At 70.5% G+C, this 57,671-nt stretch carries 42 protein-coding genes and 5 pseudogenes (1 of these 47 running past the window's edge); 17 read left to right on the top strand and 30 right to left on the bottom strand.

The window, feature by feature from the left end; genetic code table 11:
- The 4 genes and pseudogenes from MXD61_RS26450 to MXD61_RS26430 all read right to left on the bottom strand — a co-directional run.
- A pseudogene (locus MXD61_RS26450) lies at positions 1-421 on the bottom strand (acyltransferase family protein) (its annotated part extends 143 nt beyond the left edge of the window); the annotation flags it as partial.
- Between the two features lie 209 nt (positions 422-630).
- Positions 631-2,394, bottom strand: coding sequence for a protein kinase (locus tag MXD61_RS28230; RefSeq protein ID WP_285223390.1), 1,764 nt, complete (start codon positions 2,392-2,394; stop codon positions 631-633).
- A 155-nt stretch (positions 2,395-2,549) separates the two neighbouring features.
- Positions 2,550-2,891: a hypothetical protein gene (locus MXD61_RS26435; RefSeq protein WP_248816128.1), complete on the bottom strand. Its 342-nt coding sequence runs from the start codon at positions 2,889-2,891 to the stop codon at positions 2,550-2,552.
- Positions 2,892-2,927: 36 nt separating this feature from the next.
- The gene (locus MXD61_RS26430) at positions 2,928-3,380 is read right to left on the bottom strand and encodes a helix-turn-helix domain-containing protein (protein ID WP_248816127.1); all 453 of its coding nucleotides are present in this window, start codon (positions 3,378-3,380) and stop codon (positions 2,928-2,930) included.
- Between the two features lie 114 nt (positions 3,381-3,494).
- On the opposite strand from MXD61_RS26430, the gene MXD61_RS26425 reads away from it, so the two are divergent.
- The 3 genes from MXD61_RS26425 to MXD61_RS26415 all read left to right on the top strand — a co-directional run bounded on the left by MXD61_RS26425 (position 3,495) and on the right by MXD61_RS26415 (position 6,219).
- The gene (locus MXD61_RS26425; RefSeq protein ID WP_248816126.1) at positions 3,495-4,412 is read left to right on the top strand and encodes an NADP-dependent oxidoreductase; all 918 of its coding nucleotides are present in this window, start codon (positions 3,495-3,497) and stop codon (positions 4,410-4,412) included.
- 74 nt (positions 4,413-4,486) lie between these two features.
- Positions 4,487-5,191, top strand: coding sequence for a HEAT repeat domain-containing protein (locus MXD61_RS26420; protein ID WP_248816125.1), 705 nt, complete (start codon positions 4,487-4,489; stop codon positions 5,189-5,191).
- A complete protein-coding gene (locus tag MXD61_RS26415; protein WP_285223389.1) occupies positions 5,185-6,219 on the top strand; it encodes a MerR family transcriptional regulator in 1,035 nt (344 codons plus the stop codon). Before MXD61_RS26420 ends, MXD61_RS26415 begins: the two co-directional genes overlap by 7 nt.
- Before the next feature lie 159 nt (positions 6,220-6,378).
- Here MXD61_RS26415 and MXD61_RS26410 read toward each other — a convergent pair whose 3' ends face one another.
- The 8 genes from MXD61_RS26410 to MXD61_RS26375 form a co-directional block, all read right to left on the bottom strand.
- Positions 6,379-7,848 carry a hypothetical protein gene (locus MXD61_RS26410; protein WP_248816123.1) on the bottom strand — a complete coding sequence of 490 codons (1,470 nt, stop codon included), beginning with the start codon at positions 7,846-7,848 and terminating at the stop codon, positions 6,379-6,381.
- A gap of 65 nt (positions 7,849-7,913) precedes the next feature.
- On the bottom strand, positions 7,914-11,783 hold the full coding sequence (locus tag MXD61_RS26405; protein ID WP_248816122.1) for a hypothetical protein: 3,870 nt from the start codon (positions 11,781-11,783) through the stop codon (positions 7,914-7,916).
- Positions 11,784-11,785: 2 nt separating this feature from the next.
- Positions 11,786-14,167 (bottom strand): hypothetical protein, encoded by a 2,382-nt coding sequence (locus tag MXD61_RS26400; RefSeq protein WP_248816121.1) that lies wholly within the window; start codon positions 14,165-14,167, stop codon positions 11,786-11,788.
- Entirely contained in the window at positions 14,164-18,216 is a 4,053-nt protein-coding gene (locus tag MXD61_RS26395) for a DUF6603 domain-containing protein (RefSeq protein ID WP_248816120.1), read from the bottom strand. The genes MXD61_RS26400 and MXD61_RS26395 overlap by 4 nt, the downstream gene beginning before the upstream one ends.
- Positions 18,217-18,261: 45 nt before the next feature.
- Positions 18,262-18,945 carry a hypothetical protein gene (locus MXD61_RS26390; RefSeq protein WP_248816119.1) on the bottom strand — a complete coding sequence of 228 codons (684 nt, stop codon included), beginning with the start codon at positions 18,943-18,945 and terminating at the stop codon, positions 18,262-18,264.
- Between the two features lie 600 nt (positions 18,946-19,545).
- Positions 19,546-19,839, bottom strand: coding sequence for a nickel-binding protein (locus MXD61_RS26385; protein ID WP_248816118.1), 294 nt, complete (start codon positions 19,837-19,839; stop codon positions 19,546-19,548).
- 18 nt (positions 19,840-19,857) lie between these two features.
- A complete protein-coding gene (locus MXD61_RS26380; RefSeq protein ID WP_248816117.1) occupies positions 19,858-20,988 on the bottom strand; it encodes a VCBS repeat-containing protein in 1,131 nt (376 codons plus the stop codon).
- 100 nt (positions 20,989-21,088) lie between these two features.
- Positions 21,089-21,532, bottom strand: coding sequence for a DUF4333 domain-containing protein (locus tag MXD61_RS26375; protein WP_248816116.1), 444 nt, complete (start codon positions 21,530-21,532; stop codon positions 21,089-21,091).
- 821 nt (positions 21,533-22,353) lie between these two features.
- On the opposite strand from MXD61_RS26375, the gene MXD61_RS26370 reads away from it, so the two are divergent.
- From MXD61_RS26370 to MXD61_RS26360, 3 genes and pseudogenes are all read left to right on the top strand, one after another.
- The gene (locus MXD61_RS26370; protein WP_248816115.1) at positions 22,354-22,812 is read left to right on the top strand and encodes an SRPBCC family protein; all 459 of its coding nucleotides are present in this window, start codon (positions 22,354-22,356) and stop codon (positions 22,810-22,812) included.
- A 59-nt stretch (positions 22,813-22,871) separates the two neighbouring features.
- The gene (locus tag MXD61_RS26365; RefSeq protein ID WP_248816114.1) at positions 22,872-23,372 is read left to right on the top strand and encodes a hemerythrin domain-containing protein; all 501 of its coding nucleotides are present in this window, start codon (positions 22,872-22,874) and stop codon (positions 23,370-23,372) included.
- Between the two features lie 60 nt (positions 23,373-23,432).
- Positions 23,433-23,924 (top strand): annotated as a pseudogene (locus MXD61_RS26360) (NAD-dependent epimerase/dehydratase family protein); the annotation flags it as partial.
- A gap of 68 nt (positions 23,925-23,992) precedes the next feature.
- Here MXD61_RS26360 and MXD61_RS26355 read toward each other — a convergent pair.
- The gene (locus tag MXD61_RS26355; protein ID WP_248816113.1) at positions 23,993-24,673 is read right to left on the bottom strand and encodes an HAD family hydrolase; all 681 of its coding nucleotides are present in this window, start codon (positions 24,671-24,673) and stop codon (positions 23,993-23,995) included.
- A gap of 86 nt (positions 24,674-24,759) precedes the next feature.
- The gene (locus tag MXD61_RS26350) at positions 24,760-27,243 is read right to left on the bottom strand and encodes a hypothetical protein (RefSeq protein WP_248816112.1); all 2,484 of its coding nucleotides are present in this window, start codon (positions 27,241-27,243) and stop codon (positions 24,760-24,762) included.
- Between the two features lie 255 nt (positions 27,244-27,498).
- On the opposite strand from MXD61_RS26350, the gene MXD61_RS26345 reads away from it, so the two are divergent.
- The 3 genes from MXD61_RS26345 to MXD61_RS26340 all read left to right on the top strand — a co-directional run bounded on the left by MXD61_RS26345 (position 27,499) and on the right by MXD61_RS26340 (position 29,200).
- Positions 27,499-27,975 carry a VOC family protein gene (locus tag MXD61_RS26345; RefSeq protein ID WP_248816111.1) on the top strand — a complete coding sequence of 159 codons (477 nt, stop codon included), beginning with the start codon at positions 27,499-27,501 and terminating at the stop codon, positions 27,973-27,975.
- Positions 27,976-28,178: 203 nt separating this feature from the next.
- Positions 28,179-28,628, top strand: coding sequence for a patatin-like phospholipase family protein (locus MXD61_RS29060; protein ID WP_374629602.1), 450 nt, complete (start codon positions 28,179-28,181; stop codon positions 28,626-28,628).
- Positions 28,511-29,200 carry a patatin-like phospholipase family protein gene (locus MXD61_RS26340; RefSeq protein WP_374629612.1) on the top strand — a complete coding sequence of 230 codons (690 nt, stop codon included), beginning with the start codon at positions 28,511-28,513 and terminating at the stop codon, positions 29,198-29,200. Before MXD61_RS29060 ends, MXD61_RS26340 begins: the two co-directional genes overlap by 118 nt.
- Positions 29,201-29,214: 14 nt before the next feature.
- On the opposite strand, the gene MXD61_RS26335 is transcribed toward MXD61_RS26340, so the two are convergent.
- The 3 genes from MXD61_RS26335 to MXD61_RS26325 form a co-directional block, all read right to left on the bottom strand.
- Entirely contained in the window at positions 29,215-30,381 is a 1,167-nt protein-coding gene (locus MXD61_RS26335) for an ABC transporter substrate-binding protein (protein WP_248816109.1), read from the bottom strand.
- Between the two features lie 273 nt (positions 30,382-30,654).
- Entirely contained in the window at positions 30,655-33,069 is a 2,415-nt protein-coding gene (locus tag MXD61_RS26330; protein ID WP_248816108.1) for a glycoside hydrolase family 3 N-terminal domain-containing protein, read from the bottom strand.
- Between the two features lie 28 nt (positions 33,070-33,097).
- Positions 33,098-33,340 (bottom strand): hypothetical protein, encoded by a 243-nt coding sequence (locus tag MXD61_RS26325; RefSeq protein WP_248816107.1) that lies wholly within the window; start codon positions 33,338-33,340, stop codon positions 33,098-33,100.
- Positions 33,341-33,746: 406 nt separating this feature from the next.
- On the opposite strand from MXD61_RS26325, the gene MXD61_RS26320 reads away from it, so the two are divergent.
- On the top strand, positions 33,747-34,631 hold the full coding sequence (locus MXD61_RS26320; RefSeq protein WP_248816106.1) for an alpha/beta hydrolase: 885 nt from the start codon (positions 33,747-33,749) through the stop codon (positions 34,629-34,631).
- Between the two features lie 25 nt (positions 34,632-34,656).
- Here the strand turns inward: MXD61_RS26320 and galK are convergent, their stop codons facing one another.
- The 3 genes from galK to MXD61_RS26305 are packed head-to-tail and all read right to left on the bottom strand — an operon-like array spanning position 34,657 to position 37,000.
- Positions 34,657-35,808 carry a galactokinase gene (galK, locus tag MXD61_RS26315; protein WP_248816105.1) on the bottom strand — a complete coding sequence of 384 codons (1,152 nt, stop codon included), beginning with the start codon at positions 35,806-35,808 and terminating at the stop codon, positions 34,657-34,659.
- Entirely contained in the window at positions 35,805-36,779 is a 975-nt protein-coding gene (gene galT, locus MXD61_RS26310) for a galactose-1-phosphate uridylyltransferase (protein WP_248816104.1), read from the bottom strand. Before galT ends, galK begins: the two co-directional genes overlap by 4 nt.
- Entirely contained in the window at positions 36,776-37,000 is a 225-nt protein-coding gene (locus tag MXD61_RS26305) for a hypothetical protein (protein WP_248816103.1), read from the bottom strand. Before MXD61_RS26305 ends, galT begins: the two co-directional genes overlap by 4 nt.
- Before the next feature lie 466 nt (positions 37,001-37,466).
- Between MXD61_RS26305 and MXD61_RS26300 the strand changes: the two genes are divergently transcribed.
- From MXD61_RS26300 to MXD61_RS26285, 4 genes are all read left to right on the top strand, one after another.
- Positions 37,467-39,968: a glycoside hydrolase family 2 TIM barrel-domain containing protein gene (locus MXD61_RS26300; RefSeq protein ID WP_248816102.1), complete on the top strand. Its 2,502-nt coding sequence runs from the start codon at positions 37,467-37,469 to the stop codon at positions 39,966-39,968.
- A gap of 192 nt (positions 39,969-40,160) precedes the next feature.
- Entirely contained in the window at positions 40,161-41,378 is a 1,218-nt protein-coding gene (locus MXD61_RS26295; RefSeq protein ID WP_248816101.1) for an ABC transporter substrate-binding protein, read from the top strand.
- A 79-nt stretch (positions 41,379-41,457) separates the two neighbouring features.
- Positions 41,458-44,184 carry an ATP-binding cassette domain-containing protein gene (locus MXD61_RS26290; RefSeq protein WP_248816100.1) on the top strand — a complete coding sequence of 909 codons (2,727 nt, stop codon included), beginning with the start codon at positions 41,458-41,460 and terminating at the stop codon, positions 44,182-44,184.
- Positions 44,181-44,939: an ABC transporter ATP-binding protein gene (locus MXD61_RS26285; protein ID WP_248816099.1), complete on the top strand. Its 759-nt coding sequence runs from the start codon at positions 44,181-44,183 to the stop codon at positions 44,937-44,939. Before MXD61_RS26290 ends, MXD61_RS26285 begins: the two co-directional genes overlap by 4 nt.
- Positions 44,940-45,000: 61 nt before the next feature.
- Here MXD61_RS26285 and MXD61_RS26280 read toward each other — a convergent pair whose 3' ends face one another.
- The 4 genes from MXD61_RS26280 to MXD61_RS26265 are packed head-to-tail and all read right to left on the bottom strand — an operon-like array spanning position 45,001 to position 48,762.
- A complete protein-coding gene (locus MXD61_RS26280; RefSeq protein ID WP_248816098.1) occupies positions 45,001-45,723 on the bottom strand; it encodes a TetR/AcrR family transcriptional regulator in 723 nt (240 codons plus the stop codon).
- On the bottom strand, positions 45,720-46,358 hold the full coding sequence (locus MXD61_RS26275) for a GDSL-type esterase/lipase family protein (protein WP_248816097.1): 639 nt from the start codon (positions 46,356-46,358) through the stop codon (positions 45,720-45,722). Before MXD61_RS26275 ends, MXD61_RS26280 begins: the two co-directional genes overlap by 4 nt.
- Positions 46,355-46,990, bottom strand: a complete 636-nt coding sequence (locus tag MXD61_RS26270; protein ID WP_248816096.1) for a GDSL-type esterase/lipase family protein — start codon at positions 46,988-46,990, stop codon at positions 46,355-46,357. Before MXD61_RS26270 ends, MXD61_RS26275 begins: the two co-directional genes overlap by 4 nt.
- A 35-nt stretch (positions 46,991-47,025) precedes the next feature.
- A complete protein-coding gene (locus MXD61_RS26265) occupies positions 47,026-48,762 on the bottom strand; it encodes a glycoside hydrolase family 3 protein (protein WP_248816095.1) in 1,737 nt (578 codons plus the stop codon).
- An 817-nt stretch (positions 48,763-49,579) separates the two neighbouring features.
- Here MXD61_RS26265 and MXD61_RS26260 point away from each other — a divergent pair.
- A complete protein-coding gene (locus MXD61_RS26260) occupies positions 49,580-50,851 on the top strand; it encodes an ABC transporter substrate-binding protein (protein ID WP_248816094.1) in 1,272 nt (423 codons plus the stop codon).
- A gap of 76 nt (positions 50,852-50,927) precedes the next feature.
- On the opposite strand, the gene MXD61_RS26255 is transcribed toward MXD61_RS26260, so the two are convergent.
- The 3 genes and pseudogenes from MXD61_RS26255 to MXD61_RS29050 form a co-directional block, all read right to left on the bottom strand.
- Entirely contained in the window at positions 50,928-51,518 is a 591-nt protein-coding gene (locus tag MXD61_RS26255) for a TetR/AcrR family transcriptional regulator (RefSeq protein WP_248816093.1), read from the bottom strand.
- A 31-nt stretch (positions 51,519-51,549) separates the two neighbouring features.
- A pseudogene (locus tag MXD61_RS29055) lies at positions 51,550-51,981 on the bottom strand (hypothetical protein); the annotation flags it as partial.
- Positions 51,944-52,060: pseudogene (locus tag MXD61_RS29050) on the bottom strand (hypothetical protein); the annotation flags it as partial. The pseudogenes MXD61_RS29050 and MXD61_RS29055, both read right to left, overlap by 38 nt.
- Before the next feature lie 574 nt (positions 52,061-52,634).
- Here MXD61_RS29050 and MXD61_RS26250 point away from each other — a divergent pair.
- Complete coding sequence (locus MXD61_RS26250) at positions 52,635-53,852, top strand: sialidase family protein (protein WP_248816092.1); 1,218 nt, start codon at positions 52,635-52,637, stop codon at positions 53,850-53,852.
- 104 nt (positions 53,853-53,956) lie between these two features.
- Here MXD61_RS26250 and MXD61_RS26245 read toward each other — a convergent pair whose 3' ends face one another.
- The 3 genes from MXD61_RS26245 to MXD61_RS26235 all read right to left on the bottom strand — a co-directional run bounded on the left by MXD61_RS26245 (position 53,957) and on the right by MXD61_RS26235 (position 56,879).
- A complete protein-coding gene (locus MXD61_RS26245) occupies positions 53,957-54,475 on the bottom strand; it encodes an AAA family ATPase (RefSeq protein ID WP_248816091.1) in 519 nt (172 codons plus the stop codon).
- 71 nt (positions 54,476-54,546) lie between these two features.
- Positions 54,547-55,485 carry a transposase gene (locus MXD61_RS26240; protein WP_248816090.1) on the bottom strand — a complete coding sequence of 313 codons (939 nt, stop codon included), beginning with the start codon at positions 55,483-55,485 and terminating at the stop codon, positions 54,547-54,549.
- Between the two features lie 377 nt (positions 55,486-55,862).
- Positions 55,863-56,879, bottom strand: a complete 1,017-nt coding sequence (locus MXD61_RS26235; RefSeq protein ID WP_251080651.1) for a LacI family DNA-binding transcriptional regulator — start codon at positions 56,877-56,879, stop codon at positions 55,863-55,865.
- A 434-nt stretch (positions 56,880-57,313) separates the two neighbouring features.
- On the opposite strand from MXD61_RS26235, the pseudogene MXD61_RS26230 reads away from it, so the two are divergent.
- Positions 57,314-57,671 (top strand): annotated as a pseudogene (locus MXD61_RS26230) (hypothetical protein); the annotation flags it as partial.

Below are 57,671 nucleotides of genomic sequence, written 5' to 3'. Positions count from 1 at the left end.
CCAGTATCCGATGGCGCATCCAGGAAGGACGTCCCTGGAGATCGGCGACGGCGAGTGCAGCGATCAGTGGCGCCGTCCACAGCGTCGCCACGCCGCCGACGCCGAACAGATAGGGCACGCCGTATGTCGACATGAGGTAACCGGCGAGGCACAGAACCGTTGCAGGCAGCAGCCCGATCGGCACCCAGCGGCCGGCGAGCACGACTTTCGCGAGCAGGATGCCCAGAACGAACTCCAGCGCCCGGACCGGGGGAAAGAACCAGACGAACCAGATCTGGGTATAGGAGTACCGGCCGCCGCCAACCGCGAGCAGTCGCGGCTGTCCGGGCAGCACGTACAACGAGAAGAAGGTCACCCCGACGATCAGGCCCACCACGACACCGATGCCGAGCCACAACCGTTCGTCCCGGATTCGGACCATGCTGGCATGCTGTCTGGAGAGGGTATGCGATCTGATGTGCACGAGCATTCAGTCGCAGCTGTGAGCCACGCGCCGAGGAAGTAAACCGCCATTCTCGCTTCGGGCGTGACCGGCGCTAGCAGAGGGTTCGATCGACCCGCCACCGGATTATGTGATCCGGCGTGGTTGTGCGGCCTCGAGCAGAATGCGGATGTAGTCGTTTTCTGTCGTCAGCCCGACGGATACCAGACGCGGCTGACGGCGGCTGTGCGGCTGGCGGGGAGCAGCTTTCCGTCGTGCGTGACGGGGCCCGCCGGGCCGGCGGCGGTGAAGGTGACGTCGACGCCGCCGCCCGTCGGGCAGCAGTACCCGTCCCCGGGGGCATAGCCTGCATAGCGCAGAACGACGCTGGGGTTGGCCGAGGTCGCCGCGCGCACGAGGGTGACGGCGCTGCTGGGGTCAGGCGCGTCGTAGCCCACAAAGCAGTCGCCGACAAAGAAGTAGGCCCGCACGATGTTCGTGCCCGCGGGCTGCTGCACCAGACCGAGCAGCACGTTGAGACTGCGTCCCTGGTCGTAGCCGCGGTATTCGCTCACGGACATGCCGTCGGCGCGCAGGTACGCCTCCGCGTCGAAGACCGTCCGAATTCCGCAGCGTGCCGGGGCCGGGTCGCGTTGCTGCGCGCTCCCGGTGCGGTCGGTGCCGCTGGTCCGGCCGTCCGTCCCTGTGGCATGTGGTTCGTTCGGGCCGGTCGCGGTGCTCGGGGACGTCGTGTCGGTCGCGGGCCGCTCGCTCGAGACGGCGGCGGGGCCGGTGACCGTGGCGGAGCCGGTGACCGTGGCGGTGGTGGTGGCCGTGGTGGGGCCGGCTCCGCTGGTGGAACCAGTGGTGCCGGCGGAACCGGCCACGCCGACAGCTCCGTCGCGGCCGGTCGGCAGCACCGCCCAGGCCACCGCGCCGACCGCGGTCAGCAGGGCCACAGCGACCGCCATGAGCACCACGGGCCGCACCCAGCGCCGCCGCCTTGGACCGCTGCCGGTCACCGGCCGTCCCACCAGGGCGTCCCGCGGGGAGGGGGAGCCTGGGGTGAGGCTGTCCGGCGAGCCGGGAGCGGCCAGGGGCATCGGCAGACAGGTGACCCTCTCGTCGTCGTCGTCCTCGTCGGACGCGGACGCCACATCGGCGGCGATGTCGGCGGTGGCGAGGGCGTCCTGGAGGTGGCGGGCGGTCGGCCGGGTCGCCGGGTCCTTCGCCAGGGCCGTACGGACGAGGGAGGCGAGCCGCGCGGGCAGGCCGTCCAGGTCGGGCTGGCCGTACAGGATGCGCAGGGCGACGGCCTCGATCGTCTCGGCGTGGAACGGGGAGCGGCCGGTCGCGGCGAAGCTGACACACGCCGCCCAGGCGAAGACGTCGCTGGCCGGGCCGACCTGCTCGCCGCGGATCTGTTCGGGGGCCATCCAGGTGACGGTGCCGAGCGCGGTACCGGTGCGGGTCTGGCGGGTGGCGTCCCGCGCGCGGGCGATACCGAAGTCGATGATCTTCGGTCCGTCCCAGGCCAGGACGATGTTGGCGGGTTTGAGGTCGCGGTGCACGACGCCGGCGGCCTCGATCGCGACCAGCGCCTCGGCGAGCCCCGCCGCGCACCCGTCGAGCACCCGGCCGGTCAGCGGCCCGTGTGCGTCGACGGCGTCGGCGAGGGTGCTTCCCTCGATGTACTGGGTGGCGTACCAGGGCTGCTCGGCGTCGGGGTCGGCATCGACCAGCGCCGCGACGTGGCGGCTGTGAATCCGCCCGACCGCGTCGACCTCGGTGCGAAACCGTCGGCGGAAGTCCGGGCGGGACGCGACTCGCGTGTTCGGTATCTTCAGCGCGACCGCCTGGCCATCCCGCCCGAACGCCAGGTAGACCACGCCCATGCCGCCGGAGCCGATCCGATGGTGCACGGTGTAGTCGCCGACGCGGCGCGGGTCGTCATCCCGCAGGGGCTCGAACATGACCACCCTTTCCCCTCGGTCGACATCGTCCGTCCCTTCCCAGGACGCGCACCGATGCGCCTTCGTTGTCGACCTGTCGGATAGCCGATCGCCGTCCGCGGTCCTTCGCCGCGGCGGTCGGCGGCGCCGTCGGGGCGCCGCTCAGAGCAGGCCGCTCAGGCGGCGGTGGTCACGAACGCGGCGGTGGTGACACCGATGGTGGTCAGCGGGCCGGTCACATCGCCGATCAGGACCGTCCAGTTCCGGGTTGTCCGGTCGATACCGCCGGTGGACGAGTTCGGCCGCGCCCAGACGATGTCGCGCGGGCCGCAGGAGTAATAACCGACATAGTCCGGATGGTTCTGCGGGGCGCCCCAGGCGCCACCGTCGCGTAGCCGGCAGCGTTCGCCGTTGGCCAGGTTCAGGCCGAGATGTTCCCGCGCTGTCCGACACCCGACCGACCACCGCTGGAGGCGACCTGGCGCGCCGGCCGGGCCCGCACGCCTGCGCGGCGCCACGCCGCCGTGCCTGTGGCCGCGTCCATCGCGCCGAGGTCAGCGGTCGGCTGGTGGGACGGCGTGGGCGTCGTAGGTCTGCCGGCTGCGCAGGACCTCGTCCATGTGCTGTTCGGCCCAGGACTTGATCGCCCGGATCGCCTGGTGGAGGGACAGCCCGAGCTCGGTCAGCTCATAACGGACGGTCACCGGGACGGTGGGGGTGACCGTCCGGGAGACCAAGCCGTCGCGTTCGAGGGAGCGCAGGGTCTGGGTGAGCATCTTCTGGCTGACACCGACCAGCCGGCGGGACAGCTCGGAGTAGCGCAGGGGCGCCGCCTCGGCGGAGCACTCCCCGGCCGGAACGCTGTCACCACCCAGCGCCGCCAGGATCAGGGTGACCCACTTGTCGGAGATCCGGTCGAGGAGCTGGCGGCTCGGGCAGGCGGCCAGGAACGCGTTGTACTCCAGTTTGGCCTGCTCCCGGCGCTGGACGGAGGTGGCGGTCGGCATCGGGGCTTCCTCCAGGTGTCATACGCACTTCCAGGTGCCTACTTCCCAATGGAAAGTAACCGTTGCAGGGTGGAGCCCGCAAGCCCCTGTCTTCGCACTCGCCAGGAGGAACCCATGAGCGCCACCACGTTTCGCACGGTCGTCGTCCGTGACCCGGGCAGCGCAAAGCCCCTCGAGTTCATCCAGGTGCCAGCGGTCACCCCCGGGCCCGGCGAGATCCTGGTGCGGGTCGCGGGCGCCACGGTCAACCCGGTCGACCTCGACGTCGCGGGCGGTTTCTTCCACTCCCTGGGGCTGATCCACCAGACCGAGCACACGGGCCTGGGCTGGGACTTCGCCGGCACCGTGGCCGAGCGTGGCGACGGCGTCGACCTGCCGGTCGGTACCCGGGTCGCGGGCCTGATCGCCGGCCTGGACCGCGACTTCGGACCGTACGGCGAGCAGGTCATCGTGGCGGCCGCGGACGTCGCCGTCGTCCCCGACGGCCTGGACCTGGTCGCCGCGGCCACGGTGCCGCTCAACGCGCTCACCGCCGCCGGCATCGTCGACCTGCTCGGCGACGCTCCGGCCGGCGGGGACCGTCTGCTGGTGACGGGGGCCGCCGGCGCCGTGGGCGCCTACGTCATCTCCCTGATCGCGGACCGCGGCTGGCGGGTGACGGGTCTCGCCCGGGCCCAGGACGAGGAGTTCGTCCGCGGCCTCGGCGCCGACTTCACCACGCGGGCCGAGTCCGGCTGGGACGCGGTGGCCGACGCCGCGTCCCTCCAGGCGCAGGGTGTGGCACTGGTCCGCGACGGCGGACTGTTCGTCGGCGTGCGGCCCGCGCTCATGCCGGCGGCCGAACGGGGCGTCACCGTGCTCGCGGTGAGCGTGCGGCCTGACGGATCTCGCCTGGCCGGCCTGCTCGCCCGCACCGCCAGCGGCGAACTGCCCGCCCGGGTGCACGCCGTCGTCCCGCTCGAGCAGGCCGCCGAGGCGCACCGGGCGATGGCCAAGGGCGGTCTGCGTGGCCGCTACGTCCTGGTGCCCTGACCAGCAGGAGCGCCCGTCCGTCCGGTCCGGACTTGACCTTGACACGATGTGAAGGTGTCCACTGGGCACAGGAGGTGGTCCCGATCAACAGCCCGATCAACAGCCCGATCAGCACGACGACAGCGACCCCGCGGCACACCCACCTGGTGAGCGCCCTGGATGCCATGGACCCGTCGGTCCGGCTACGGGCGGCGCTGGCGGCCGGCTCGCATCCCGAGCCCGCCCTCCTGGAACCCCTCGTCCAGCGGTGCGGGGTCGAGCCGGACGCGTTCGTGCGGGACATGCTGACCTGGGCGCTGACCCGGCTCCCACCGGAGATCACCCTGCCCAGGATCCGCCGGGAACTCGACTCCGAGCACGCGGGCGCCCGCGGCCAGGCCCTGCACACCCTCTCCAAGATCGGCGACCGGCGGGCGTGGCCCTGGATCACCCACGCCCTGCTGCGCGACACCGACGACGAGGTCGCGCGCACAGCGTGGCGGGTCGCGGTCACCCTCGTGCCCGAGGACGCCAAGGAGGCTCTGGCCGAGGAACTGGTCCGCCAGCTCGGCCGCGGCGACCGCGCCGTGCGGTTGAGTCTGAGCCGGGCTCTCGTCGACCTCGACACCGCGAGCGAACCCGCGCTGGAGCGGGCCGTGGCGAACCACGACCCGGCGGTGGCCGCCCATGCCCGTGCCACCGAACTGCTCCGCCGCGATCCGGAATCGGGCTTCGACGCGGCCGTCGACGAGGCGAGGCGCATCGTCACACTCGGGGACGCGCGGGCCGCGGGTTGCTGATCGGGGAGGTGGCCCGCCGTTCGGGGGTGAGCACCCGGATGCTGCGGCACTACGACACGCTCGGCCTGGTACGACCGACCGGTCGCACCGTCGGCGGCTACCGCGAGTACTCCACCGAGGACGTCCGCCGGATCTTCCACGTGGAGAGCCTGCGTTCCCTCGGGCTCTCGCTCAAACAGGTCGCGCGCGCCTTGGAGGATCCGGCCTTCGCCCCGTCCACCCTGGTCAGCGACCTCATCCGATGGACGCGGGACCGTCTGGTGCGAGAACAGGAGCTGCTCGAGCGGCTGTGCGCGATCGACGCGGCGGCCCCCGACGGCTGGCCGGACGTCCTGCGCGTCGTCGAACTCCTGCAGGGACTCGGTTCGCCGGACGCCGCGCGCCGGCAGCAGGCCGTCCTGGCCCAGCCGGACGGCGGGTCGGTTCCCGCCGAGCTGCTCGCCGAGGCGCTCCTGGCCGAATCCGATCCCAACGTGGCGGGCGCGCTGCGCTGGGCGCTTGCCCGCTCGGCGGGTGACGCCGTGGCGACACTGGCCCTCGGTCTGCACGCACCGGATGTCGAGGTTCGCCGGCGCGCGACGTTGGCGATCGTCGGCCTCGCCGATGCCCCGGGTGCGACCGCGCTGCTCGCGGAGGCACTCGAGGACGCGGACGCGACGGTGCGCAGACACGCCGCCCTGGCGTTGGGCCGGCGGGCGGCGACCGAGGCCGTGCCGACGCTCGTGGCCCTGGTGGTCGAGGGCACCCACGACGTCGACGCCGCGGAGGCCCTCGGCGCGCTGTCCGAGAACCCGGGACGCGCACAGGAGATCATGACCGCGCTGGTCGACGAACTCGCCGCTCCCACCGCGGACTCCCCGACCCGGATTCGCCTCGTCCAGGCCCTGGTCGAGCTGCCAGGCGCCCAGGTCCGGGAGGTCCTGCGCCAGCTGACCCACGACGACGACCCCGTCGTCGCCCTCGTGGCATCCGCCTTCGTCGCAGTTCTCGACGAAGGGCCGGCCGGCGAGGACGCCCCGGGTGCCTGACCGCCCACCGAGTCAACGCAGGGCCTGGTCGCGCGGCTCGGACACCGCGGGGACCGGGTCGGCCAGCAGCTCGTAGGAGCGAATCCGGTCGGCCTTCTCCTCCAGGCGGGAGGGCCGCCGTCCACGTCCACGATCGCGGTCCGGCCGCGAAGGCGGCGATCAGTCGCGGGTGACCTGCCAGGAGGAGGCGCTCACCCGGTTGCCGGGATACCACCAGCACACCAGGCGCCGGTCGTTGCCGTCATAGGAGTACTGGGACGCGTAGAGCCAGGCGCCTTCGTCGTTGTTGCGCAGACCGATGCTGTCGCCGTCGCGCAGGACGGTCTTGCCGGCGATCGTGAACCAGCACTGTTCCAGCACACGGACGGTGCTGTTGATGGTCAGCTCCCCGCCGTAGGGGCCGCGCAGCTCACGGATACGCACGATCTTGTCGCTTTCGACGAAATCGACATTACCGGAGCCGGAGATGTCGCCGTCGACCGAAAGATCGCGCAGTACCTTCAGGCCGTTGTGGCCGTAGGTGCTTATCTTCTCGCCGACCTCGAAATCCTCGCCCAGTCGGGCGCCGTTGATGCCCTCCGTCGTCAGCTTGGATCCGACCGTCAGGTCGCCGTTGGCGTTGAGCAGCCCGTCCACGGTGACCCGGGACTGGGCGCTCAGGGCGCCCTGGGCGGTCAGTGTCCCCCAGACCGTCATGTTGTCCTGGGCGTACAGCGTCCCGTGCACGTCGAGCGAGGACTCGCCGGTGATCTCCCCGCAGAGGGTGGTCTCGCCGGAGACGGTCAGGCCGGTCAGGGTGGGGTTGTTGACGGTGACGGTGAGGCTGGCGTACTGCTCGACCGACACGAAGCCGTTCGCCGCCGCGGCCTTTTCCGCCGCGACGGCTTCCGCCGTGCCGTCGGAGGTCGCCGACGCCTTCAGGACGAACGTGGTGTTGTTGTAAATCGTGCTCGACGGGATCGACCACGAGGTGTCGGTGCCCTCGTACACGGGGGAGTCGTTCCCGCTGCCGTCGTACAGCCAGAAGTAGGTGCCGTTGCTCTCCCAGGACAGCTGCAGGGAGTCGCCGGCGTCGATCCTGGTCTGGGGAACGGTCGGCCGGTACGGGTTGCGGGACAGGAAGTTGCGCAGGTAGAAGACGGGATGGATGACGGGCAGGGTCAGGGTGCGCGGGCTTTTGCGGGTGAACTGCCCGGGCGTCGTGCCGGAGAACTCGCCGATCTGCAGGATGAGCGGGTCGCCGGTGGCGGTGGCGATCAGGCCGCTGACGCTGAAGGTCAGCGCGTAGTCGACCGGATCGTCGCGGTCGGTGTTGTGGAAGGTGAACACCTGGTGCTGGGCGTCGGCCAGGATGATGCCCTGGTCGTCCTGCCCGTCCTGGTCGTGCAGCGCCACCGCCTGCCAGGTGCCGTTGTTCACCGCGACGCGCGGGCTTTCGGTGAAGTACGCCGTGCCGTCCTGCGCGTAGACCGGCACGGAGATCACGATCTTGTCGGCGTAGAGGGTCTGGTCGCGGTGGCCGACGGAGATGTTGATGCTGGCCTGGGTGCCCTGGTCGGGGTCACTGCTCGCCTCGAGCGGTGACGGCTGGGTGGCGGGGCGGTAGTCGAACAGCGGGTTGTCGGGCATGGCGAATCCTCCTGACCTGCGACGGCGGGTCGCGTCCGGACGGCTGTCGGGGATGAGCGGGGGGGTTACTGCTGCGGGTCGGCGCGGAAGTGGAGCAGGCCGTCCTCGAGCAGGACGGGGCTGTCCGGGAACCGCGCCTCCAGCGCCGCGGGGACCAGCGCGTACGACGTCCAGGGCGCATCCCCGGGGGCGGGGCGTAGCCACGACCACGAGCCGTTCTTCTCCGCCGGCCGGGGAAAGACGAGGGTCCCGGCCGCGCCCTCGGGGTCCGGGTCGGGTGGGCTGGTCGGGGCGTGTTCGGTGGTGAGGACGGGGCCGAAACGGAACAGCGCCTGCAGGTGGCGCAGCGCGTCGTCGGTGTGCCGAGGGGGGACGGTGACCGTGGCGGTGGGCGTGATGCCACTGGTCGCGTGGACGGGCGCACGCGGATCGAGCAGCAGCAGCAGCCGGGTCGGTGCCGCGTCGCCGAACGTCAGCGGGATGTAGTTCCCGTCCGGCCCGGCTTCGGAGCCGGCGGGATCGGTGGGATCGGTGGTGTCGAGCGGGCCGATCTGGGTGGTGTAGTCCTGCTGGTCGTCGGGGGCGGTGACGCTGTGGAAACGGTCGTAGTCGTAGGAGCCGTCCGGGGCGGTGCCGTAGTAGCCGATGAGACCGTCGTCGCGGGCGGCCACATCGCCGAGGCGGATCTCGAACGGGTCGCCGGTGAAGGCCGGCGGTGGCGGGTCGAGGGTGGCGGCCCATCCGGTGTCGCGGATGGGGGGTGCGTCCAGGGTCAGTCGCAGCTGCGCGGGGACGAGGGCCAGCGGGCGTCCGAGCAGCAGGGACAGGTTCTGGTCGGCGCGTTGGCCGAGCGGGTCGGTGCTCCACAGGGTGGAGTCGATGACGTCGAGGAAGGCGGTGAGGTTCGCCTCCGTGGCGAGTGTCGCCGAACCGAGCAGGGCCGCGATCTCGGGGGCGTGGGCGGCCAGCCGCGCGGGGGTGGTGATGGTGCTGCCCGGCGGGGGTTCCCACTGGCCGGTGCGCCGGCCGTCGGCGCCGGTGCGCAGCTGGTAGGTGCCGAGCAGCAGGCCGTCCCGGTCGTAGAGCAGCAGGCCGCGGTCGAGATGGTTGGGCAGAAGCCAGCCGCAGATGGGGCTGGGGTCGGCCGCGGTGGTGACCAGACGGGTGCCGCTCTGGGCGTCCAGAAGGTCGAAGTCGAGTCGGGCGGGTTGCAGGGGGCGTGGGGGGAGCTGGGCGACGGAGGCGATCGTGGGCGTCAGCGAGGGGCCGGGGGCCAGCGCGGTGTCGACGGTGAGCGGGAAGTTGCGGTAGTCGTGCAGGCCGCCGCTGCGCGTGTCGGCGCTGACGACGGTCAGGACGCGACCGAACTTGTCGTAGAGGAAGAGCTCCTCGATGTGGATCTGTCCCTGGCGGGTCTCGTGGAAGGGGGCGCTGGCGCTGCCGGGCAGGTAGGGGACGCTGCTGACCCGGCCGCGGTAGCGCGCGGGCGGGCCGTCGTCGGGGGCGGCGTCCGGATAGCCGACGAGGCCGGCGACGGTGGGGAAGTCCGGGTCGTCGGTGGTGGGGCGGCGGAAGGCCCGCAGGTCGCGGGCGGCGAGGCGATCGTTGAAACCGGTGAGTTCCTGGGCGAGCAGCCCCCAGTCGCCGATCGCGGTGAGCCAGGCGTCGAGCTGGTCACGCTGGTCGCCGCTGCCGTGCTGGTCGACGTACTGGGTCAGCTGGGCGGCGAACAGGGAGCGGGGATGCGCGCCGAGGGCGCTGGCACCGGTGACGGTGACCCGGTCGACGGGAACGGAGGCGTCCGCCGGGGTGAAACGGTAGTCGGTGCCGTCGAAGGTCCAGCAGCGTTGCGTGCCGACGGTGTGCGGGATGTGCCGGTAGGAGATCTTCCAGTCCATGAGCAGCGGTTCCCAGGGCTGGGCCCAGGGTCGCAGCCCCAGCTGCGGGAGGGTGCCGGTGTAGGCGTCGGGTGGATGCGTGCTCAGGACCGCGGCGATGTCCGCCGCGGGCAGGCCGCTGGCCGCGGCCAGCGCCGTGGCGTTACCGGGATCGAGCAGGAAGTACTCCGCGAGCAGCCCCGGGACCTCCGGGGGGAGGACATCGAGACCGTCGAGGGTGGGCACCGGGCCGCGGCCGGCCACCGCGGTGATCGTGGTGCCTCCGACAGTGACCGCGCTGATCAGCGCGACGCCGTCGGAGGTGAGCGGGCGCAGCAGCAGCGGCTGGTCGGGAACGGTCGCGTCCACCGGGGGTAGCACGCCCGACAGGCTCACCACCGGGTTGTTGCTGCGCGCGTACGGAGGGCGGGGGACGGCCTTCAGTTCGGCGCCGCCGCCGAGTCCCTTCGCCGTGGCGAAGGCGCCGACACCGGCGAGGAACGCGTCGTGGGCGTTGGCGTGGGATTCGGTGTGGTCGGGCTGGGGGACCTTCGCGGCCAGCTCCCGCACCTGGGCGGTGTGCTCGCGCACCGTGCGGGCCAGTGACCCCTCCTGGTCGGGGTCGAGTTCGGGTAGCAGCTGGTCCTGGTCGGGGGCGTCATCCGGCGGGAACATCGACTGCCCCACGATCCCGTTCTTCAACCACAGGGCGTTGAGCCGCCACTGCAGGTCCGCCAGTTCACCCAGACGCGCGTCGAGTGCGCGCTGGTCGTCGTTGAGCGTGGCCAGCCAGGCTGGTGGGACGAAGGCGGCCGGCGCCGCGGCCCCGCTGGACGGGCTGCCGGCGGACGGGCTGCCGGTGGACGGGTCGGTGTCGGCGGGCGGCGGGGTGATCGTCCAGCGGTGGCCGCCGCCGAAGGAGGCGAAGGCCGCGTCGCGGACCTGGCGGCGGACCTGTTCGTCGCCGCCTTTCTCCTCGGCGACGGCGAGCAGGTCGTGCAGGAACGCGCGCAGCAACGCGACATCGGCGGCCGACGGTGTGGCACCGGTGGCGTGCAGGGCCTGGGCGGCGAGGGCGGTGAAGGCGTCCTCGGTGGTGGGGCCCAGGGAGACGCTGAGCGCACCGTTGTCCGTGATCGTGTCGAGCGGGTCCGGGACGGGTGCCGCGGTCGCGCCCGGATCCCAGCTGACGGTCAGGGCCGTCCCGGCGTACAGGCTGCGGGCGATCGGGGTGACCGTGGCGTCGTGTGCGGCCTCGCCGGTCAGCCGGGGATCCTGCCAGCCCAGCCGGTCGAGATGATCCGGGTAGGTGGTGGTGGACGGGCGGGTGGCGAGCACGTCGGCGTCCGGGTTGGAGTACCAGCCGATGACCCGGTAGCCGAGGCTGGTGGCGGCGGCCGGGGTGGCGAGGTCGGCGAGGTCGTCCAGGAAGGAGAAGATGTTGCTGTTGTGCGGGGTGTAGGTGGTGAAGTAGGGGTCCCCGCTGGCCATGGCGGTGACGAACAGCGGGTCCCGGCCGGCGCGTTCGGTCCACGGGGTGTCGCTGTGGGCGAAGGCGAGTCCGAGCTGGACCTGTCCGACATCGGGACGCATGGTGTTGCGGTACGGGTCGGGGCTCGCCTGCCAGGCGCGCAGGGTGGTGGCGTCGACCAGGTAGGGGCTGGAACGGGCCAGGTCGTGGCCGTCGCCGTGGGCCCGCGGGCCGCACGGGCAGTCACTTTCGATCACCCAGGCCCGGGCGTGGCGGGTGCCGGTCCCGCTGACCCGGATCACCAGCCAGCGGTTGGGGACCAGCGGGTAGCGCGGCTGCCCGGTCGCCGGGTCCGCCACACCGTGGCGTAGCCCCCGGGGCAGCGTCCAGTGCAGGTGGACGCCGGTGTGGCTGTGCACCGGATCGTTGTTCTGCCGGTCCGCGCCGTCCGGTTCCGGGCTCAGATAGTCGTCCAGTGCCAGGTAGGAGTGCTGCCAGGTGCGGAAGGCGTCGCGGCCCTGCAGGGCCCGGTTGACCACGAGGGCGTCGAGGTCCACGGGGACGACGAGCGCGGGGCGGGGGGTCACGGTCAGTCTCCGTTCGGGCCGGTGAAGCGGATGGCCTCGGGCACCCGGACCATCTGCAAAGCCAGGTCGGCGGGCCCGAGGGGACCGACAGCGCCGCCGTGCGCGGTGTCCAGCGCCGCGGTCAGCGCGGGGACGAGCGAACCGAGGTCGAGCACACGGCCGTCGGTGCCGGCCCGCAGATGGTCCAGGACCGCGAAGGTGACGTCGGGGCCGAGCTGTTCGCCGAGCGGACGGCCCCCCGGTGTGCCCGGTGGGGCCAGCAGGTTACGCAGCGGGATCAGCCCGTGGTCCTGCACGCCGAACCGGAAGCCCTCCTGCGGCTCGGCGAGTTCGACGACCGCGGGCAGCCCGTCGAACAGGCACAGCAGCACGCTGGGGGAGAGGTGGTCCAGCCGCAGGATCGGCACCGGCGCCCCCGCCGGGTCGCTGGCGCGCACGGCCAGGTTCGGCCAGCCGGAGACCAGCGCCGAACGCAGCAGCAGACCGCTGACCGGCCCGAACCCAGTAGCGCCGCCGGTCGGGGCGCCGTCGGAGGTGGGGTCCGCCGGGGTGGTGGCGCGTTGTGTCGCACGGTGGGCGGCGGCCTTCGCCGTCGCCGCGGCCCGGATGGTGGCGGCGACGATCCGGTCCTGGGCGGTGTCCCGGCTGGACTGCGCGCCGATGCCGATCGCACCGGAGAGCAGGGCGTCCAGCCAGCTGGGGTCGAGGTGGAAGAAACGCAGCGACTCCCGGGGCAGCATCCGCTCGTCGGGTACCAGCGGGGTGAACGGCACGGGATACAGCAGCAGCAGCCGGCCGAGCCAGTCCGCGACCCGGTCGAGGTGTTCCCCGAGGCCGTCGTCGGTGTGCGGCGCCGCGGTCAGTGCGGCCCGGGTGGCCTCGGAACGCAGCACGGCCGCCAGGGTGCCGACCGGGTCGGGGGAGGGAGCCGAGACCGGCGGGGACCAGGGGGCGCCGGGCCGGCCCGGTGGGGTGCCCAGGGCGGTGAGCAGGTGGCTGTCGAGCAGCGCGCCGAACGCCGCGCGTGCCGTCACCGGCCGGGTGTGTCCCTCGCCGCCGGAGCCGTCCCGTTGGAGGTGGGTGCTGGTCGCCTGGTGGTGCAGGGTGTCCACCAGCTGCCGGGTGGCCTGCCTGAACGCGAGCAGATGCTGGGCGTAGGGGGCGTCGGCCAGGGCGAGGGCGCGGCCGGTCTCGAAGGCGGTGGCCAGGGACAGGTCGAAACTGCCCCAGGTCGGGTCGTAGGCGATGAGCGCGTCGGCGGTGGTGGCCTGCGCCGCCTGATCGGTGGCCGCGGGCAGCACGGGGGTGAGCGGCCCGCGGTACCAGCCGTAGGTCGCCTCACCCGACCGGGTCAGGTAGGGCAGGGGCAGGTAGCCGTCGTCGAGGCGGCGGGTCAGGTGGCGTCCGGCGTCGGTGTCGGGGTCGGGGTCGTGCGCCGCGGCGGGCAGGCGCAGCCACATGTCCTCGCGTGCGGCCCGGGCGCCGGACGGGGTGCGGGTCAGTCCCTCGGCGAGGTCGGCGAAGTCCGCCGCACGGTCGGGTTGTGCCTGGAACGACCAGCTGCACAGCGACAGCAGCGCCACCGACGAGCGGCCCTGGAAGTCGGGGGCGGCCACCAGAATCCGCTCGTGGCCCTCCAGGGAGACCAGATGCACGATGTTGCGCGTGCCCGTCCCGGAATCGGCACCGGGCGCGTCGGGCCCGTCGGATGCGGCGGTGCTGGGGAAGCGGTTGGCGACGATGACGGAGAACAGGCCGTCCTCGGCCAGGCCCAGGATGGACCGGTCGGCGGTGTTGGCGCCGCGGCAGTGGGCGAGGAAGCGCAGCTCGTCCAGCCGGGGTGCCACGGCCTGGAACGCGGATGCCGCCACCTGGATGTACACGCATCCGTCGCCGGGGCCGACGTCGGACTCCACGGTCAGCGCGGGTTTGAGCACGGCCGGGTCGTCGGCGAGGAAGTCCGCCACGGTGGCGGACAGGGTGCGGGTCGGGGCGGTGCCGCCCCCGACGAGCTGGGAGTCGGTGAGCACCAGCAGGGCCAGCCACGGGGTGTCGTGCGACGCCCCGGTCAGGGGACGTTCCCAGGCCAGCATGGGATCACCGAGCACCACATGCGGCAGGACCTCCGCGAACCGGCCGCTGGAGCCGTCGGGAGGCTGCTGGGCGATCACCGCACCGGCGTCGATCCGCACCTGCGGGCCGCGGACGGTGAACTTCTGGACGGCCGTGAACGGCCCGCCGACAACCGACGCCCCGTCGCGCAGGGTGTGGGTGACCTCGATCCGGTAGTCACCGGCGGGCAGCGCGGGCAGATAGTGGTCGTGCAGCTCCACGTCTCCCAGCGGGATCGTGTCGCGGGCGGGATGCCGCGGGCTCGGGCTCATCGCTGGTTCCCACCGTCTCGGTCGCCGCCGACCACCAGGGGTGCCTGGCGGTAGAAGTGGGCCGCGCCCGCGGCGAGACCCGTCAGGGCGCTGTCGTCGAGGTCGGTGAGCAGCTTCGCGGCGGCCAGCGCGGCGTACATCTGTTCACGGCCGCCGCGCGCGTCGCCCCGGTCGAGGTGACCGAGCAGATCCACACTGGACGGATCGGGCACACCGACGACCTCACCGGTGACGGACGGCTCCCGGGGCAGCGGCGACAGGCCGGGTGTCAGCTCGTCCGCGTCGTACTCGCTCAGCGGGAACACCCCGCGTGAGGCGGCGAGTTCCGGCCGGGGTGCCCGCACGTCGAAGCCGACCGGCCGGTCCGCCAGCACCTCGGCGCTGGGCGTGGACGGCGTGTGGCTGAACGGGCTCGGCGGCGCCCCCCACAGCGACGCGGGCACGCCGCGGGTGCGGGCGGTGAACGTCCAGCCGTCCGTCGCGGCGGGCCGGTCGGCGCGGAAGAGACGCAGCCGGTGCTCACCGACCAGGCCGGTACGGTCCATGGGACGCACGTCGACCAGCGGGCCGTCGCCGGGTTCGGCCGCACCCAGGGACGCCTCCCCGGTGCGCAGATGGCTGGCCGGCACCGCGGCCTGGGTGAACAGCCGCAGATCGCGGGCCCGTGCCTGCCACACCTTGGCACCGCCCCCCGCCCCCGCCCCGCCACCGGACCCCGGGTCGGCGACGGCGGCGTCGACACCGGCGACCGCCGCGATGGTGACGACGTCCGCCGGTTTCGGGAGCATGCTGGCGAACACGTCCCAGCTCAGCGCCCCGGGTTCGGCGCCGCCGCGGGAACCGCCGAAGCTGACGGTCACGTCGATCAGCGGGAAGTGCGCGGTGACCGAACCGCCCGTCGGTGGCCCCCACAGGTCCAGGATGGCGCTGACCGAACCGCTGATCGTGGCGTGCATGAACCCCAGGTTGACGCTGCCGGAGGCGCCGACGCTCACCGCGATCCGCGCGGCGAAGGAGAACGGCCGCCAGGACAGCAGCACATCGGCCTGCGCGGTGAACCAGGCCCGGATCGGACCCTCGTGGAAGAGGACCTCCAGGCGCGCCCCCGCCATCGCGCACGACGGTGTGACCGCCAGATACGCCTGGGCTTTGATCGACACGTGGGCGCTGACCGCCCAGTCGATCCCGAGCCGTGGCGCGTCCGGGTAGTAGGACGGCCGGGTGAACGCGGGATGGTAGCCGCCGAGGGTGACGACGAACTGCCCGGCGTGCGGGTTCGACCCGAACCAGGTCGCGGCGGCGAATCCACCGGTGAGATGGCAGGCGGGGGTGAGCACGTAGGAGGCCGGGGACAGCTGCGCGGCGATCTCCACGCTGCCCTGCAGCGGCCGGATGACGGCCTCCACACCCAGCTCCGCGTAGACGTAGGTGGTGGTGGCGGACTCGGTGGGCAGCGGCAGCTGGATCGTCGCCAGGCCCAGCACGGCCAGCGCCAGCTCCGCGCCGATCTCCGCGGCCAGCAGCACCTTGGCGTTGACCACCTCGGCGACGGTGAACTCCACCCCGAGGGCCAGCCAGTACGACCCCTCGTGGGGGGCGATCCACCGTCGCGGCTGAGCGCCGACCACGGCCGGCTCCCGCCCTTCCAGCACCTCCAGCACATGGGACGGCTTGTGCCCGCCGTCCGGGCCCTGCTTGTGCAGACTCAGCAGCGGGAAGCCGGACACCTCCCGCGGGGTCGGCAGTGTCAGCTCACGGTTGACGCCGAACCCGGCCATCAGCCCGGTGACGATGACCGGTGGCGGCCCGCCCAGCGGCGCCTCCAGCTGGGCGAAGACGAACAGCGAGGGCACGCCGTCGGTCAGCTGCGCGTACGAACCGAGTCCCGCCAGCGAGAAGCTCTGCAGGCCGACCGTGGCCGTCCCGTCGTACTGGAACGCCACCGTGGCGGGAAGCTGGTCGTCGGGCAGGCGCAGCAGCGCGCCGGAGATCTCCACCGGGGCGGCGCTGTAGCCGATCCCGAGGCCGTCGAGGTGGAACGTCGGGGCGAACCTGTCGAGGCGGGAGCCGACCGCCAGCCCGTCGAGGGAGAGGGCCAGCGGGCCGAGGGCGACCGAGGCGTCCAGCGCGAACAGCAGCACGTTGTGCTGGTAGAGCACCCCCACCCGGTCGAGGTGGACGATGCCGATCTGCTTCTGCACCGACACCCAGTGGATGCCTGAGCCGCCCGTCCCGGTGCTGTCCGTCGACGAACCGGACGTGCCCGACGGGCTGGACGTGCCGGATGTGCTGGGGGTGTTCGGGCTGGGGGTGTTCGGGGTGGTGGGGTTCGTGGGGGGCACGCCGAGCGCGACCGAGGTGGTCTCCGTTCCGATCCGCAGGTCGGCCAGCGCGCTGACGCCCGCTCCGAGCCCCGCCGGCGGGAGCGCCACCACCTTGGCCGGCCCGAGCAGCCCGTTGACCGCGGTGACCGTCTGGGCGTCGAAGGCCCCGGAGCTGTAGAGGACCTGAAGGTTCTCCACGCCCACCGTTCCGAACGTCGAGAGGAACCCGCCGACGAGCGGAAGCTGGGAGAGGTCGAAACCCGCGGAGAGGTCCACCCCGAGGCAGAACCGGGCCGGGCCGCCCGCGGGTTTCACCCGCACGAACTTCGCGTCGGTCAGCCCGATCCGCAGACTGTCGGGAACATCGGCGGCGAGCTCGGCGGAGAAATGCGCGACCCAGTCCCGCAGCACGATCTCGGTGCCCTCGGCGGCGCCGTGACAGGTGGCGACGAGGATGTCGGCACCGGATTTCCGCGCGTCGAAGTCGACCTCGAAGGTGAAACCGTCCACGTCGAGTGTTCCGCCGTACCGGGTGCCCGACTCGTCGCGGGTCACCGTCACCCGGAGCGTGGCCTTGATTCCGTCCGCGATGGTCATGTCACCCTCGCAGAGGAACTCGAGGGCGGTCGAACCGGTGGTGTACGAAAGCGTCAGGGCGGTGAGTTCGAGCGATCTGACTGGAGCGGGCACATCGGTCAGCCCCAGGGCGTCGATCACCTGCGCCATGCTCAGGGTGTCGCCCGCCGCGAGAGCACCGCTGAAGGCCCAGCCACCCTGCGCGCCGCCGGCCTTCCCGGCCGACAGGACGATACTGAACGCGGAGCCGATCGACACCGTACCGCCGACCCGGGCGGTGAATCCCTCGACGCCGTTGTAGGCCAGGTACAGGGACAGGGATCCGATCGCGAGGTCGGGGCCGATCGACCAGTCACCCGCGACCTCCATCTGGACCACATAGATGTCGCCGAGGACGGCGATGAACGACAGCCCACTGACCGCACCGAGATCGGGAATCCCGTCGGTGGGAATACCGAAGGATTCCAGCAGCGACCGGGCCATGATCGGCTTTTCGCCCCGCAGCGAGCCGAGGACGGTCAGCTCGGGAAGCCACAGTTCGATCTCGAGCGGAAGCGCCTTGAGATCAAGGTCGGTCACCAGTGCCACGGCGCCCACCGTGTAGACCACCGGTTCCGCCGCCGTCTCCGCGGCGAAGCCGTAGTCGAAACCGGCGAGGTCCCGGGCGTCGAATCCGAAGGCCTGCAGCCCGCCGCGCGCCTGCTCCCACACCTGCGCACCGCCGATACGCCCGCCGAGGTCCTCCAGCGCATCGGCGAAGGCACCGTCACGGGTCGGCCGCACCGCGGCGACCGGACGCCCGAGGTCATCCACGGCCAGCGTCGCCTCGACCTCCACCGCGCCGACGGTGCCGCCGAGGGTGATCGTGGCCAGACCCGCGCTGGTGACGCTCACCGTCACCAGCCGCACCGCCATGGCCACCGGCGTACCGGCCGGCCAGGCGGTGGACTCCCAGGTCAGGGGCAGTGTCAGCGTCGTGCGCGCGAGGTCGATCACCGGTGGTCCGCTGCCCGGACCGCCGCGGCAGAGCCCGTCCGGAAACGTGCCCAGCAGGTCGCGTAGTCGCTCGGGCAGCGCACTGTCCGACGCGGACAGCGTCGGTGGATCGCCCAGGTCCAGAACATGCGCCTTCAGCGCATCAAGATCCACCGAGTTCCTCCCGGAGACGCGTGGCCGGTCGCGGCACGTCGACTCTCACCGGACTTTTTTCACGTAGGCCACGCCCTCGTCGTTCAGTTTCCATTCCGTCCCGTTGAACGGGACGAGGCGTGGGTGCCTGGCCACGTTCGCCAGGAGTTTGAAGGCCGGGCCGGAGGAGGTTCCGTCCGCCGAGTCCAGATAGGTGCGGATCGCCGCGTCGAGACTGCGAAGCTCGTCGAAGCGTGCGTCTCCGTATTTCGCGAAGATGGGGCGGGCGACTTCCTCGAATTTGTCCCCGGGATCATCGGAGCGGCTGGTGGGTCCCAGGAACAGGTTTCCCGGGAGCCAGGTGTAGACGATCAGGAAGTTGTCCCAGCCCTCCGGTCGCCGGTAGGTCGCCGCCTCATCCGAGGTGTGAACAGCGTCGCCGGAGTAGAACCTGCCTGCCAGTGTGTCGACCTGCCCGATCTCACTGTCCTTGAACTGGCTGCCGGAGGCCTTTGTCAGGTCGACGTAGAACCTTTTCGTGAGGCCGGGACGCAGTTTCTCAAAGAACGTACTTCTGCGGAGCATGTTGGCGCCGGCGGCCTTGGCCCAGAACTTTCGCAGGGTGCTGTAGGGGACGACATGATGGTAGGTGAGATTGACGTTGGTGCCGTCCACCGGGCCGGTCCCGGACTCCTGGTACGGATGGCCGACGCGTTTTTCGGGCATCAGAAGGTTGTAGGTGGATGCCACCAAGACGTGTACCCTCCCCGGTTCCGTCCTCGCGAGGCCGAAGCGCGTTCCGCATGACGCATGCCACATACACCGCCCGTGCCGGTACCTGTGCGCAGGCGCCGGCGGAGCGGTGAAAGTTCCTGTTGCACGCAGAGAGATCCGGTATGGACGTGGACTCCACACCCAGAAGCGTTCGATGAAAACCCGTAGGCAACAGATTAGGGATCCCCTACCCCGAATGGGGACTGTTTGCGGAAATTCACGCACAGTTATCCCGATACCTGTCGGATGGCCGGCCTGGTCCTCGGTGACCGCGCCGCGCCAGCTCGGGCGCAGGCCTGCGCCGCCATGCCCGTGAGCTGCGAAGGCAGCGAACGCCGACCCGGCCGGACCGACCGGGTCGGCCAGGATCGCCCGCCGGTGGCCGGTGCCCCCACGGACGGCGGGTGCAACGGTGCGTAGAGGACACATGGTTCGCGACGGTCGGCCCGGACCGCTCAGCCGGCGCAGGAGAACGGGTCCGCGTCGAACGTCAGCCGTCCCGCCGCGGGACCGGCCAGCCGCAGTGGCGCATCGTCCGCGTCGAGGGGCCGAGCGAGCAGGCCGATGGGCGGGCCCCTACGTGCGCGGCGTGATACCGGCTCCGGGTGTGGGCGGCGGCCGCTCACCGACGGGCAGCGTCTGCGCGAGCACCCGGTCGATCCGGTCGACCTCGACCACCACGGCCTCGGGCCGCCCCGACTTTCTCGCCGCGGCCCGGACGACCTCGGCGGTCGGCGCCTCGAACAGGCAGTACGACTTTCGCTGGTCCGCGCTCAGGAACGAGAACACCCAGCGCAGAGTCTCCCGCCGGCCTTCGTCGCCGCCGGTTCGGAGAGTGCCGCCTGCTCGGACAAATGCGGGTGTGCTCATCGCGATGGCGTCCCCTGCTCAGGGGCGGCAGTCGCCGCTGCTGTTGAGCAGGACCGTCACCGTGCTGCCGCGGCTGTTCGCGACGGCCACATCGTCGCGATCGTCCCCGTCGCCCCGGAAGTCGCCGGTCTTCACCGAGGAGGGGCCCGGACCCACGGGGTAGACCTTCGGCGGCCCGAGCCCGCCGCTGCCGTCGCCGAGCAGGATGGACACGGTCTCGTTTCCCTGGTTGGTGACGACCACGTCGCGATCTCCGTCGCCGTTGAGCTCGCCGGTCTCCACACCGGAGGCTCCCGGGCCGGAGAAGGAGGTGCGCGGCGGCTGGAAGGTGCCGTCCCCGTTGCCCAGCAGGACCGACACCGTGGCGTTTCCGGCGTTGCCGACGATCAGGTCGAAGGTGTCGTCGCCGTCCTCCTTGCCCGCCGTCACCCCGGACGGGCCGGGGCCGGTGAGGTAGACCTGCGGCCCGCGTAGTCTGCCGTCGCCGTCGCTCAGGAACACCGAGATCGTGCCGTTACCGGTGTTGGCGACGGCCAGGTCGGCGACGCCGTCCCCGGTGAAGTCCTCCGCGCCCAGTGAGGACGGGCTCGGCCCGCTGGGATACGACAGCGGCGGCTGGAAGGTGCCGTCGCCGTTGCCCAGCAGCACCGAGATCGTGCCGTCGAAGCTGTTGGCGGTGGCCAGGTCGACGATGCCGTCCCCGCTGACATCCACGGCCCGCAGACCGCCCGGCCCGCTTCCGGTGAGGTACGGCACCGGGGGCCGGAAGGTTCCGTCACCGTGGCCCAGCAGCACCATGACCGTGTTGTCGTACCGGTTCGTCACGGCGAGGTCCGGGTGGCCGTCCCCGTCGACATCCGCGGCCCGTACCCCGGCCGGACCGGATCCGGTGGGATAGGTGAGCGGGGGTCGGAAGGTGCCGTCCCCGTTGCCCAGCAGCACCGACAGCGTGTTGTTACCGGTGTTGGCGACGGCCAGATCGGCGTGGTCGTCCCCGGTCAGGTCGTCGATGACGAGGGCGACCGGACCGGGGCCGGTGAGGTAGTCGGTCGGCCCGGGCGGTGTGGCGGCCTGGGCCAGGGTGGCCATGGCGATGATCGCGGGCAACGGCAGGGCCGCCACCAGGATCGGACGCGGGGGTCGTGGCACGGGCCTCATGGTGACCCGGCGATACCGGGGAGGGCGGCAGCGACACCCGCGTTCGGGGGAGTGGGGAGCCCGGTCCGGCGCGCCGGTGTTCCCCGCGGCGTCAGTTGGCCGGGCTGGCCTCCATGGAGTAGTTGAGCCGTCCGCCGGCGACCGAGGTCACCGTCATCGTGACGTTGTACACCTCGCCGGTGGGCACGACCGTTGTGCAGACCGTTTTGGTACCGGCCACCGCCAGCAGGTCGCCGGGGCACTGGACCGAGAACCGCTCCCCGGTCTGCGCCTGCAGGTCTCTGGCCAGGGCGGCCTCGATGTCCGCCTTGGCCACCGTGATCGGGCCGTCCGAGACGGTCGGCTCCGGCGTGACGCTCGGCGCCGCAGGCTGCGGTGTGGCGCTCGGCGTCGGCGTCACGTCCGCCGCGATCGTCGCCGTGGCGGTGATCGTCGCCGGTACCTCGGGTGCGGACCTGTTCGTGGACGGAGCCGCGGTGTCGCCGTCCGAATCCGAGCAGCCGGACGTTCCGAACCCGAGCGCGACGAGTGCCACCGCCGCGACCATCGTCGCGCCACAGTGCCGTGCCGGCCCGGCCGAACGCCGTCGCCGGCCATCCGACACCGATCCGTCCGAGCTGGCGCGGACCGCACGTCCGGAAACACTCGCAGCGATCGTGAACCGCATGACCTTCCCCCATCCCCCAAGGCCGGGCACACCCGGATGGTGCCTCTCCGAACCACACGGTCAAGGACCGTCCGGGACCGGAGCATCGACACCGGACAAAGCCGGTGACATGGACCGGCCGCAGGCGAATCTACACACGAGCACCCGGGCGGAAACAAGTAACGGCCCAGGTCAGATGGCATCGAACACTCGCTGTGAACGCACCGGGCAGGTCGGTGACGTAACCGGGAACACCATCGTCTCGGGTTCTGGCACACCGAAGGGCGCGTCGACGGCCTGTCGATCGGCGCCCGGGGAGCTCGTCGTCCTCCCGGCCAAGCGGATCAGCGGACCCGAGGCCGGACGGCCACCCCCGTCGCCCGGTTTCGAGGCCGGCACAGGGGTAGGCGGCCTTCGCCGCGTCCATCGGGACGGCGCCAGCCGAGGTTCGCACCGCCGAGGTCCACCCGAAGGAGTCCACATGCGCGCCTCCGAACAGGTACCCGACCGGCTCGACCTCACCCGCGACCCGGGTCCGCGCCCGGCCGCGCGCCGGCGGCACTGATTCTTTCTGGGAACAGTCCACGAATGTCCGGTCACCGGTCCGCCGCAGCCGCCCACAGGAATCGGATCGAGGGGCGACGGCTGGTGTTGTCGAGGGCACAGCGGGGAGTCAGTGGTGGTCCCACCGGCGAAGGAGGAAAGATCCGATGACCACCACAGTCGCTGAGTCAGTCGACGTCGCGGTTCCGATTCGCACTGCTTACAACCAGTGGACCCAGTTCGAGTCCTTCCCGCATTTCATGGACGGGGTGGAGTCCATTCGGCAGATTGACGACACCCACACCCACTGGCATGTCAGGGTGGGCGGTCAGGACCGTGAGTTCGACGCGGCCATCACCGAGCAGCTGCCGGACGCACGCGTCGCCTGGAAGAGCACCAACGGTCCCACCCATGCCGGCGTGGTGACCTTTCACCGGCTGAACGACCAGGAGACCCGGGTGACGGTCCAGCTGGACTGGCAGCCCGAGGGCATCGTGGAGAAGGTCGGCTCGGTCGCCGGCGTGGACGACCGGCGGGTCAAGGCCGATCTCAAACGGTTCAAGGCGTTCATCGAGGACCGTGGCGGCGAGACCGGAGCCTGGCGCGGCCAGGTCGACCGACCCTGACCCTGCCGGATCTCCGCCGAAACGAGCATTCCATCGGGTGCAATGGTGAAGGAGATCAGATGTCGACGGATGCGATCGTGCTCCTGAAAGTCGACCACAAGGAGATAAAAGCTGCCTTCAAGCAGTTCCAGGACGCCGGGGACAGGGCCTTCTCCGCGAAAGGCAAGGCCCGCGAGAAAATCATCGAACTGCTCACCGTGCACACCTACCTCGAAAACGAGGTCATGTACCCGGAGGTACGGGGCCTGCTGCCCGACCTGACGGACGAGATCCTGGAGTCGTACGAGGAACATCACGTGGCCGACCTGCTCGCCGTCGAACTCGCCGTCCTCGCACCCGACGCGGAACGTTTCACCGCCAAGACGACCGTGCTGATCGAGAACGTGTCACACCACATCGAGGAGGAGGAAGAGGACTGGTTTCCCAAGGTGCGGGAGCGGCTCGGCCGCAGGCAGCTCGCCGAGATCGGGGAACGTCTGCTGGAGGCCAGGGAGAAGGCTCCGCACAGCCCGGCGCAGCCCAGCGCACTGAAGAAGAGCATCGACGCCGTCCTCAGGTAGCCGACGCGTCCGGCATCCGCCGGCGGGAGTCAACCGGGGCAGGCCGGGAAGGCCCGCGGCATGCGTGTCGCGATCGTCGGAGCCACCGGGAACATCGGTTACGCCCTTGTCCACACCCTGCTGGCGGATCCGTCCGTCGAGGAGGTGGTCGGCATCGCACGCCGGCTGCCCACCGATCCGGTCGACGCGCGCGTGCGCTGGACCTCGATCGACATCGCCGATCCGGACGCCGCCGAACCGCTGACCGAGGCCTTCCGAGGCTGCTCGGCGGTGGTCCACGTGGCCTGGCTGATCCAGCCGAGCCGCAACCCGGAGCTGATGCGGGCGACGAACGTGGACGGCACCGCCCGCGTCCTCGAGGCGGTCCGGGCCGCGGCCGTGCCCGCGCTCGTCCACGCCTCCTCGGTCGGCGCCTACGTGGTCGCGCCGGTGGACGTCCACGGTTCGAAGGGCGGCCTCGCGCGCGCCGAGGACTGGCCGACGACCGGAATCCCGACGTCCACCTACAGCGCGCACAAGGTGGAGGTGGAGCGTGCGCTCGACGACTTCGAGCTGACCTTCCCGGCCTGCCGGGTGGTACGCCTGCGGCCGGGCATCGTGCTCTCCGGACACCGAGTGCCCTATCGGACTCCTCGCAGCAGGTCGGGTACTTCACGCAGGTCCATGATGCGGGTCACGCCGGCCGGTGTCGGGTGGCGGCCGGTGCGGTCGATGAGCAGGGCCATCGGGTTGCCCGCGGCGAGGGCGCCCTGGGCGTCGGCGGCCGGGTTGTCGCCGACGTGCACGACATCGGCGGTGGTCAGCCCCAGGGACGCGCTCACGTGTTCGAACGCGGCCGGGTTCGGTTTCGCGACACCGATCTCCCCGGACAGCGCGATGACGTCGAACAGCCCGGTCAGGCCCACGACCCGCAGTCTTCGCCGTTGGAGCCGGCCGTCGGTGTTGGACAGCAGGGCCAGCGGCATGCCCTGGGCGCGCAACGTCGTCAGGCACGGCAGCACATCCGGGTACAGCCGCAGCCCCGTTTCGGCGAGGGTGATGCGCTGCTGTTCCATCCGGTCGAGCGCGGCGTCATCCGGTACCGGGCGACCCAGCGTGGCCAGCATCGCCGCCATGCGGGTGCGCAGGTAGGCCGTATGGCTGAGTGTGCCGTCCAGGTAGAGCGGGTGCAGCGCGTCCATCAACGTCAGCCAGACGTCGGGATCGGCATCGGCACCGAACAGTCCGCGCAGGCTCCGCGGAATCGACACGGAGTAGTCGATGAGCGTGTCGTCGACGTCGAAGCTGACCGCCCGGACCATCAGGGGTTGGTCACCGGAGCGCTCGACGTCATCGTGCGAGTGGATGCTACGGGGTTCACCCCCCGAGAGCGTGACCGGCACAGCCTTCAGGGTCGTGGGATGGTCCAGAGCGCGGGTCTGTCGGTGTCGTCGAAACGGGCCGCGGAGCCGACGACCTGGCCGTTGTCCGTCAGATCGACGGGGTCGTTCCCCGCCCCGCCGAAGGTCGCAAGGAGATAGGACGCCCCTGTCGACCAGACGAATCCGTGCCCGGTCCCGTCCGGGTCGACACGGATTCCGAGGACCTGCCCGCTGTCGTTCAGATCGATCATCCGGTCCTGCGCGGGGGGTACGCCCGGCTCGGACGGTCCGCTGCCCGCCGGCGGTCCGACCGGTGTCACCGTACCGGCCTGCCAGAGGAAACCGCGCCTGCTCCCGTCCGCGAACACCGCCTCGACGAGAACCTCGTCGCGATCGTTGACCCGGACGGCCTCGCTGCTGACCCCACCGAACGTGCCCAGGTCGATCAGCTGACCATCCCGGCGGAGGTAGGCGTGGCGGGTTCCGTCGGGGATGTCGGCGCCACCGACGATGGAGCCGCGCTCGTTGATGTCACGGGTGTTACTCGTGGGACCGCCGAGCGTGCCGAGGTCAACCCAGGTCCCGTTGCCACCGAGCGCGCCATGGGGTCGCCCTTCCTCGAAGAAGGCCGTCCCGATCACCTGGCCGACGTCGTTCAGGCCGATCGGGACGACGCGGAGCGCGAAACCGGACTGATCACCGGCGATCAACCGGAGGGTGCCGTTCTCCCACAGGTAGACGAGATTGTCGAAGGGCTGCGCGACACCGAGAACCTGCCCCCGCTCGTTCTGCGCGACCGGGGTGATGGCCGCTACGAACACGACCCCGTCCTGACGAATCCAGGTGGTCGCCACGTCGAGGGAGGTCCGCCCGGCTATCTGGCCGGCGTTGTTGACAAATCCTTTGGTGACCGTGGCGCCGAACACCACCGGCCCGGTCCGCGGGGTCCAGGCGAACCCGTCGCCGGTCGCGAACGGCTGGCTCGACGTGCGCCACCCGACCGCCTCGCCGTGGTCGTTCATCGCCGTGGCGAGGCTGGGAACAGGTCCGAGGACGGGCCCGATATCGGCCGGCCGCAGCACGACCGCCGCCTGCTGGACGGCGGCGCCGGGCCGAACCACGGCCGAGGCCGCGGCGAGACCACATCTGCTCCAGAGCCGGGTGGCCACCCCGGGAACCGTCCCCTCGGACAACGTCACCTCCGGTCGGTCGATCCCCGGCAGCGTGATCTCGGGCAGCGTGATCTCGGGCCCGGTGAGGTCGGGCAGGGTGATGTCGGGCAGGGTGATCGGCGGCAGCGGGAAGTCGACGTCCTTGTCGGACGGTGGGCAGGGCGCCGGCGGTAGCGGCGGTGGGGGCGTGTCCGGGATGGTCCACAGCGCGGCACGGCTGGTCCGCTGCGCCGTGATCGTGCGACCGACGACCTGCCCACGGTCGTTCAGGGCGACCGCCTCACCACCGGCCGCGCCGGGCGGGAACGCAAGCTCGACGAGTCGAGAGTCGTCCCAGCGAAAACCCTGTCGAGAACCGTCCGCGGCGACATGTGTGCCGACGACCTGCCCCTGCTCGTTCAGGTCGGTGACCAGGTTGTCCAGGCCGCCGGTGGGGCCGACGGGCACACCGGCGCCGTTCTGCCAGCGGAAGCCGCGTCGCCGTCCATCGGCGTACAGGACGCTGCCCAGCACCTGGCCGGCGTCGTTCACCTCGATCGCCTCGCTGCTGGTGCCACCGAACAGCCCGAGATCGACCGGCTGGCCGTCGTGCCACAGGGCCGCGTGGCGCACGCCGGCGGCGTCCTCGGCGCTGCCGACGATCACCCCGGCGGTGTTGACGTCGACCGCCACCCCGCGCTGACCGCCGAAGGTGGGCAGGTCGAGGCGGTCACCGGTCGCCGTCCACAGGGAGGGGCGGGGGATGCTCGTGACGGTGGGCTGGTATGAGCCGACAACGAGACCGGCATCGTTGACCGCGTTCGCGGTGCCACGGCCCGGGACGTCGGCGAGTGCCCTGGTCACGGTGTTCTGCCAGCTCAGGACCGGGCCGGTGTCGTCCCCTTCACGCTGGTAGCCCACCACCCAGCCACTTTCGCTCTGGCCGTGGGGTTCGAACCTGAGCCCGTAGGCGCCGTCCGGGCGGAGCACGGCGGATTCCCGGAGCCCGCCCACGGTCCCACGGACGAGCACACTGCCGTTGTCGGCGATGTCGACGAGCGGACCGGTGGCGGTGACGGTGGGCCCGGTGGCACCGTCCCAGCGAAAACCGGTTCCGGAGAACTGATCGTCGGTGCCGCTCCAGCCGACCACCTGGCCCAGGTCGTTGATCGAGGCCGCTCCCGTGTCGAGCGCCCCGTCCGCCGGCGCGATGTCCCGGGCGGTCACCACCTCGACCGCGAGAGGCCTCCGGTCGGGCACCGCGCCGATCGGTGCCGCGGCCGCCGTGGTGGCGGCCGTCGCCGTGGCGATGGAGGCCACCAGCGACAGGCTCAGGACAACCCCGGTCCGTCTGATCATCGCGCCGCCCTCGTCGCTGAAGCACTGCGACCGAATGTGGCAGGTCGCCGCTCCGCGCCACCGATGGTGCGTCGGCAGGCTGGGCGTGTCGGGCGTGAGTGCGCACATCGTCGTGGTTCGTTCGACGTCTGCCAAGCGTCCGGCTGGTCCGCCACCGTGCTCCACCGATGAGTTCCGTGCTCCACCGATGAGTTCCGCCGGCCCGCGGTGTCTATCAGGGTGTAGCCGTCGTCCCGCCGATCCGGAGGCCCCGCCGTGACCATCCCCGCGCACCCCGCCCGCACCCTGTTCGTGAACCTCCCCGTCACCGACCTCCCCCGCAGCAAGGCGTTCTTCGCCGCGCTCGGCTTCGGCTTCCACCCGGGCTTCACCGACGACACCGCCGCCTGCATGCTCGTCGGCGAACAGGCCAGCGTCATGCTGCTCACCCGCGAGAAGTTCGCCGAGTTCGCGAAACTGCCGATCGCCGACCCCACCACGCACACGCTGGCCCTCTACTGCTTCAGCGTGTCCTCCCGCGAGGAGGTCGACACGGTCGCGCAGGCCGCACTGGACGCGGGTGGCGTCGAGGCCGACGGGCTGGAGGACCACGGTTTCATGTGCTCGCGCAGCTTCTTCGACCTCGACGGCCACGGCTGGCAGGTCATGTGGATGGACCCGGCCGCGGCCCAGCAGGGCCCCGAGCAGCTCGCGGCCTCGACACCGGACACCGGCACCGGCACCGCGCAGTGATCTGACAGCGGCGAACGCCACTCTCGGCCCTGGCCGCGCCCGCCCCTGGAACCACGAGAAACCGTCCAGGGGCGGGGCCGGATGAACGCGGGCGTCACCGATGAAACGGTGACGCCCGCGTCGTGGCTTTCCTCGGTGCCGTGTTCTAGTTTCGCGGGGCATCGCAGATACCGTCAGGCGACCAGGTCCGGAGCAGTGAAGACATGCCGAAAGCAGCGAGATCTGGCCGAACCGGCGAAACGGTACCTGGCATCGTGATCGCGGGAGCCGCCGCCCGTGGCGCGTACGCCGCGGGTGCGCTCGCGTGCCTCGCGCCGGAAATCAAGAAATACGATCGAGTAGTGATCGTGGGTACGAGCTCGGGGGCTGTCAACGCCGCGCTGCTCGCCCAGAGCGCCCATCTGGAAAAACCTGCTGAAATCGACGCGTCACTGACCGAGGCGTGGGCAGAGCTCGATTCTCGGCAGGTGTTCGGTAGTGTACTTTCTCCCCTTGGTCATGCCCGGAGGGTGGCCGGTCGTTCCGGTCCCGCAGAATCTCCGTCACCGGCCTGCTGGACACGGGCCCGCTGCACAGGACCGCGCAGAAGCTCTACCGCCCTGACCAGGTGGTCAGGAACGTGCGGAACGGATATCCCGAGGCTGTCGCGGTAGTCGCGACGCTGTGCCAGCAGGACGGGACCGGAGGGCGCAGTCGGGTTCTCGTCCACAGCAACGCTCCCACGCCGCCGATGGCCGCGGATGGTGCTCTGGACTACATACCGACACCGCTCACCTACCAGCATGTCGTCGCTTCTTCCGCGATTCCCGTGCTCTTTCCTCCGGAGCGGAGAGACACCAGCGGGGCGGCGGGGTTCTACATCGACGGTGGGGTCCGGCTGAACACGCCCATCAAACCGGCGCTGGATCTCGGAGCGACCGAGGTGATGATAGTCTCCAGCCATGCGACGGAATATCCCTCGCCGTCCACGATGCCCGCTGCTCGTCCGCCGGATGTCCTGAGCACAGGTGCGCAGTCGCTGAACTCGGTGCTCGGCGATGCGATGATCGAGGACATTCGGAATCTACGGCGCGTCAACCGTTGCGTCCAGGCCGCCGGCGGTCAGGCGATCTCTCCGAACGGAAAGCGGTACCGGCGTATCCGTTTTCTTCTTGTCTCGCCGAAGACCGGCGATCTCGCCGGTATGGCGGCCGCCACGTTCCGTGACCGCGACCTCCTCCGGTAGGGCTCCCGGTCACGTCAGTGGGCGCTGCCAGGGGTGATGCGTTCTCCGCAGAAGTTGGGAGAGGCGAGGACCAGGCCCGTGCCGGTGGCGTTGACCGCGGTGAACGGGTAGCAGACAGGTGCCTTGCCGAAGTCCCTCTCGAAGTCGACGGTCGGGATGAGACCACCGGCCGTGTAGTTCTTCACGGCGCGCAGGCCGGTGATGAAGCTCTGCCGGGTGGGGCAGGGGCCGGCGGATTCGAGACCGCGAATGAACATGTCACCCAGGAGATACCCGGTCTCGGCGAGAACGCTGAGGCTGTCCTCCAGTTCAGGAGCGAAGCGGGCTGTGGCGGCCCGGTAGGCGGCGGCACCCAGCGACGCCGAACCCGGCGAGATAATGAGATACGTGGTCAGGCCGGCCAGCAGCGGACCGTATTCGCGGAGCAGGTTGTCACCGGGAGGCTGACTGCCACTGAGGATGACCTTCAGTGGCACCCCGGCCTGCCGGACCTCGGCAACGATGCGTGCGAAGGTGTCGGTCGTCAGGGTGCTGGCCAGAGTGTCCACCCGTTCGGTGCGAATCAGGCGAATGATCTCTCCGATCTGACTGTTGGTGGGTGGCTCGTCGGCATTCGCGGAGAGCGTTGGAATGCCGACCGAAACAAGGCTGGCGCGCATCTGTTCGGCGAGGTCGTCCGTGACATCGAGGCCGGCGGGATCGCCGACGACCAGGGCACGGGAACCGCCCTGTTCTCGCGCGTACGCACCGAGGGTGGTCACGACTTCCGCCGAGGGTGTGGCGCTGCTGGGAAGGGCGTAGGTGAACATGTTCCGGTAGCGAGACCAGGCGGCATCCATTCCGATACCGACCACCGGGACGTTTTCCGTGGCGAGATAGCCGGCTCCACCGGAGGATGCGGCGGTCGCCTCGATGACGGCGAAGGCATGGTCCTTCTCCACGAGGCCCCGGCTGACCACCGCGTTGGTGTCCGCCCGACCCCGGTCATCCGACCAGGTGTAGTGAATCTGGCGGCCGTGCACGCCGCCAGATTCGTTCACGACACCCAGCCTGGCGTTCAGTCCCGAGCGCACCGGCTGGAAGGTTCTGGCAAGTGCTCCGCTGTCCGGATAGACGAGACCGATCCGGACCTCGTTCCTCGACACCCCGGGGGTGTTGCAGGACGAGGCTGAGCTGGCCATACCGTTGTGGCAGCCCGCCAACGGGGCCAGGAATAACAGCACGGCGGATAAGGCCGACAGCGGGCGAGCTTTCACGGCAGGACCCTTCCGGGCTTCGATCCTCTATTTTGGCGCACAGCACGGTCATGATGTGGAGCTCCGGGAACAGCCGTTCCTCGATCGGCCCGGTGATGGTGCCGTTCCGGCTCCGTGGGATCGCGGTGACCATCGCGGGCGGCTGTCGATACCGTGTTACGACCTCGCCCGCCGCCTCGGTGGGGTCGATCGACGGGGCTACGAGCCCTGGCTCGTCCCGAGCCGTGTGACGTCCACCGTCGGCAGGAAGGTGCGCTTCTCGGGTGTGAGAACGCGCCGATCTCCGACAATCCGCAGCGACGCTTCGTGTCGCCGGTCGTCGGAGGACGCGCCGACGAACAGGTCAACCCTGGCGGCCTCGACCGCGATCCGATGGTCGAGGCCGCTGAAGGCGAACTGGTCGGCCGAGAGCTGGAAGGTCACCCGAGCGGCTTCGCCCGGGTCAAGTTCGACCCGGGCGAAGCCGGCGAGCTGCTGCGCGGGTCGGGTGACCACCGCCGCGTTGACGCGGGCGTAGAGCTGCACGACCTCCGCGCCGGTCCGTTCGCCGACGTTGGTCACGGTCAGTGTCACCGTCGCGGTACCGTCGGTGCCGATCTCCGACGTGGTCTCGAGGTCGGACAGGTCGAAGCTGGTGTAGCTGCGGCCGAATCCGAAGGGGTACTGCGGGGTGGCCGACAGGTCACGGTAGTGCAGGCCCCGGATGACGGCCGGTCGGCGATACCCGCTGTCCGCCCGCTGGTAGTGATAGATCGGGAACTGCCCACCATGCCGAGGGACGGTGTAGGGCAGCTTTCCGCCGGGATTGACCTCGCCGAACAGCACCCGGGCGAGCGCCCGCGGGCCCGTCTGGCCGGCGAAGGTCGCCACCATCAACGCGGCGGACTCGAGCACGGCCGCGGGCAGCGGGTAGGGCCGGCCCTGGATCAGAACGGTCACGTGGGGCGTACCGGCCGCGGCCACGGCGGCGGCCAGCTCGCGTTGGACCGCCGGCAGTTCGATGTCGGCCGTGTCGGTGCCCTCGCCCTCGGTGCCGCCACCGATCGCGGCACTGTGGCCGCCCAGCGCCAGGACGACGACATCGGCGTTGCGGGCGGCGTCGACCGCTCGGGCGAGTGCCTCACCGTCGAGGTGCTCGGTCAGCCCGCACCCGGGCTCCACGACGACCTCCGTGGCGAGGTCGGCGATCTCCTCGGCCAGCGACCGGGTCCCGTAACGGAACCGAATGTAGGCCTCGGAATCCAGGTCGCGGGTCTGTTCGCCTTCGGGGTCGGCGCGGAAGAAGTCCATGCCCGCCAGGTTCCCGAGGCCCCCCGCCTCCATGAACCGGTACATGTCCCGGCCGACCGGGTAGCTGTAGGTGGCGAACTGCTGGCGGGCCTCGTGCCCCAGCGGCCCGACGACGGCGACCTTCAGCCCCGGTCGCAACGGCAGGATGCCGTTGTTCTCGAGCAGGATCACGCTGCGTTCGGCCAGTTCGAGAGCCAGGTCGACGCCCTCGGCCGTGGTCGGGGTGATCTCCACCGGGCCTTCGGGCGCGTACGGCTGTTCGAACAGACCCAGCTCGAACTTGACCGTCAGCAGGCGCAGCACGGCGGCGTCCAGCTCCGCCATCGGGACGCGACCGGCCTCGACCTCCTCCGCCAGCGTCTCGCCGTAGGCGAAGACGAACGGCGCCTCGAGGTCCAGGCCGGCGTGCAGCGCGTACCGGGCGATCTCGGCCTTGTCGGTGGCGACCCGCTGGCGGTCCAGGGCGTGCTGCAGTGCCATGTAGTCGGCGACGACGAAGCCGTCGAAGCCCATCTGTTCGCGCAGCAGATCGTGCAACAGCTCACGGGACACCCCGGCGGGAACGCCGTCCACGTCGCCGTAGGAGGTCATCACCGACCGCAGTCCGGCGGAGTTGATCGCGGCCTCGATCGGGAAGGCGACCACGTCCCGGGTGAACCGGCTACCCGCCTCATAGGAGGAGGCGTTCAGCCCGCCCTGACCCAACCCGAAGCCGAGGAAGTGCTTGGCGGTGGCCACGACGCCCTGCGACAGGTCGTCACTCTGGATTCCCCGGACGAACGCGACTCCGAACGTCGCGGCCAGCAGCGGGTCCTCGCCGTAGGTCTCGTGTACCCGCCCCCATCTGGGGTCGAAGGCGATGTCGAGGACCGGCGACAGCGCGTGCCGCAGACCCAGTCTGATCATCTGCTTACGAAGGATGTCGGTCATCTGGCGGACGAGCTCGGGACTCCACGTCGCGGCCAGCCCGATCGGCGTCGGAAAGACCGGATGCCGCGGCGTCACGACACCGTTGAGCGCCTCCACCTGGAACAGGGTCGGGATGCCCAGCCGGGTGCGCTCGACCAGGAACCGCTGGATCTCGTTGACCCCCGTCACGACGCGAGAGGGATCCTCGGTATGCAGGGACACCACGGCTCCGATACCGGTGGTCAGCATCGTCGTCGCGGCGTCCTCGAGCAGATGCCCCTCGCGCAGCAGCAGCATCGGCATCAGACATGTCAACTGTCGGGACTTCTCCGCGACGGTCATCCGCGCCAGGAGTAAACGGGCCCGCTCCTGAGGAGTCCTGGTCGGATCCAGATGGTCGGTGGCGACGGTCATGGCATTCTCCCTGGGAAGGCGGTACTGCTCAGTCGAGCAGCTGGGCGGGGGCCAACTGGTCCAGCTCGTTGACGGACGACGGCGGCGACCTGCCTGGGTCACCGGTGAGGACGGAGCGCACCTGGTGGCAGTCCGGCCACACTCCCACCTCGCCGCCACGCGCGTCGAACACGCGGCCGGTGACGCCCGCGGCAGCGTCGGTGCACAACCACGACACGATCGGTGGCACGTGCGTCGACGGACCCGGGCCAGCCCTGGCCGCCTCGAACATCTCAGTTCTCGTCTGACGTGTGCGGATCGCCCGGCGGGGCGTCGCTCGGTCGGACATCACGCCGTTGGCGTCGACGATGAGCGCCCGCCTGGTCGATGGTGCGACTCTCGTCACCGACCAGGAACGGCGCTCCCTCGGCCCGCGGGCACACGCTCGAGCTGCTGCTGGTCAGCAACGGCTCCGCTACCACGGCCGTCCTCCTGATGCTCTGGCTGGGTCGTGTATCGCCGGAGCCTAGCCTATATTTCCCTCAAGGGAAATATAGGCTAGGCTCCACCCGTCGAGGCGGTACGCGCCCGCGTCGGTGCAGGCCGGCGCGGCGCGCCCGTCCTGCCCTCACCGGTTTTTCTCCCGGCGGTTCGAGACCCGCCTGTCGCGAACAGAGTCCGTGGAAAGGGAGTCGCACGTGGCAGAGCGCTCGCGTCGTGGTGGCACCAGGACAGTCGACCGTGACGTGGAGATCCGCGACGTCGACGTCCCGGTTGGTGATGTACGGATCCGGGCAAGGCTGTACGGGCCGACCACGGCGCCGAGTACGACGGCGCTGCTGTGGATGCACGGCGGCGGCTTCTCCGGCGGGTCGATCGACATGCCGGAAGGGGACGCGGTGTCCCGGGCGTTCGCGCGCGGGGGAGTGACCGTGCTCAGCGTCGACTACCGACGCGTGCCGCCGCTGAGCCGCGCGCGGCGTTGGCGCGGCGCGGCGGCGGTGCGGTTCCCCACCCCCGTGCTCGACTGCCTCGCCGCCTGGCATCGGCTTGTGGCCGAAGCGGAGTCGCTGGGGCTTGCGGCCGATCGGGTCTTCGTGGGCGGGGCGAGCGCCGGTGCCAACCTCGCCGTCATGAGCACGCTGCGGGCCGCGACCGAGGGGCTCGTGGCGCCGGCCGGGCTGCTGCTGGCCTACCCGCTGCTGCATCCCGTGCTGCCGGCCCGGCCGCTCGCGGCCAACCGGGGACTGCGCACCCGGGTGCTGAGCCGGGTCGCGCAACGCTCGGTCCGGATGATGGCGGCCAACTTCGTCGGAGCGGCGAACATCGCCCGCGCCGCCGAGGCGTTCGCGCGCCCGGCGGACCTCGACGGCTTCCCACCGACCCTGGTCATCACCGGCGAGCACGACCCGCTGCGCCCGTCGGGCGAGGCCTTCGCCGACGATCTGCGGACCCGCGGGGTCGAGGTCGACTGCCAGACGGAGCCGGATGTTCACCATGGCCACCTCAACCATCCCGCCACGGCGCCCTTCGACCACACCATGTCCACCTTCGGCGCCTGGCTGGCCGCACACAGTGGCTGACCGTACGCCTCAGGTGAACATGTGGCTAGTGGACGCGGGCCGCGCCGTGGGATGGGCGCGTCTCGAAGGCCCGCGGTGAGAGGAAGCCGTGGGCCCCGAAGGCCGCGGTCACCGCGGCGGTCGCGGCGGCAACGGCCGTTTCGGGCAGCAGGGCCACGGCGCAGCCACCGAAGCCGCCGCCGGTCATGCGGGCAGCGATCGCGCCGGCGTCGAGCAGGGTGTCCACGGCGAGATCGAGCTCGGCGCAGGAGATCCGGAAGTCGTCGCGCATGGATGCCTGTGACGCCGCGAAGATCTCGCCGAGGCCGGTCAGATCGTCGTGGCGCAGCGCGGCCACCGCCAGCCGGACCCGCTCGATCTCCGTGACCACATGTCGGGCGACGCGTCGCTGCTCACCGACCAGCGTGGTCCGCACCGCGGTGACCGTCGCGTCCCGCAGCGCCTGGACGCCGAGAGTCCGGGCGGCATCCTCGCAGGTCGCGCGCCGCCGGGCGTAGCCGCCATCGGCGTTGGCGTGGCTGACGCGGGTGTCGACGACCAGCAGAGTCAGGCCCGACTCCCGGCCGGGCAGCGGGACGGGCTCGAACGCCAGCGACCGGCAGTCGAGCAGCAGCGCGTGGTCGGCCCGCCCGTGCATGGCCGCCATCTGATCCATGATCCCGACGGGCGCGCCGACCATGTCCGTCTCGGCTCGGCGGGCCACGGTCGCCAGGGCGGTGCGGTCCGTCTCCAGACCGGCGAGCTCGGCCACGGCCAGCGTGACCGCACAGGTCAGCGCCGCCGACGAGGACAGTCCAGCGCCGGCCGGCACCTGCGAGGTGACGACGATGTCCAGGCCGGGCGGCCCAGTCCGCGGCCAGCCCAGCGCCCACACCGCGCCGAGCACATAGGCCGGCCATCCGGTCACGGCGCCGGGCCGCAGGTCGCCGGTGTCCACGGCGGCCGTGCCCGGACGGTCCAGGGACTGACAGGTGAGTCTGTCGTCGTCGCGCGGCGCGACCGCGGCCAGCGCGGCGGAGTCGATGGCGTACGGGAGGACCAGGCCATCGTTGTAGTCGGTGTGCTCACCCATCAGGTTGACCCGCCCCGGCGCGGCCCACACCCCTGCCGGTGGCCGGCCGTGGCGCGCGCGGAACTCGGTGGCGAGCCGGGCCGCGAGAGCGTCCCGGTCGCTCATCCCATCGCCCCCCGCAGCGCGGCGGCGGCCCGCTCCGGTGCCACGTCGGTCAGGAAGGCGCCACCGGCGAGCTCCGAGCCGGCCAGGTACTTGAGCCTGGTCGCGGACCGGTGGGGCGGTGTGAACTCGACGTGCAGGTGGGAGACCGGGTCCCAGTCGCGTTCGTCGTCGGTCGGCCGACCGTGTACGGCCATCACGTAGGGCAGCGAGAAACCGAACAGCCGGTCGTAGCCCCGGGTCAGCCGGTGCAGAAGCCCGCTCAGGTCGGCCCGCTCCTGTTCGCCCAGCGCGCCCAGGTCCGGGCGGTGGGCGCGCGGAACCACATGCACCTCGTAGGGAAACCGGGCCCAGAACGGAACGAACGCGATCGCGGTCGGGGCGGTCAGAACACACCGCGGACCGGCTGCCTCCGCCGCGACGACGTCACATTCCACGCACCGGCCGGTGCGGTCCCGGTAGGCGCTGGCGGCCCGCAGCTCCCGGGCAGGTCGCGGCGGCACCTCGGGATAGGCATAGATCTGACCGTGCGGATGGGCCAGGGTGACCCCGATGACCTCGCCCTTGTTCTCGAACGGCATCACGTAGGAGACGCCGGGTGTCGCGCCGAGGACGGCGACCCGATCGGCCCAGACGTCGACGAGCATCCTGACCCGGTCGGCCGGCAGATCGGCGAAGGTCGTGTGGTGGTCGTCGGAGTAGACCACCACCTCGCAGCGGCCGAACGCCGGCGCCACCGGGTACAACTCGGTTCCCGCCACCTCGGGCGCCGGTGGCTGGGGTGACAGCGACGGGAAACGGTTGTCGAAGGTCACCACCTCGTAGGCCGCGCGTGGCACCTCGGTCAGCCGCCCGCCCGGACGGCTCGGGCACAACGGACAGCCGTCGGTGGGCGGCTTGTACATCCGATCCTGGCGGTGCGTCGCGAACGTCACCCACTCGTCGGCGGTCGGGTCGTACCGACGCTCGGTCACCGCGCGCTGTCCGTGCCCCGGCGAGCTTCGTCCGCGGAGTCCGGGCCAGCCGTCGGGAGACTGTAGTAGGTGATCCGTCGACCGTCCGGGAGGGTGGCCACCCGACGCAGCAGACCGGTCCGGGTGCCCGGAACGCGCTCGACCGGTCCGTCGGCCGGGTGACCCGAACCGCCGGGCCCGTCCGGCTCGCGGGGCACTTCGGCAACCTCGGATCCCTGCATGTCGGCCTCCTTCGTACCAGCAACCCGCCCTGTCGGATCCGCCGCCGGACTTCGGCTCCGCTGGCGACGACCCGCGCACTCGGCAACCGAGGGGACGCCGGACCCGAGGAACGCGAACGGGTGGCTCGAGGCCGGTCCGCCGCGATCTCGAAACGTCGACCGGCAGCAACGGGAGGCGCCGGGTCCGCCCGCGGCCGGTGACCGTGACTTGACCGGTAACACACTCGCTAGTAGTTTCTCCCGCCAGGGAGATATTAGCTCCTGGTGGCGAGTTGTGGGCAGTGTCAGGTGTCACAGTGAAGCGTCCCGGAGGGGCGGGTGCCGGGTCGGTCGGCAGGAGACGGCCCGCCGCGGGCTCGGCGACGCGATCGCGGGCGACCGACCCATTTCCCGATCATGGTGAACGGTCGACCCGGGCCGCCCGCCTCATGGCTCATGGCGATGGGCCGGACATGTAGGAGTGCTCATGATCCGCAGTTCGTTCAACCAGGGCTGGCACGTCAGCAGGGAGCACGGTGACGGCTCGGGGGTGTCGATCGGCCCGGTGACGGTTCCCTACGACGCCATGCTGTTCGAGCAGCGGGACCCGAAGGCCGTCAACAGCCACAACACCGGATACTTTCCTGGGGGCGTCTACCGCTATACGAAGACGTTCCGGGCGGCCGAGGAATGGCGTGGTCGTAGCGTCACCCTGGAGTTCGAGGGTGTGTACATGCGTTCGGAGGTCTTCGTCAACGGGCGCCTCGCCGGCGGCCGCCCCTCCGGCTACGCGGTTTTCCAGGTCACGCTGGACACGTTTCTTGACTACGGCACCGACAACCGCGTCGAAGTCGTCGCACACAACGATCGTGGGCCGAACAGCCGCTGGTATTCCGGCAGCGGTATCTACCGGCCGGTGCATCTTCTTGTCGGTGACCGCCTGCGGGTGACCCCCGATGGTCTGCGGATCAGCACGAAGTCGGTCGAGCGCACCGAGGCGGTCGTCGAAGTCCAGATCGAGACCGTCAACGACGGTACCGAGAGCCGTACGGTGACCGTCACCACCACCCTGCGGGGCCCGCGCGCCACCACCGGTCCGATCGAGGAGCGGCTGTCGGTCGGACCCGGTGAGAAAAAGACGCTGCGCCAGCGCGTCACGGTGCCGGCGCCGGCGCTCTGGTCCCCGGAAAGTCCACAGCTCCACACCGCCACCGTTGTCCTGGCCGACGGTGACCAGATCGTCGACGAAGCCGTCGCCGACTTCGGGATCCGTACGGTGTCCGTGGACGCCCGCCGCGGCCTGCGCATCAACGGTGAGCCCGTGAAACTGCGCGGGGCAGCGATCCACCACGACAACGGGGTCATCGGTGCGCACACGCTGGACGCGGCCGAGGAACGCCGGGTCCGCATCCTGCGGGAAAGCGGTTTCAACGCGATTCGCAGCGCACACAACCCGATCTCCCGGGCGACCCTGCGCGCCTGCGACCGCCACGGCGTGCTCGTCATGGACGAGCTCACCGACGTGTGGTGGCGGCCAAAAAGCAGAGCTGACTACTCCGCGGAGTTCGAGCAGTGGTGGGAGCGGGACCTCGAAGCGCTCGTCGCGAAGGACTTCAACCACCCGTCGGTGATTCTCTACTCCATCGGCAACGAGATCCCCGAGACCGCGACCGCCCAGGGCGTTCAGCGTAACCGTGAGATGGCCGACCGTACCCGCGAGCTCGACCCGACCCGCCTCGTGACCAACTGTATCAATGGCTTCCTCAACCTCATCTTTCGCGGGAAGGGCGAGAAGGTCGAGGCGAAGACCGCCGGTGAGAAGGACGGCGACGCCCCGAACAAGAACCTCATCGCCGTGCTCAACCTCCTCATGGGGATCCTGCACCCGGCGCTTCGCCGCATCGTCCGACTGCCGGCGGTCGATCGGCGGACCCGTGACGCCTACGCCGCCCTCGACGTCGCCGGATACAACTACATGGCCGGCCGCTACCGAAAGGACGCGAAGCTCCACCCCGAGCGGGTGATCGTCGGCAGTGAGACCGGGCCGACGGAGACGGTCCCGATCTGGCGCGAGATCGAGACGATGCCGCACGTCATCGGCGACTTCACCTGGACCGGCTGGGACTACATCGGAGAGGCCGCCATCGCGGTACTCCCGTATGGCCGGCGACCTAGCCTGTTCGGCCCCTGGCCGGCGCTGCTGGCGGGCGAGCCGGTGATCGACATCACCGGGCATCGCCAGACCCAGTCCTATCTCAACGAGATCGCCTGGCATCTGCGCAAGGCCCCCCATCTCGCCGTCCAACCGGTGAACCACTCCGGCGAGAAGCAGTACTCCAACGCCTGGCGCAGCACCAACTCCCTCCACAGCTGGAGCTGGGAGGGCCATGAGGGGCGGACCGCGGTGGTCGAGGTGTACGCCGACGCCCACCGGGTCGAACTGCTGCTCAACGGAGACCGGGTCGGCGACGCGCCAGCGGGACCGGAGCAGGACTACCTGGCCACGTTCTCCCTCCCGTACCAGCCCGGGAACCTCACCGCCGTCGCCTATGACGCGGACGGCGGGGAGCTCGGTCGGGACACCCTGACCAGCGCCGGCCCAGAGCTGCGGCTCCAGGTACAACCCGAAGGCAGCGAGCTGCGGGCCGACGGAGCCGACCTCGGCTATCTCCCCATCGCGCTCACGGACGCCGCGGGAACGGTGCGCCCCCTGGCCGACCGCACGGTCACGGTCCAGGTGACCGGCGCCGGCACACTGCTCGGATTCGGGAGCGCCCGACCCGTCACCGAGGAGAGCTTCTCGGCCGGCCGGTACTCGACCTACTGGGGACGCGCGCTCGCGGTCGTCCGGGCCGGACACGAGGCCGGCGACGTCACGGTCACCGTGACCGCCGCCGGCTGCGAGCCGGTGACGGTCGTTGTGCCGGTGACGGCCGTTGCGCCGGTGACGGCCGTGGGCCGCGCCGTCCCCGCGAAGTCCGGCCAGTAGCCGTGCCAGCAGCCGCCCTGACCCGTCTCGTCATGGGGCCCAGACCGCTGTGGCGATCCATGAACCCCAGCCTTCGTCGAACCCCAGCCTTCGTCGAACCCCAGCCTTCGTCGCCGCGTCGACCGGCGCACGGGAAGAACTTCTGAGAGGACGAACCAGATGCGCCGAGACCGAGCACAGAGAACAAACCGGATGCGCCTGCGCGCGTTATCGGCCGGTGTGGTCGCACTGGCGATCGCTGTCGTCGCGGCGGGTTGCTCGTCGAGCTCCGGCGGCACCAGCGCAGCCGGGTCGACCTGGAAGCTGGGCAGTCCCCTGACGTGTAGCGGTCCGCTCGCCTCGTCCGCCGGCCCGTACTGCGACGCGGTGAGGGCGTGGGCGAAGTCGGTCAACGCCAGCGGCGGCATCAACGGCCACCGGATCGACCTGATCGTCAAGGACGATGCCGGCAACCCGGCCACCGGGCTCAGGAACGTCCGGGAGCTGGTCGAGAAAGATCATGTCATCGCCCTGGTCGGCCTCCCGCCCGCCTATACTTTCAGTGCCTATCTCAAGGCAAAGAAGATCCCCGCGATCGGTATCATCGGAAATTCCGACTACCGGAACCCCTCGTTTTTCAACGTGGGTCTCAACCCGTTCGCCAGCGTCTTCTCGGTCAGCCAGGAGACGAGCCGTGTCGGCGTCAGGAACTTCGGCTTCGCCTACTGCGCGGAATCCGCGGGGTGCGCCCAGTCGCTGCCGATCATCCAGGCGGCGGCCGGCGGGTTCGGGCAGACCACGACGTCGGTCAAGGTCTCCTCGTCCGCTGCCGACTACACCGCACCGTGTCTGCAGCTGAAGAACGCCGGAGTGCAGGCGATGCTCATCGGCGCGGGGTCCGACGTCGTTCTGCGTGTGCTGGACTCGTGTGTCGCGCAGGGCCTGAAGGCGCGGGTCGCCGCCCCAGCCCAGGCGATCGAGCCGAACGACTGGCTCAAGGACAGGAACACCGAAGGCGCGATCGCGATCAGCGGCTATGCGCCGTGGTACGACACCACGATCCCGGGTATCAGGGCCTTCCAGGCGGGCATGGCGAAGTACGCCCCCGGCACCGAGACCGGGGCGGCCGCCTCGGCTGCCTGGTCGATCGCCGAGGTGTTCAAGGGGGCAGCGCAGGCCGCTCACCTTGGCGACAACCCCACTCCCGCGCAGGTGACCCAGGCGCTGCACGGACTCCAGGGCTTCACCGCGGACGGACTTCTTCCGCCGCTGAGCTATCCGCAGGGGGCGGAGCAGAACCTGGCCTCGTCCAACTGCTACTTCACCTTCACCATCAAAAGCGGCGCGTTCGCCTCTGTGAACGGCGGCAAGGCCGAGTGCATCGACCAGCAGAAGCTGGCCCCGTTCGTGAAGCTGCTTCCAGCCAGCTGACAGCCACCGGACCGGGTGGGGCGACCGAGAACCGGGTCGCCTCACCCGCGATATCCGTTGCCGTGAGCACGAAAGGGTCATGGAATTGTTACCCTTCATCATCGCCGGACTGGTTACCGGCGCGGTCTACGGGCTCGCGGGCGCCGGTCTGGTTCTGACGTACAAGACCTCGGGCGTGTTCAACTTCGCCCATGGCGCCCTCGCCACCATCGCCGCGTACGCCTTCTACTTCCTCCATGTTCAGCACGGGGTGCCGTGGCCGCTGGCCGGTGCCCTGGTCCTGGTCGTTCTCGGCCCGCTCGGCGGGGTGGCGTTCGCCCGTTTCGCCAGAGCCCTCGCCGGCGCCAGCCTCGCGCTGCGGGTCACGGCGACGGTCGGTGTCCTGCTGCTGGTGCAGACCGGATTCCAGCTCATCTACGGGACCCGGTCCCGCACGATCCCGTCCTTCCTGCCGACGAACGTGGTCACGATCTTCGGCACCCGGGTCACCGCTGAAAAAATCATCATCTTCGTCGTCGCGGTGGCTGCCACCGTCGCGCTTTCGGTGTTCTTCCGCCGCGCGCGGCTGGGGATCGCGATGCGCGCCGTCGTGGACAACTCCGAGTTGCTCGATCTGGCCGGTACCAACCCCAACCGCGCCCGGCAGTGGGCCTGGACCATCGGCATCGTCTTCGCGATGACCTCCGGCCTTCTGCTGGCCTCCTCCGTGCCCCTGGACCAGACGACGCTGACCCTTCTGGTCGTCCAGGCCTTCGGCGCCGCGGCCATCGGATCGTTCACCAGCCTGCCGATCACCTTCCTGGGGGGACTGGCGATCGGGCTGCTGGGCTCCCTCGGCACGAAGTACTTCACCAGCGGTTTTCTCGCCCAGGTGCCGGCGAGCCTGCCGTTCATCGTCCTGTTCCTGGTGCTGCTGCTGTTCCCGAGGCGGTGGCTGCAGTCCCGCGTCCCGCGTGCCCCCGACCGTCGGGCGAACTGGGTGGCGCCGTCCGCGCTGCAGGTGGGTGCCGGCGTCGTGATTCTCGTGGTCCTCGTGCTGGTGCCCAGCTTCGCGGGTTTCCACCTGGGGGACTGGACGGTCACGCTCACCATGGTGATGCTCTTCCTGTCACTCGGCTTGCTGGTCCGGACCTCAGGGCAGGTGTCGCTGTGCCACATCGCGTTCACCGCGATCGGAGCCGCCGCCTTCTCGCACCTGGCCGTCGATCACCACTGGCCCTGGGGTCTCGCGCTCGCCGCGGCCGGACTGGTGGCCGTTCCCATCGGCGCCCTGCTGGCCATCCCGGCGACGCGGCATGGTGGCATCTACCTGGCTCTGGCCACCCTCGGGTTCGGCATCGCGGTGCAGCAGCTCTTCTACACCAAGAGCTTCATGTTCGGCGAGCTCAACCTCGGGCTGGCGATGCCCCGCCCCGCCCTGTGGGGCCTGGACTCTGACAAGGGCTTCTACTACGTGTGCCTCGCGCTGGCCGTGGTGACCACGTTCGCGATCATCGCCCTGGACCGTGGTCGGCTCGGCCGGCTGCTGCGGGGGATGGCCGATTCGCCGGTCGCGCTGGCCACGCACGGGGTCTCGGTGAACACGACCCGGGTCCTGGTCTTCTGCCTGTCGGCCTTCATCGCCGCGGTGGCCGGTGCCCTGGCCGGTATGGCCCAGCTGACCGTGGCGGCGGACAACTACCAGCCGTTGATCTCCCTGACGTATCTGACCCTCATCGTCGTCACGACCGGCACCGAGCCCTGGTATGCCCTGCAGGCGGCGGTGGCGCTGACGCTGGCCCCTTCGTACATAACCCTGGACAACATCGGGAACTACATCACCCTCCTCACGAGCGTGACCGTGATCCTCTACGCGCTGACGCCGGCTGACAGGCGCGCCGTGCCGGCCTGGCTGCGCGAAGCGGTCGACCGGGTCTTCCGGCGACCCGAACGATCCGCCCACGCGGGGCGGGACGGGGCGGTGCCGGCGCGAGCCACCTCGACAGCGACGCGGGTCGCTCCGCTGTCGCTGACGGTCGAGGGACTCCGGGTGCAGTTCGGTGGTCTGGTCGCGATCGACGACGTCGATCTCGCGGCCCGCACCGGGACCATCACCGGGCTCATCGGCCCCAACGGCGCGGGCAAGACCACGACGTTCAACGCCATCTCCGGGTTGATCCATCCCGCCAGGGGTGGCCTCCGGCTCGATCTCGTGGACGTGACGCGACGCGGCCCAGCGGCCCGGGCGCGGCGAGGGGTCGGGCGGACGTTCCAGATCATGGAGCTGTTCGACACCATGACCGTGCGGCAGAACGTCGCGTTGGGGCTCGAGGCCGGACTGGCCGGCGGCAGTCCGGTGCGCCAGTTCCTGCCGCGCAGGTCCGACGCTGGCCAGGTGCGCGCGGCGGCCGCCGGCGCGCTGGCGCTGTGTGACCTGGTCGACCTGGCCGACCGGCAGGTGGGAACGCTGTCCACCGGGCAGCGGCGCCTGGTGGAGCTTGCTCGCTGTCTGGCCGGGGACTTCCGGATTCTGCTGCTGGACGAGCCGTCGTCCGGGCTCGACCGGGCGGAGACCGCTCGGTTCGGTGAGATTCTCCGTCAGGTGGTGAGCGAACGTGGGGTGGGCATTCTGCTCGTCGAACATGACATGGCCCTCGTCGGCGAGGTCTGCGACGAGCTCTACGTGCTCGATTTCGGGAAAATGCTGGCGTCCGGTCCCACGGCCGAGGTGTTGTCATCCGATGCCGTGCGCGCGGCGTATCTCGGCGGGGACACCGAAAACACGCCGGCCACGGCTTCACGATCAGTGAGCGAGGTCCAGCCGTGACCGGTCCGCAGCTGCGGCTCGAGGGTGTCAGCGCGGGGTACGGCCGCACGACGGTCCTGCGCGACATCGACCTGGAGATCCCCGCCGCCTCGGTGGTGGCCCTGCTGGGTTCCAACGGCGCGGGGAAGACGACGCTCCTGCGAGTGGCTTCCGGCCTCATGCGTCCCAGCGTGGGTCACGTCCTGGTCGACGACCAGGACGTGACCCACGAGGCGCCCAGCGAGCGGCGTCGCCACGGGGTGTGTCTGATTCCGGAAGGCCGCGGCATCTTCCGCTCGCTGACCGTCCGCGAGAACCTCCTCCTGCAGATCCCGCCGTGGGAGAAGGACACCTCACTCGATCCCGCTCTGGACATGTTTCCGGCGCTGCGGACACGCCTCGGCGACCTCGCGGGCCGGCTCTCGGGCGGCCAGCAGCAGATGGTCGCGCTCTCCCGGGCCTTCTTCGGGTCACCGTCGCTTGTGCTGCTCGACGAGGTCTCCATGGGCCTGGCCCCGATCGTGGTCGACACGATCTTCGAGGCGCTGCACGTGCTGGCCGCTCGCGGTACCGCCCTGCTGATCGTCGAGCAGTATGTGAGCCGGGCGCTCGCCGTGGCGGACCATGTCTACCTGATCGGCCACGGCAGCATCATCTTCCAGGGCAGTTCGGCCAGCCTGGACCAGGCCGCGGTGATGCGCCACTACCTCAGCCATGACCTGGCGGTCGGCCAGCCTGCGGCCGGTCACCCGGCGGTGGACCGCGGTCCGACCTGACCAGGCCCGGCCGGGCCTCGTCACGGCGAGCCCCGGCCGCGGGGCGGCACCGGTGGTCGTCTCAGCCCTGACGGTGCTGTTCGAGCCACCGGGTGAGCCCGGAGACGATGGTCTCAAGGTAGAAGTCAAGGCTGTCCGGCCTGGACCAGTGACTCGTGGCGAACACGCGGCGAATCGCGGGTAGTGCCTCGTCGGGTAGCTCGGCGAGAACACGTCTGCTCGCGACCTCGGTGGGGTGCTGACCGAAACGCCTGGCCAGCAGTTCTGCCCGGGCATCCTCGAAGACCGCCGCGCAGATGAGGGTCAGCGCGCGGCCTGCGGCGGCGTCGTCGAACCCGGCGCCGAGCAGCGCGTGAAGCAGTTGGTCCGCGGGGCGCAGGACCCCGGCGCTGGGTAGCGTGCTGACATACAGGGACAGGGAGTTGCTGCTCAGCAGCGCTGCCCGCAGGCCCGTGGCAAAGACGCGGGTTGCCTGCGGCCAGTCGTCGAGCGGAAGAACGAGCTGGCCGAGCTCGGCGACCAGCGACCGTTCCGCGACCAGCGCAAGCAGCTCGTCGCGGCCCGGAATGTGGTAGTTGATGGCTTTGCGGTCCACGCCGAGCCGGTCGGCCACGGCCTGCAGTGTCAGGGCCTCGGGGTCGATCTCGGCCGCGGCCGCGACGATGAGCTCGCGGTTCAGGCGGGGTGGCCGTCCCGGGCCGCGGCGGCCCGCGGCTGGTGCGACCTTTGCCGGTGCGGCCGGAGGCGGTGTGCCCGCACCGGGTGGCTCGGAGGGCGTGCTCACGCGCGTTCCCCGGGAGCAGGGGGCCTGGCCAGGCGCCGCGCGCTCGGGTGGGCGAGCAGGTGCGGGCGCAGGATCTCGACCCATGCCCGGTAGCCGGCCGCGTTCAGGTGCAGGCCGTCGACGGTGAGCTCGCGCCGCAGCGAGCGATCCGGGGCCGCGAGAACCGGCCACAGGTCGAGGTACCGCGCTCCGGCGGTCGCCGCGATCTGCCGATAACGCGCGTTGAGCGCCTCGATGCGGTCGGCGAACCTCTGCTGGCGCGGCAGGACGCTGTTCACCAGGAGCGCAGCCTCCGGAGCGCCGTCCCGCACGGCTGTGACGAGCAGGCGGAACCGGTCCGCGATCGCGTCCGGTTGCCGGGAGTCACCGAGGTGCAGGTCGTTCGTTCCGGCCAGGATGCTGACGACCGCGGGCCGGTGCAGCGCGCTGTCGAGGCGCGCTGTCATCTGGGCGACCCGGTCCCCGCTGATGCCGCGATTGGCGGTGCGCAGCTCGGGAAACCATCCCTCCCAGGCGCATCCCTCGGTGATGCTGTCGCCGAGGAAGACCACCGCGCCCGTCGGCGGCGGCAGCGCTCGGAACAGCGCCACCCGCTTGGCCGAACTCCGCAGCTGCAGCCGCGCCTGGCGGCTCATCGAGGTTCCTGCCCGGGGCGGGTCTCGACCGACGCGAGCCCGGCCGGCGGGAGAAAGGGGCGAACCGCGGCCGCGACGGAGGCGTACACGGCCGCATCCCAGCGGCCGACGGACAGCAGGAAGCCATCGCTGGCGTCCTGCTCGGTCTGGGCTGTCGTCACGTCCACGAACACCGCCCCTCGGGCCGCCACCAGGTCGGCGGCGCGCCGGTTGAACCGGTCGACGGCCGCGCGCACCAGGTGGCGGGGCGGGACGCCGACGACAACGACGGGTGCGGTCCCGACCCGGGCCTGGATGGCCTCGACGGCGCGGGCCAGACGCTCGGCCGCCCGCCGGGGTTCGCCCGATCCGCCCAGCCCCAACAGGTCGCTCGTGCCGATCAGGACGACGACAGCGCGGGGCGCACCCAGATGCGGAAGAAGCGAACGGAGCTCATCGATCAGCAAGGCGTCGATCCCGAAGTTGCGCACGGGAACACCCGCGAACCACTCCTCCCAGTTGCCGCTGGCCGCGAGGCCGTCCCCCAGAACGACCACACTGCCCGGTGCGGCGCCGAGCGCGGCCACCTGCGTGGATCGTATCCGCGCGAAGGGCTTCATCACCATCTTGAGGCCGCGACCACGCAGGCTCATCGTTCTGTTCTCCCTCTCTCCCGCGGCCGCCTCGGTCAGGTGTACCGCAGGCCGAACCCGAAGCCGAAGGTCGGGTTCACCGCGTCGAAGGGCACGTCGCTGTGACCTGCCTCGACCGCGGCCATGGAGGAGGGAAGATCGAAGGGCAACCGCCCCTGTGGCTCGGCCTCCCCGAACAGTACCCGGACGAACGCCTCCGGCGAGGCGCCGAAGTTGGCGATGAGGGACGCGGTGGCGTCCGTGAGGTCCGCGAGGATCGCGGGGCGTTCGAGGTAGATGTCGATCACGGTCGGTATGGTTCGGCAGATCTCCCGGATCCGAGCCACCTCCTCGGCGGAGAACGCCAGGGAGCCGGCGTGGAAGAACGTCTCGTAGGTGCCGGGCTCGCCCCGCTGCTCCCAGGGCGTGACCAGGCGCAGCACGGCGACGTCGGCCTCGGCGACAGTCGCGACGACCTGGGCCCGCTCGCCGATCGCCTCGGGCGCGAGACCCTCGAGGTAGAGCCGGGGCGAACCGCGCAGCGGCAGGCGGGCGGGGCCGCTCTCGGCGTTCTTGAGCAGGGTGTGCGCGCTTGCCTGGGCGGCCAGACCCGCGGCCCGTGCCTCGGGGCCGCCCACGATCGCGTCGGCCTGGCCCGCGTCCACGAACCGGTGCTCGAACAGCCCGAGCCGGAACTTCTCGCGCAGCAGGCGGCGCACCGAGGTGTCGATCCGCTGCTCGCTGACGGTGCCGTCGGCGAGCAGGCCCAGCAGGACGTCGACGTCCTCCTCGCCACCGAACTGGTCGATTCCCGCGTCCAGGGCCCTGGCCATGCGTTCGGCGTGGCTCAGGTGCTCCACCCCCCAGCAGGTGTGGGAGATGATGCCCCAGTCGCTGCACACGATGCCGTCGAAGCCCAGCTGTTCGCGCAGCAGCCCCGTCACGATGCCCCGGTTGAAACTGAAGCCGACCTCCTCGTACGGAGTGCCGACCGGCATCCCGTAGTACGGCATGATCTGCGAGACTCCGGCGGCGATGACCGCCCGGAAGGGCTCGAGATGCAGATCGAACTGGCCGCCGGGGTAGACCTGCTCCCGGCCGTAGGGGAAGTGCGGGTCCTCGCCGTCCTTCTGGGGACCGCCGCCGGGAAAGTGCTTGGCCATGGCCGAGACGGACCGCGCTCCGACCTGCTCGCCCTGCAGACCCCGGACGTAGGCGACCCCCAGCCGGGCGGTCAGGGTGGCGTCCGCTCCGAAGGTGCCGAAGGTGCGCGACCACCGGGGCTCGGTGGCCAGATCGATCTGGGGATGCAGCGCGGTGCGGATACCGACGGCCAGATACTCCCGGCGGGTCACGTCGGCGAACCGCTCGACCAGCTCCGCCGACCCGACGGCCGCGAAGCCGAGCGGCTCGGGCCACTGGGAGAAGGGGCCGGACAGCAGCGCCATCGCCGGGTTGTTGGTGAAGGAGTGCCGGGGGTCGCTGGAGACGGTGATCGGGATGCCGAGGCCGTTCTGGAGGGCCTGCTGCTGGATGGCGTTGTGCCACTGCGCGATCTCCCGCGCGGAGGGCACGAACAGGATGTTGACGTGGTTGATGCGGCGGTCGAGCAATGCGCGCGTCGGCGGCTTGCCGAACGGGCCCGGCTCGTCGAATCCGCCGATCTGCGCCATCGGTTGGAACAGCAGCCCGGCCTTGTCCCTGAGGTCCATCCGCGCGAGCAGGTCCTCGACGCGCTGGTCGACGGACAGGGCGGCGTCCTGGTAGGGGAACCGCACAGCGGCGTGAGTCATGATCTTCCCCTTCTGGTGGGTGTGTCCATACCCCTGCTCGTCGCGGCGGAGCCCGAGACGAGCAGGACCCCGACGAGGCCAGCGGCCAGGAGCCATGGCGGTGCGCCGACCGGATGATGTCCGTGGAGCGGGCCGCCTGCTCGCACTCTATATTTCCCGTTCGGGAATAATTGCATGAGTGTCCTGGTGCGGTCAAGTGCGGCCCGAGGCGCTCGGGTCGATCCTGGGGGCACCTCCAGGCTGGAAGGGGCACCCGGGCACCCTGGGGGCGGCTGCGGGCCTGCCCTGCTCTGGCCGCGCGTCGCCGTCCGCGGGCCGTGGGATCCCGCGAGCATCCATGGTCGTCCAAGGGCAAGAATCCGCTCGGGAAAGTCTGCCATCCGGGTGTCGCTCATGGCATTCTTGCCATGAGCAGTGCAGTACCTGCAAAAAAGAGTCGGCGCACGAGGTGGAGCACCGGTAGCGTGACTGGATCCGGTCGCGGGGTCCGCGCCCCGGCTGCAGGGGCGAGTTAATATTGACGTCATTCTCGAGTATCGCTAAGGTCGCCACCATGTCAGCTGGGAACGCTGGGAAGTCGCAGCGACAGCGTTTGGTGGGGGATGGTTCAACCATGCTGTAGCTTCCTGGTTTTGGCCCCGCCGGGCGACACTGGCGCGTTCCGTGGCCGCAGGATTATGTCGACTTATCGCGTCCGTGGACGTCCCTGTTTTCCTCCGTCGCACCAGCTGATTTTGGCGAAAACGACCAGCACAGAAACGAGACAGGTGCCATGAGAGACCAGAGCTGTCCGTCGGACCAGACACGTCGAAGGCGAGTGGTCAAGCGTTCGTCGGGCCGCCAGTTAGGCGCCCTGGCGGGTGTGGCCGCCGCCGTGCTGGCCCTCGTCGCCGCGTGCGGCAGCAGCGGGGACGACAAGCCCGCCGGCCCGCAGGCCTCCGCGAGTTCCTCGAACGACCTGTTGGGCCCGATCGCCCGGGCGTCCGGTGCGCCGGTGCAGATCGGGCTGATCTCGGACGGCAAGAGCCAGGTCGCCGACAACTCGATCGAGCTCACGGCCGCCAAGGCAACCGTCGCCTATCTCAACGAGCGCAGGTCAGGGATCGGCGGCCGGCCCATCAAGCTGGTGACCTGTGAGGCGCAGGCGGACCCGGCCAAGGCGGCCGACTGCGCGAACCAGATGATCGAGGACAAGGTCGTCGCCGTCATCATCGGGGGGTCCCCGGTGCTCGCGAGCATCTGGGAGCCGTTGCACGCGGCTCACGTCCCCACGCTGGTCTACAGCGGGGTCAACGAGGCGATGCGGTCCGACAGGGAGTCGACCTTCACGATCTCGGACGGTAACTTCGGCGGGATCATTCTGCCGCTCCAGCAGGCGAAGAGCGCTGGCCTGAAGAAGGTCACCTACATCGTGATCGACGTTCCGGCCGCGCTGGACGGTCTGAAGACGACCGCGCCCGCGTTGCTCAGGAAGGCCGGTCTCGATATCAATGTCGTCGCCGTTCCGCCGGGAACCGCGGACATGACTCCGCAGATCCAGAACCTCACCAGCAAGGACCCTGGGCTCGTCTTCATCCTGGGCAACGACTCCTTCTGCATCAGCGCTCTGAACGGGCTGCGGGCGGTCGGGTACACCGGCCAGGTCGCCGCCATCTCGTCGTGCGTCACGGACGCGACCCGCAAGGCCGTGCCCGGTTCGCAGCTCAAGGGCATCACGATCTCCGCGACGGTGCCGATCGGGCAGGACAACCCCGCGACGCGCCTGTACAACGCGGTGGCGAAGACGTACGGCAGCGGGATCGACACGACCCGGGCCATCGGCATGACCGCGTTCACCGAGGTCGCCGCGTTCCAGTCGGCCCTTCAGGGGATCACCGGCGACATCACGTCGCAGTCCGTGATCAAGGCGTTCAAGGGCATGCCGGAGCGCGAGATTCCCGGCTCGCTGGGACTTGGGTTCCGCTGCAACGGCAAGGCCGATCCCACGGCGCCGTCGACCTGCGTCCGTGGCGGCATCGTGTCCACCCTGGATGCCACGGGCAACCCGGGGGCCTACAGGGTCGTGGGTGCGACCCCGATCGAGGACTGATCCGGACACACCGGTGCGCAGGGGGCCGGTGGGGACGTGGCCGGACGGCCATGCCCCCACCGGCCCCCGTCGTGTCTCAGCCCGGACGGGCCGCGCCGATGACGGCACGCAGGTAGCGAACAAACTGATCGTGCATGACCCGCGTGCCCCCGGATGTCAGAACGGACGCGATGTACTCGGTGATGGCGGAGCTCACCGCCGCGTACACGATGGCGATCAGAGGATCGTCGGCGGCCAGGCCAAGCTGTGCCACGAGCGCGGGTGTGCTCAGACCGGTAGCCTCCATGATGTGTGCTGTCGATACCGCGCGTAGCGGGGGATTGGTATCGAACATCGCGGCCATCGACACAGCCAGATCCACATCGAGCGACTCGACCACGTCGACGAGCCACAGGTCGATGACATCGGTGAAGGGCAGCCTGGGGTTTGCCCTGAACGTCGCGGTCAGCCGCGCGGACATGTCGTTGGATGCCGACATCGCGATATCAATCTTGTTCGGGAAGTACATCGACACGGTGCGTGGGGCGACTTCGGCCGCCTCGGCAATGTCCGCGATGGTCGTGCCGTCGTACCCGTGTTCGGCGAACAGGCGTATCGCGGCACGTTGGATGGAGTGGCGCCGCCTGGCCTTCGAACGCTCACGCAGGGATGACGCCGCCGTGTCCATCCGGAGAGTATTGCCACGGGCAAGTTGACCGTCAACAGCAGACTTGCCCGCCTCGGCAGGTACCGGGGCGGGTGCGGTGTCCCGGCCTCGTGCTGCACGGGCGGCGCGACACCGGCACCATTCGGCCGAGCGTCGTGGTGCAGGCGGCTCGCAGCGCAGTGTCCCCAGCGAAGCCGGCGGACGCCGAGATCAACCTCTGTGGGGGAGTCTCACCGCGGTGCGGGTTGTCGCCCGGTACGAGACCGGGGATCCGGCCGTCCTCGTGCTGTTCGGCGGCGAGGTCACGCAGGTACCGACGGAAGAACGACCGCACGTCCATGATGTGGGTGGCGGTGGGAGCGAAGATCTGCGCGTCGCCGGTCGACCCGTGGCTCGGAGCACGCGAAGGACCCGACCGGTGCCAGCTCGCTGGAGAGCACGATCGCCTCGACATCGTCGCTGACCAGCGGGCGGTCGAGACCGTCCACCTCGAGGTGGCGGAAGCCCCGGTAGGCGAACCGCGGCTGACACCACGTCTCGTCGAGTTCGCCGTCAGCTCCGATGTCACCCGACGAGATCGAACGTACTGCCGCTCTGGCTCACCTTCGTGCCTGTCCATCCGCGGTCCGGGCGCTTGCCGCGAAAGATTGTGAACCTCATGTACCAACCGGCAAAATGCCGAGGTGGTCGGGTCGCCTGCATTATTGTCCGGGCAGGGACGTTCGCCTGTGTTAGATGCCGATGTGATCTCGCCTGAAGGTGGAAGCGCGGGTAGAAAAATCGGACGGTGAGCTCTATTGTCAAGGCTCCTCCTGGTCGACCAGGAAATCTCGGTTCAGGCTGTCGGGCTGATCGAGGGCTGAGCTGGCGTACGAATACGGGAGTGTACGGACACAGGAGGTGGTCATGCACAGAGGGGTGCGAGTTTCCGCGCTGGTGCTGCTCTTGATGGCCCTGGCACTCGGGTGTGCGCCAGGGGCGGTACAGAACGCCGAGGTGGCGGGTCATCCTGAGGCCAGACTGAATGTAAAACCGGTCGATTTGATTTCCGGGCCACCGGCCGGCCTGCAGTGTGTAAGAGCCCAGAATCATGCTCCGGGTCGAACGAACGTACTGCCCTCGTTGTCTCAGGGCTGCTTGTATCCGACCGGCTTCAAGGACGTGTCGCCCTCGATCCAGATCTCGCGTACCGGGGCGCTTTTCATAGCCCGCGCGACGGGCGGTGTCCTGCGGTCGATCGACAACGGTCGCCACTGGACGTCGGTACCCGTCCCGGACCTGGCCAACGGTGACAGCCACTCCGTGGGAGTGCACGGCTTCGTGCACATCGATGCGCGGACCGATCGGATCTACTATCTGACCAGCATGGCCGCCGCCTCCTGCGGTGGGACATCCGGGTCGGTGGTGTCCTGGAGCGACAACCTCGGGGCGACCTGGACCGGGAGGACCATCGCCTGCGACACCTACGACTGGGGAAAGATCGTCACGGGGCCGGCCCCGCGGGGGAGCCTCTACCCGAGCGCGATCTACTTTCTCGGCGTGGGAATCCACCTGGTGGGTGGGCAGCGCTTCGTCTACCGCTCACTGGACGGCGGTGCGACGTTCCAGCGGATGGACAGGATCGCGTCGGCCACCACCGAGGGTGGCATCGGCGTGACGGCCTCGGACGGGACCATCTACTTCGACTATCCCGAGTTCACCCTCTTCGACCCCACCCGTTTCCAGAACACGACCTACCCGTGGATACCCGAGAACAACTGCCGCCAGATGATCGCCGTGTCCCAGGACTACGGGGTGACCTGGCGACAGCAGCCGGTGCCGGGGAGCCTGGCCTGCGGTGAGCTCTCCGGAGCGCAGCGGGTGGCCGTCGACAGGGCCGGGACGGTCTACTCGGTCTGGGTCGATGACACCGACACCCAGGTGCACATGTCCCTGTCCCGCGACCACGCACGCACATGGACCACGCCGATCAACGTCATGGCGCCGGGAACGACGTTCTCACTGGCGACCGCGAACATCGTCGCCGGCGAGGCCGGCCATATCGCGATCGCCGGGCTGCAGATGACCGTGCCGACGCGGCCGACCAGCCCCCCCAACTTCCCCGGGCTCTACTACGGCCCCGCTCATGCGATCGTCACCCAGTCCTGGAACGCCACCGCGGCCAGTCCCCGCTTCACCACGGTCGACCTCGACAGCACCGGTGACCTCACCATCGGGGATGGGAAGCTGGGTAACGAGGTGAACGCGTCCCTCGCCGTGTCGCCCACCGGGGTGGGTTGGGCGGTGTTCTCCCGCGGTACCAACGGCCCCATGGATCCGGGCGACATCAACGCGGTTCGTTTCTTTCCGCGCTGATCCAGAACCACTGTGACAAAAACTCTCCGGTCCAGGGAGAAAAAGATGCCCAGAAGGTCGAGGAATTGTCAGAACCTGTGGGTCGTGTGGCGGACTGATAGAGATCAACTGAGCTGGTAGTGGCTGTTGGTGATGCCGTGCAACGCAACCTCGGCTGTGGCCGCGGGATCCATGTGGCTGGAGTTCAGCACGTGGGGTTCGAGGGTGTCGAGGCTGCTGAACTGGTGGTGGAGCGAGCGGATCGGTTCGGGGTCGGTCAACGTGTCGGTGCTGGTTCGGCTGGTGGCTCGGCGGAGCGTCGTCGCTTCGTCGGGGCGCAGCACGAGGTAGTGCAGCTCGATTCCGCTGGTCGTGCTCATGGCACGGAACGCGTCGAGGAACCAGGGGCCGATGATGCCGTCGCAGATCACGTCGTAGCCGCCGGCGGCGTAACCGAACGCGGTGTGGGCCACGATGTCGATGACGATCGTGTTCTGGTGGTGCGCTTCGGGTAGGTAGGGCTCGATGGCGCCTTGGCGGATGAAGTGCCAGAAGTCGTCGGCGTGCAGGTGCACGCTGGGAGAGAGCCGGTCGGCCACCCGTCGGGCGATCGTGGTCTTGCCTGCGCCAGGTGGCCCGGTCATCACGATCACTCTGCCGGTTGGCGCTCCCGAGGCGTGGGCCGGCGCCCCCGGGTGAGCGGGGCGGGGACTGCTCATGCGGCGCGCGCCTGTGGGCGTTCGACGAGCTGGCCTGCTTCGAGGACGGCGCCGGCGCGGACGAGGGCGACGAGGTGGGGTGCGTTGACCGTCCGCCAGCGGGCCTGGGCCGCCTCGATGAGCTTGAACGCCATGGCCAGCCCGGCGGCCCGGGAACCGGGCCCTTGGGTGACGCGGGTGCGGTGACGGACGGTCGCGAACGTGGACTCGATCGGGTTCGTGGTCCGTAGGTGCACCCAGTGCTCGGCGGGGTAGTCGTAGAACGCCAGCAGCATGTCCAAATCATCGACGATCTTCGCGATGGTTTTGGGGAACTTCGTCTCGTAGGCGGCGGCGAACGTCTTCGCCCCGGGGTGCGCCGACTTCGGCAACGCCCCCAGCACGTTCGCGGTCCTGTGTACCCAGCAGCGCTGTTCCGCCGTGGCGGGGAACACCTCACGCAGCGCGGCCCAGAACCCCAGCGCGCCGTCTCCGACTGCCAACACCGGGGCGGACAGGCCGGCACCCGAGCCGAGGAACTGCTCCAACGCGGGCACGAAGTCACCCGAGGACAGGCCGTGCAGGTAGAGCAGCGGCAACACCTCGGCGATCTTCGGGGAGCGGCGGCACCACGGCGGGAGGATCGCCGAGGAGAACCTCTTCCGTTCGCCGGTGTCCGCGTCGACCCTGCGGTCGTTGACCCGTGGTGCGGTGGCCTCGACCGCACCGGCGGCGGTCATCACCTGCCGGGGCTGGGCATGGCCGTTACGGACCACCAGCCGGCGGCCGCGATCGTCACGCTCGCCGGCGAGTTCGGCGATGTAGGCGTCGACCTCGGCTTCCAACGCGGCCGCGAGCATCCGCCGGGCACCTTCCCGGACGATCTCATCAATCAGCGACGGCCTGGCCGTCGAGCCGTTCTCGGGTGTGTTGTCCTCGGGTACTACCGTGAGCACGGGGTGCCTTCCCGACCGACACGTCAACGTCGGCCTGACTGGGACCTCAACCTCGATCACCGGGAAGGTACGCCCCTCCCGGCCGATCCACAGGTCTCAACCATTGCTCAGGCGTCGACGACCTACGCCTGTTATCGGACATCGCCGTCGCCTTCCGCATGTGACCTGTCGGACCTGTCGGACCTGCGCACGGTCACAGAGAGACACAGATGGAACGGCCGGGTTCACCTGGTGAACGGAAGCTGTGTCACAACGGGTCTCCTTCCCGCGACCGCCGAGTCGGCGCAGAACGCACGATCCTGCGTGGGGGACGTTGGTGCGGCGGTCAGCGACTCGCAGGGCCGCCGATGTCGTGGACCGCGGCGGGGTCCGCTCGGTTATCCGGGTGGTGCGGTACTCGCCCGTGGGATCAGGACGGGCGGGAGCACCACCTGGCGTGGCGCGCTCGGCTGGTCGGTGTGGTCGGTGTGGTCGAACTGGTCGAGGAGCAGGGAGATGCCCTGTTGGCCGAGCGCCGCGAAATCCTGCCGGACGGTGGTCAGCGGCGGAATGAGGTAGCCGGATTCCGGGGCGTCGTCGAAGCCGACGACGCTCACCTCGTCGGGTACGATCCGGCCGGCCTCGTGCAGGGCGCGCAGGACGCCGAGTGCGAGGGCGTCGTTGGCGCAGAAGACGGCGGTCACCGATGGGTCCCGGGCGAGCGGTCGGCCCTGCTCGTAGCCGGTCCTGGCGTCCCAGGCCCGTTGGGCGGTGTCCCGGGGGCGCACGGGTGGGACCGTGGCGCCGGCGTCCTCCAGGGTGGCGCGCCAGCCCTCCTCGCGTTGGCGGGCTTCCGGCCAGTCGGCTGGCCCGGCGATGTGGTGCACGCTCGAGTGACCGAGGTCGAGCAGGTGCTGGGTCGCCAGGCGCGCGCCGGCCACGTTGTCCACCCGGACACCGGGCACCGTCTCCTCGCCGCCAGACCCGCCGACCGCGACGCGGGGAAACGCGGTGGGCAGCTGCGCGAGGGCCGCGGTGACAGCGGGCTTGTGCGCGATCGCGATGACCGCCTCGACCGACTGCATGCGCAGCCGCTCCAGGGCGTCGAGGATCGAGCGGCGGTCGAGGTCCCGGATCGTCGTCACGCTGACGAAGTAGCCGGCGCGGCGGGCCGCGTCCTCGATCGCGTAGAGCACGGACGCGGGCCCGAACAGGGTGGTCTCGAATCCGACGATGCCAAGCGTGCCGGTCCGGCGGGTGACGAGTGCGCGGGCGGCCAGGTTACGGCGGTAGCCGAGCGCCGCCACCGCCTCGAGCACGCGCTGGCGGGTCTCCTCGCGCACATGCGGATGGTCGTTGAGTACCCGCGAGACCGTCTGATGGGAGACGCCCGCGAGCCTCGCGACATCACGCATGACCGACCCGGCGCGCGGACCGCCCGTTCCCGCCGCGGCGGCCCGGGTCCCACCGGTGGCCAGGGTCTGACCGGCGGCCCGGGTCTGACCGGTGGCCAGGGTCGGGCTGGTCGAACGGGTACCGGCATCGGCTGGTTCTAGGGCCACATCGCACTCTCCTGAGAGCCGTGGACAGCCGTCAGGCTATCGGTCCGGTCCGGTTCGGACTGGTTCGGACTGGTTCGGTCCGTGGCCGCGGCTGGTACCCGTCCGATGCCATGGACGCCGGCATCGAGCGATGTTACCGTTCACATCGTTCGGCTGGTGATCACGGCCGAGGTTCACCCGTGAGTCTCGGCCGGCCTGTTCGATACGCACGCGGCCGCGGGATCGCCGTCATGTTCTCGGTAACACGATGCGCGACGTGACCGGATGGCCGAGGAGAGGGCGTCAGAGTGCAACGAACACGCGATTTCCTGCGGGCCGCGGGCCTTCCCGGTGCCGATCCGCGCGATGCGCCGAGCAGCGCCGGGCGTTTCCCCGACGGGGCCGCCTTCCGGGTCGAGATTCCGAGTGTCGAGGGTCCGGCGGCGCTGGAGGCGGTGTTGGACGAGGCCGGCCGGCGCGGGGTGACCGTGCACCGCGTCTCGCAGGGCAGCGGTGGCCTGCTGCTGACCACCGGTGAGCTGCACGACCTCGCGCGGGTGGCCGCCGACGCTCAGATCGAGGTGAGCCTGTTCGCCCGGCCGCTGGCCGGCTGGGACACCGGCGCGGCCGCGCTCGCCACCGGTGCCGCGGGCCTGGGCGCCCAGG

The organism is Frankia sp. AgPm24 (assembly GCF_023243055.1).
GTDB classification, from domain to species: domain Bacteria; phylum Actinomycetota; class Actinomycetes; order Frankiales; family Frankiaceae; genus Frankia; species Frankia umida.
The sequence above is the reverse complement of the archived record's forward strand: the minus strand, read 5'-3'. Positions and strand labels throughout refer to the sequence as shown.

Excerpts from the sequence above, each read along its gene's own strand:
- MXD61_RS28230 (WP_285223390.1), bottom strand. The coding sequence starts at position 2,394 with ATGTTCGAGCCCCTGCGGGATGACGACCCGCGCCGCGTCGGCGACTAC.
- MXD61_RS26430 (WP_248816127.1), bottom strand. The coding sequence starts at position 3,380 with ATGCCGACCGCCACCTCCGTCCAGCGCCGGGAGCAGGCCAAACTGGAG.
- MXD61_RS26425 (WP_248816126.1), top strand. The coding sequence starts at position 3,495 with ATGAGCGCCACCACGTTTCGCACGGTCGTCGTCCGTGACCCGGGCAGC.
- MXD61_RS26410 (WP_248816123.1), bottom strand. The coding sequence starts at position 7,848 with ATGCCCGACAACCCGCTGTTCGACTACCGCCCCGCCACCCAGCCGTCA.
- MXD61_RS26400 (WP_248816121.1), bottom strand. The coding sequence starts at position 14,167 with ATGAGCCCGAGCCCGCGGCATCCCGCCCGCGACACGATCCCGCTGGGA.
- MXD61_RS26385 (WP_248816118.1), bottom strand. The coding sequence starts at position 19,839 with ATGAGCACACCCGCATTTGTCCGAGCAGGCGGCACTCTCCGAACCGGC.
- MXD61_RS26370 (WP_248816115.1), top strand. The coding sequence starts at position 22,354 with ATGACCACCACAGTCGCTGAGTCAGTCGACGTCGCGGTTCCGATTCGC.
- MXD61_RS26365 (WP_248816114.1), top strand. The coding sequence starts at position 22,872 with ATGTCGACGGATGCGATCGTGCTCCTGAAAGTCGACCACAAGGAGATA.
- MXD61_RS26355 (WP_248816113.1), bottom strand. The coding sequence starts at position 24,673 with ATGGTCCGGGCGGTCAGCTTCGACGTCGACGACACGCTCATCGACTAC.
- MXD61_RS26350 (WP_248816112.1), bottom strand. The coding sequence starts at position 27,243 with ATGATCAGACGGACCGGGGTTGTCCTGAGCCTGTCGCTGGTGGCCTCC.
- MXD61_RS29060 (WP_374629602.1), top strand. The coding sequence starts at position 28,179 with ATGCCGAAAGCAGCGAGATCTGGCCGAACCGGCGAAACGGTACCTGGC.
- MXD61_RS26335 (WP_248816109.1), bottom strand. The coding sequence starts at position 30,381 with ATGGCCAGCTCAGCCTCGTCCTGCAACACCCCCGGGGTGTCGAGGAAC.
- MXD61_RS26330 (WP_248816108.1), bottom strand. The coding sequence starts at position 33,069 with ATGACCGTCGCCACCGACCATCTGGATCCGACCAGGACTCCTCAGGAG.
- MXD61_RS26325 (WP_248816107.1), bottom strand. The coding sequence starts at position 33,340 with ATGTTCGAGGCGGCCAGGGCTGGCCCGGGTCCGTCGACGCACGTGCCA.
- galK (WP_248816105.1), bottom strand. The coding sequence starts at position 35,808 with ATGAGCGACCGGGACGCTCTCGCGGCCCGGCTCGCCACCGAGTTCCGC.
- MXD61_RS26305 (WP_248816103.1), bottom strand. The coding sequence starts at position 37,000 with ATGCAGGGATCCGAGGTTGCCGAAGTGCCCCGCGAGCCGGACGGGCCC.
- MXD61_RS26300 (WP_248816102.1), top strand. The coding sequence starts at position 37,467 with ATGATCCGCAGTTCGTTCAACCAGGGCTGGCACGTCAGCAGGGAGCAC.
- MXD61_RS26295 (WP_248816101.1), top strand. The coding sequence starts at position 40,161 with ATGCGCCTGCGCGCGTTATCGGCCGGTGTGGTCGCACTGGCGATCGCT.
- MXD61_RS26290 (WP_248816100.1), top strand. The coding sequence starts at position 41,458 with ATGGAATTGTTACCCTTCATCATCGCCGGACTGGTTACCGGCGCGGTC.
- MXD61_RS26275 (WP_248816097.1), bottom strand. The coding sequence starts at position 46,358 with ATGAGCCGCCAGGCGCGGCTGCAGCTGCGGAGTTCGGCCAAGCGGGTG.
- MXD61_RS26270 (WP_248816096.1), bottom strand. The coding sequence starts at position 46,990 with ATGAGCCTGCGTGGTCGCGGCCTCAAGATGGTGATGAAGCCCTTCGCG.
- MXD61_RS26265 (WP_248816095.1), bottom strand. The coding sequence starts at position 48,762 with ATGACTCACGCCGCTGTGCGGTTCCCCTACCAGGACGCCGCCCTGTCC.
- MXD61_RS26255 (WP_248816093.1), bottom strand. The coding sequence starts at position 51,518 with ATGGACACGGCGGCGTCATCCCTGCGTGAGCGTTCGAAGGCCAGGCGG.
- MXD61_RS26245 (WP_248816091.1), bottom strand. The coding sequence starts at position 54,475 with ATGACCGGGCCACCTGGCGCAGGCAAGACCACGATCGCCCGACGGGTG.
- MXD61_RS26235 (WP_251080651.1), bottom strand. The coding sequence starts at position 56,879 with ATGCGTGATGTCGCGAGGCTCGCGGGCGTCTCCCATCAGACGGTCTCG.